This is a genomic window from Pseudoxanthomonas mexicana, assembly GCF_001556105.1.
GTDB classification, from domain to species: Bacteria; Pseudomonadota; Gammaproteobacteria; order Xanthomonadales; family Xanthomonadaceae; genus Pseudoxanthomonas_A; species Pseudoxanthomonas_A mexicana_A.
This window is the reverse complement of record NZ_LSIF01000062.1, coordinates 1-56700: the sequence shown is the minus strand read 5'-3', so window position 1 is coordinate 56700 and position 56700 is coordinate 1. Positions and strand designations below refer to the sequence as shown.

The following is a 56700-nucleotide window of genomic DNA, read 5'->3' as shown; positions in this document are numbered from 1 at the left end:
AGTGTGTGGATAACCGGTGGGCATCTCAGCGACTGAGACGGACACGAGCTCCAAAAACAGGACGGGCGCCTTTCGGCGCCCGTCTGTCGGCATCACGGATGATGCGCGAGGGTGGATCAGGCTTCGGCCTGCACCACGACCTTGACGGTCGTGTGCACGTCGGCGTGCAGCTTCACGACGATCTCGTACTCGCCGATGTTGCGCAGCGCGCCTTCGCCCATGATGACTTCGCTCTTCTCGAGCGGCAGGCCGGCAGCCGTGAAGGCGTCGGCAATGTCGCGCGGGCCGACCGAACCGAACAGCTTGCCTTCGGTCGCGGCGTTGGCGGTGATCGTGACGCTGGCGCCTTCCAGCTTGGCGGCGCGGCTTTCGGCGTCGTCATGCACGGCCTTGGCCTTGGCTTCGTAGTCGGCCCGCTTGGCTTCGAACTCGGCGACATTGGCGGCGGTCGCCGGCACGGCCTTGCCCTGCGGCACCAGGAAGTTGCGGCCGTAGCCAGGCTTCACGTTGACCTTGTCACCCAGGACACCCAGGTTGGTCACTTTCTGCAGAAGAATCAGTTCCATCGTATTGCTCCGTATTCGTTAGCAGGGCGGGCCTGCAGCGATTGGCTGTCCGAATGACAGTGGGAAAGAAGAACCTCCCTGTGCAGGGAGGTCCTGGATTACACGTCGTGGTTGTCCGTGTACGGGATCAGCGCCAGGAAACGGGCGCGCTTGACCGCGGCGGACAGCTGACGCTGATAGCGGGACTTGGTGCCGGTGACGCGGCTCGGGACGATCTTGCCGTTCTCGGTCAGGTACTGGCGCAGGGTGTTGAGATCCTTGTAGTCGATCTCTTTCACGCCTTCGGCGGTGAACTTGCAGAACTTGCGGCGGCGGAAGAACTTGGACATGGGTGTGCTCCTCAGGCGGCTTCGGCGTTGTCGGAATCGTTCGAGGCAGCGGGGGCCTCGCCTTCTTCGTCGTCACGGCGGCGACGCTCGCCACGTTCGGGCTTGTCGCCCTTCTCGTCCTTGTTCTTCATGATCAGGGACTGCTCGGTGTCCGGGCCATCGCGCTTGATGACCAGGTTGCGCAGCACCGCATCGTTGAAGCGGAAGCTTTCCACCAGTTCGTTCAGCACGGCCTGGTCGGCTTCGATGTTGAGCAGGACGTAGTGGGCCTTCACCAGGTTCTGGATCGGGTACGCCAGTTGGCGGCGGCCCCAGTCTTCCAGACGGTGGATCGTGCCGTTGCCGCCCTCGATCAGCGCCTTGTAGCGCTCGATCATGGCCGGCACCTGCTCGCTCTGGTCCGGGTGGACCAGGAATACGACTTCATAGTGACGCATCGTTTTTACCTTTCGGATGTGGGCCCGGCCTGGAAAAAGGCCGGACTGGACAGCCCCCCGATGGCCGTAACGGGCACGGTGGGGCGAGGAGCCGGCGGCCTGACGGGCCTCCGGGAGCAGGAAAGTATGACAGGTCAACCACTTAGGGGCAACCTACCCCCTGGACGTGTCAGGCGGCGTCAGCCGTGGTGGTGAAGCTCTCGCCACAGCCGCATTCGGCAGCCGCGTTCGGGTTCCGGAACATGAAGGTCTCGGACAGGCCCTGCTTGGCGAAGTCGATCTCGGTGCCGTCGACCAGCGGCAGGCTGGTGGCGTCGACGTAGATCTTCACGCCCCCGAACTCGAACACCGTGTCGCCTTCGCGCTCGTCGCGGGCCAGGTCGGCCACATGGCCCCAGCCGGAACAGCCGGTGCGGGTCACGCCGAAGCGCAGGCCCAGCGCCGACGGCGTCTGCTCGACGAAACGCTGCACGCGTTCGAGTGCAACCGGGGTCAGGGTGATGGCCATGCGTATCTCCTATGCGACGCGGACGATTATAGCCACCGGCATGCCGAGGGCTGCGCGGCTCTTGTAAACTCCGCGTTCCATCAATAAGTCTGTTATCGAAGGATTCAAGCCATGACGGTGGTGAGCGTCGAACATGCGCTGGCGGGCAAGCTCCCGGCCGGCGGCGAAGTCACGGTGCGCGGCTGGGTGCGCACGCGGCGCGATTCCAAGGCGGGCCTGTCCTTCGTCAACGTCAGCGACGGCTCGTGCTTCGCGCCGATCCAGGTGGTGGCGCCCGACTCGCTGGTCAACTACGAATCCGAGATCAAGCACCTGACCACCGGCTGTGCGGTCGTCGCTACCGGCACGCTGGTGGCCTCGCAGGGCCAGGGCCAGAGTTTCGAGATCCAGGCCTCGTCCATCGAGGTGGTGGGCTGGGTGGAAGACCCCCTCACCTACCCCATGCAGCCCAAGCAGCATTCGCTGGAGTACCTGCGCGAGTTCGCCCACCTGCGCCCGCGCACCAACCTGTTCGGCGCGGTCACCCGCATCCGCAACTCGCTGGCGCAGGCGGTGCACCGCTTCTTCCACGAGAACGGCTACTTCTGGATCAGCACGCCGATCATCACCACCTCCGATGCCGAAGGCGCCGGCCAGATGTTCCGCGTGTCCACGCTGGACATGGTCAACCTGCCGCGCGACAAGGAAGGCGCGGTGGATTTTTCCCGTGACTTCTTCGGCAAGGAAACGTTCCTGACCGTGTCCGGACAGCTCAACGCCGAGGCGTATGCGCTGGCCATGAGCAAGGTCTACACCTTCGGCCCGACGTTCCGCGCCGAGAACAGCAACACCACGCGTCACCTGGCCGAGTTCTGGATGATCGAACCGGAAGTCGCGTTCAACGACCTGGCCGCCAACGCGCAGCTGGCCGAGGACTTCCTGAAGTACCTCTTCCGCGCCGTGCTCAGTGAGCGTGCAGACGACATCGCCTTCATCGCCGAGCGCGTCGAGCCAACTGCGTTGACCCGCCTGGAAGCCTTCGTCAACTCGCCGTTCGAGCGCATCGACTACACCGACGCGATCTCACTGCTGCAGAAGTCGGGGCAGAAGTTCGAGTTCCCGGTCGAATGGGGCCTGGACCTGCAGACCGAACACGAGCGATGGCTGACCGAGCAGCACGTCGGCCGGCCGGTGGTGGTGACCAACTATCCCGAACACTTCAAGGCGTTCTACATGCGCCTGAACGACGACGGCAAGACCGTCGCGGCGATGGACGTGCTGGCGCCGGGCATCGGCGAGATCATCGGCGGAAGCCAGCGTGAGGAGCGCCTGGACGTGCTGGACGCTCGCATGGCGCAGTTCGGCCTGGATCCGGCGCATTACGGCTGGTATCGCGACTTCCGTCGTTACGGTTCGGTGCCGCATGCCGGCTTCGGCCTCGGCTTCGAGCGGCTGGTGGTGTACGTCTGCGGGCTGTCCAACATCCGTGACGCCATCGCCTACCCGCGTGCGCCGGGCAACGCGGAGTTCTGATGATCCTGTTCTTCGCCCTGTGCTTCGTCGGTGTCGCCATCGCCGGCTTCTGCGCCTTCGTCATTTTCTGGCCACTGACGCTGGTGCACATCCGCGATCGCCACGGCGCGCTCGGTGCGCAATGGGGCGAAGGCGCCTTCCTCAAGCCGGTCGCGCTGCGCTGGCTGCTGGCCGGCGACTACCGGCAGATCACCGACACCTCGCTGTCCGGCCTCGCGACACCGGCACGGATCTCGCTATGCGTGATCATGGTCGGCCTATCGATGGCCGGCCTGCTGGCGCTGTGGGCGGAGGCCTTCGCATGAATCCGTTCATCCGGGAAGACTGGTACCTCGCATCCCTCGGCCGCACGCTGATCTGGGCGCGCCTGCATCTGCTGGACGCCGGCACTGCCGAAGTACTGGACAGCGATGGCAATACGCTCGCCTATGACAGCGAAGACAGCGCCCGCGCGGCGCTGTTCGACGCGGAGTTCGTCGCATTCGATGGTCTGGACGAAGACGACGCACTGATGCGCGGCTTCTCGCTGGCGGGCGTGCAGCCCCCGCAGGGCGACGACGACGCCGCGCTGGTGCCGCAGATGGTGCAGTCGCTCGGCGCACGCGCCTGATCCGGCCATGTACACGCCGCGTGCGTTCGTCGAAACCGATCTGGCCGAACTCGACCGGCTGATCGCGCGCGACTCGTTCGTCACCCTGGTCACCGTCGCCGACGGCGTGCCCGTGGTCAGCCACCTGCCGGTGCTCTACGCACGCGACGGCGACCGGATCGTCATCGAAGGCCATTGGGCGAAGCCGAATCCGCAGGCCCGCCATGCCGGTCCCGCCCTGCTGATCGTGCACGGTCCGCACGCCTACCTGTCGCCGGGCTGGTACGCAGACAAGGAAGAAGCCGCCCGCGTGCCAACCTGGAACTACGCCGTCGCGCACCTGCATGGCGTGCTGGAAACGACGGAAGACACCGGCATGCTGGCCTCGATCGTCGATCGCCTCAGCCAGGTCAATGAAGCCCACGCGGGCAACGACTGGCGCTTCGAGCACGACCGCGACGACCACGTCCGCCAGCTGCGGGGGATCATCGGCTTCCGCTTCGACGTAGAACGCGTCGAGCTGAAGTTCAAGCTGAGCCAGAACCATCCGGTCGCCAATGTCGACGGAGCTGCCTCGGCACTGCAGAGACTGGGTGGGGAAAACAATCTGGCGGTCTCGGACTTGATGCGCGAACGCCTGGCCCGCCGGAAAGACGGCGTGGGAGCGACGTAAGTCGCGAAGCGGTACCCCAGGAAAAGCATCGCGACCTACGTCGCTCCCACACACCCCGCGGGGCTACACTCGGCGCCTCGCTTTGCTGGGAATGACGCATGGACCTCAACCTCGCCGGCCGGCATGCCCTCGTCTGTGGCGCGTCGGAAGGCATAGGCCGCGCGGCGGCACATGAACTCGCCCTGCTCGGCGCGAACGTCACCGTGTTGGCACGCCGTGCAGACGTACTGGCGGAGGCCGCCGCTGGCCTGCCCCGTACCGTCAGCGGACAGCACCACGGCAGCATCGCGGTCGACGTCGCCGACGCCGATGCATTGCAGGCCAAGGTGTCGGCACTCGCAGCGGCAAGCCCGATCCACGTTCTGGTCAACAACTCCGGCGGGCCGCCCGCGGGACGTGCCATCGAGGCCGTGGCCGACGATTTCCTGGCGGCCTTCCAACGGCACCTGCTCGCGAACCACGTCCTCGCGCAGGCGGCGGTCCCCGGCATGCGCATCGCCGGCTGGGGCCGCATCGTCAACGTCGTCTCCACCTCGGTAAAGGAACCCATCGCCAACCTCGGCGTTTCCAACACCATCCGTGGCGCCGTGGCGAGCTGGGCCAAGACGCTGTCGAAGGAGCTGGGTGCCGACGGCATCACCGTCAACAACGTGCTGCCGGGCTATACGCGCACGCAGCGGCTGGATCAGATCCTGCGCGACCGCGTGCAGTCCACCGGCAAGGAGGAGGCAGCCATCAGCGCGGCGATGCTCGCCACGGTGCCGGCCGGTCGGTTTGCCGAGCCCGGCGAGATCGCCTCAGCCATCGCCTTCCTCGCCTCGCCCGCCGCCGGCTACATCACCGGCGTCAGCCTGGCGGTGGACGGCGGCCGCATGCAATCGATCTGAGGGCCCCGGACGGGGGGCTTGCCAGCCGGGTTAAGCTAATGGACATGGACCGCTTCGGCCACTTCATCGAAGGCGAACCGCGCCCCGGCAGCGCCTGGCGTCCCGTGTTCGAACCGGCGTCTGGCCAGATCTATGCCGAGGTCGCCGATGGCAGCGAGAACGACGCGCTGCTGGCCGTGCAGGCTGCCGAGGCGGCCTTCCCCGCGTGGGCAGCGCTCACGACGAGCGAGCGGTCGCGCTGGCTGGAGAAACTGGCCGACGCCCTGGAACAGCGGCGCGACGCGTTCGCCGCCGCAGAATCGCGCGACACCGGCAAGCCGTTGGCGCTGGCCCGCGACATCGAAATCCCGCGCGCCATTGCCAACGTGCGCTTCTTCGCGCACGCGGCCACCCAGTTCGCCAGCGAATCCCACCATGGCGAGGCCGGCTTGAACTACACCCTCCGGCAGCCGCTGGGGGTGGTCGCCACGATATCGCCCTGGAACCTGCCGCTCTATCTGTTCACCTGGAAGATCGCGCCCGCGCTGGCGGCAGGCAACACGGTGGTGGCCAAGCCGTCGGAGATCACCCCGGCCACCGCCACCCTGCTGGGCGAACTGGCGGCCGAGATCGGCCTGCCGCGCGGCGTACTGAACATCGTGCATGGAACGGGTCCTGCCGTCGGCGAGCCGCTGGTGCTGCATCCCACCGTCAAGGCGGTGTCGTTCACCGGCAGCACGGTGGTGGGACGGCGCATTGCGGGACTGGCCGGTCCGCAGCTCAAGAAAGTGTCGCTGGAGCTGGGCGGCAAGAACGCGACGCTCGTCTTCGCCAACAGCGACTGGCGCACGCACCTCGACACCCTGCTCCGCTCCGCTTTCCAGAACGCGGGCCAGATCTGCCTGTGCGGGTCACGGCTGCTGGTGCAGCAGGCGATCTACGACGAATTCCGCGATGCCTTGCTCGAACGCGTCCGCGACCTGAAAGCCGGCCCGCTCGACGACCCTGCCACGCGCCTCGGCGCCATGGTGTCGCAGGCGCATTTCGAGAAGGTGCTGGCCTGCATCCAGCGCGCCCGCCAGGAAGGCGGTCGCCTGCTCGCCGGTGGCCACGCCGTGGACCGGCCGGGCTGGTACATCGCACCCACCGTGATCGATGGGCTGGGACCCGGGGCCACCAGCAACCGGGAAGAAATCTTCGGCCCGGTGGTCACCCTGCAATCGTTCGAGAACGAAGCGGACGCGCTGGCCCTCGCCAACGCCAGCGACTACGGGCTGGCCGCGACCGTGTGGACGCGCGATCTGGACCGCGCCCATCGACTGGCCGCGCAGCTGCGCGCGGGCATCGTCTGGATCAACACCTGGATGACGCGCGACCTGCGCACGCCCTTTGGCGGCACGGGTGCGTCCGGCCTGGGCCGCGAAGGCGGCCTGGAGGCCATGCGTTTCTTCACCGAACCCAAGAACGTCTGCGTGGCGTTGCGCTGAGGATCATCGAACCGAATGTCCGACCTTTCCGAACTCGCACAACTGCTGCAGAACAACCGCGACTGGGCCGCCCGCATCAAGCAGGAGGACCCCGGCTTCTTCAAGCGGTTGTCGCAGCAGCAGTCGCCGCGCTACCTGTGGATCGGTTGCTCCGATTCGCGCGTGCCGGCCAACCAGATCCTGGGCCTGGACCCGGGCGAGGTGTTCGTCCACCGCAACATCGCCAACGTCATGTCGCATGGTGACCTCAATGCGCTGTCGGTGATCCAGTTCGCCGTCGACATCCTCAAGGTCGAACATATCCTGCTGGTCGGCCACTACGGCTGCGGCGGCGTGCATGCGGCGATGACCGGGTTGCGCGTGGGCCTGGCCGACAATTGGCTGCGTCATGTCGCCGACGTGGCACTGAAACACGATGCATTGCTGGCGCAGGTCGATACCGAATCGCTGCGCCACGCGCGACTGTGCGAGCTCAACGTCATCGAGCAGGTGTTCAATGTAGGCCAGACCACGGTCGTGCAGGATGCCTGGGCGCGTGGACAGCCCCTCGCCATCCACGGCTGGGTTTACAGCCTGTTCGACGGCCGCGTCCGCGAACTCGGCATGGACGTGGCGGCGCAGGACGAGTTGCAGCCCTCTTACCAGCGCGCCCTCGCCGGTGTGCCGCCGAAGGGCAAGCGCGATGAGTGAGGTTGTGCAGGCCGGCGGCGCGCCGAAGCCGGTGGGGCGCTACCCGCACGCGCGCCGTGTCGGCGACCTGCTGTTCCTCTCCGGCATCGGGCCGCGCGAGCCGGCAACCAACGCGATTCCCGACGGCATCGAAGCGCAGACGCATGCCGTCTTCGCCAACGTACGCGCGGTGCTGGATGCCAGCGGCGCGCGCTGGGAAGACTTGGCGGACGTGACCGTCTACCTCACCGATATGGCTGGCGACTTCGCCGGCTACAACCGGGTGTGGGCGGAGTATTTTCCGGACGCCGCCACCGCACCCTGCCGCACCACGCTGGGCATCACCGCCCTACCCACGCCGATCTCGATAGAACTGAAGTGCATCGCGCACCTGCCGGAGCGCCGCTGACGTGCTGCCAAACCCACTCAACGTCCAGGCCTGGATCGACGAACACCGCCACCTGCTGAAGCCACCGGTCGGCAACAAGGTCATTTACGACGGCGACTTCATCGTGATGGTGGTGGGTGGGCCGAACGCGCGCACCGACTATCACTGGGACGAAGGCCCGGAGTGGTTCTACCAGCTGGAAGGCGAGATGGTGCTGCGCATCCAGGAAGACGGCGCCGTCCGCGACATCCCGATCCGCGCCGGCGAGATCTTCCTGCTACCGCCGCGCGTGCCTCATTCGCCTCAACGCATGCCCGGCTCGGTCGGGTTGGTGATCGAGCGCAAGCGCCTGCCGCATGAGGACGACGGCCTGCTCTGGTTCTGCGAGCGCTGCAACCAGAAGGTCTACGAGGAGTATTTCCACCTCAACGACATCGAGCAGGATTTCTTCCGCGTGTTCGAGGCCTTCTACCGCAGCGACGACCTGCGGACATGCAAGGCGTGCGGGCATCTGAACCCCCGCCCCAGCCGCTACGAGATGCAGGCGGACTCGCGGGCCGATATCACCTGAGCTTGCACTTGCCCAATCTGGGCATTATCGTACCCGATATGGGCATGGACGACACCCCCCGATCCGGGAAAGTCAGCGAAGCGGCGGCGCGCTACGCCACCGCCAGCCTGTCGGGCGCCCTGTTCACCACCACCCAGCAGCGGGTGCTGGCCTGCCTGTTCGGCGAATCCGGCCGCAGCTACGCGGTCAACGAGCTGATCCAGGCCACTGGCGCCGGCAGCGGCGCGGTCCAGCGCGAGCTGGCCCGGCTGGCCGGCAGCGGCCTGCTGACCGTCGAGCACGTCGGCAACCAGAAGCGCTACCGCGCCAATCCCGATGCGCCGATCCACGACGAACTGGTCTCCATCGTCCGCAAGACCTTCGGCCTGGCCGAGCCGTTGCGCGAAGCGCTGGCGCCGCTGGCGGACCGCATCCACGCCGCCTTTCTGTACGGCTCCATCGCCAAGGGCAGCGACACGGCGCGCAGCGATATCGACCTGATGGTGGTCGCCGACGACCTGGCCTACGCCGAGGTGATGCTGGCGCTGCATCCCGTCGCCGAGCGGCTGGGCCGGCAGATTAACCCCACCGTCTATGCGCGCGACGAACTGCGCAGCCGTCTCGAGGCCGGCAACAGCTTCGTCACCCGCGTGCTGCAGCAACCGCGGCAATGGCTGATCGGGAGCGACGATGACCTCGCCGCTTGAGAAACTGGCCACCCACAGCGGCCCGCTCAGCGCCGAACCTCCCGAAAAAAAGGAAACCGCGGGCCTGCTGCGCTCCGGTCTGGCGCGACTGGCCGACGCGCACAACGAAGCGCTGTCGCTCGAAAGCCGCTTCGACCTGGCCTACAACGCCGCCCATGCGCTGAGCCTGGCGGCGCTGCGCCGTGCGGGTTTCCGCGCGCGCCACCGCTACATCGTCTTCCAGGTGCTGCCCCACACGCTGGGACTCGGGCCCGAGGTCTGGCGGGTGCTGGCCAAGGCGCACGACCAGCGCAACCTGGCCGAGTACGAAGGTCACGTGGAGGTGGACCGCCGCCTGGTCAACGATGTGATCGCCGCCTGCGAGCGTGTCTCCAACGCGCTGGAACGATGAACGCAGACGCCATGCACGTTTACGTTCCATCGCGGCACTGCAGCGCGAATCCCGCACGTGCATTGCCTACAATCCGACGATGCTGAAAATCGACACCCATGCGCATTTCCTGCCCCGCGACTGGCCCGATCTCGCGGCCAAGTACGGCGACCTGCGCTTCCCGGTGATCCATCATGGCGACGACGGTCGCCATCGCATCTACAAGGACGGCAAGTTCTTCCGCGAAATCTGGCCGAAGACGTGGGACCCGGAAGAACGTATCGCCGACTACGCTCGCTTTGGCGTGCAGGTGCAGGTGATCAGCACGGTGCCGGTGATGTTCAGCTACTGGGCCAAGCCGCACCACGCGCTGGAACTGCATCAGGCGCTCAACGACCACACCGCCGCCGCGTGCCGCGACTACCCGCGTCACTACGCCGGCATCGGCACAGTGCCGATGCAATCGCCGCGCCTGGCCGTGCAGGAACTGGAACGCTGCATGGACCAGTTGGGCCTGCAGGGCGTGCAGATCGGCAGCCACGTCAACGACTGGAACCTGGACGCGACGGAGCTGTTCGAGTTCTTCCAGGCGGCCAGCGAGCTGGGCGCCGCGATCCTCGTGCACCCCTGGGACATGATGGGCGCCGCGTCGATGCCGAAGTACTGGTTGCCCTGGCTGGTCGGCATGCCCGCCGAGCAGTCGCGTGCCGCATGCAGCCTGATCTTCGGTGGCGTGCTGGAACGACTGCCCGACCTCAAGGTCTGTTTCGCCCACGGCGGTGGCAGCTTCCCGTACACCATCGGTCGCATCGAGCACGGCTTCAACATGCGCCCGGACCTCGTCGCCACCGACAACCCGCGCAATCCGCGCGACTATCTGGGCCGCGTGTACTTCGATTCCTGGGTCGCCGATCCGCGCGCCCTGCGCTACCTGCTGGACACCGTCGGCCACGAGCGCGTCATGCTCGGCACCGACTATCCATTCCCGCTGGGCGAACAGGAACCCGGCGCCGGCATCGCCGCGCTGGGCCTGGACGATGCGCAGCAGGCACGCATTTACCACGGTACGGCGCTCGAGTGGCTGGGCCTGCCGGCTTCAAGATTCGCATGACGTTCCTTTCCGCACCGGTGGCACGCCGCCGGCACCGTTCCACCTGATCCGACGCACACATGACCGACCCGTTGTCCCGTACCCACATCATCGCCCTTGACGCCGCCGATCCCCTGCGTGCGCTGCGCAATGAGTTCCTGATTCCCCGCCACAAGCACAACGACCAGATCTACTTCTGCGGCAACTCGCTGGGCCTGCAGCCGAAGGGCGCACGCGTCCACCTCAACGAGGCGCTGGACAAGTGGGCGAACGAAGCCGTCGAAGGCCACTTCACCGGCAATGCGCAATGGATGACGTACCACGAACTGGTACGCGAGCCACTGGCGCGCATCGTGGGCGCCGAGCCGTCGGAAGTGGTGGCCATGAACACGCTGACCACCAACCTGCACCTGATGATGGTCAGTTTCTATCGCCCCACACGCGAACGGCCGGCAATCCTGATGGAAGCCGGCGCGTTTCCGTCCGACCGGCATGCGATGGAGTCGCAGGTGCGGTTCCATGGTTTCGATCCGGCGACGGACCTGATCGAAGTCGAACCGGACCAACCCGACGGCACGCTCTCGATGGCCGCGATCGAGCGTGCCATCGCCGAGCACGGCCCGCGCCTGGCGCTGGTGCTGTGGCCCGGTATCCAGTACCGCACCGGGCAAGCCTTCGACCTGGCCGAGATCACGCGCCTGGGCCACGCACAGGGCGCCGTCGTCGGCGTCGACCTGGCCCACGCGGTCGGCAACCTGCCGTTGCGCCTGCACGACAACGGCGTCGATTTCGCGGTGTGGTGCCACTACAAATACCTGAACTCGGGTCCCGGCGCCGTCGCGGGTTGTTTCGTGCATGCGCGCCACGCGAACACGGACCGGCCCCGCTTCGCCGGCTGGTGGGGCCATGAAAAGGAAACCCGTTTCCGCATGGGCCCGGCGTTCGTACCGACGCCCGGCGCCGAAGGCTGGCAGCTCAGCAACCCGCCGATCCTCGGGCTGGCACCGCTGCGTGCCTCGCTGGCGCTGTTCGAGAAGGCCGGCGGCATGGAGGCGATCCGCACCAAGTCGCTGAAGATCACCGGCCTGCTCGAGGCGCTGATCCAGGCACGGCTGTCCGACGTGCTGCAGATCATCACGCCCGCCAACACGGCACAGCGCGGTGCGCAGCTGTCGCTGCGCGTGATCGGCGGCCGCGAACGCGGCCGGGAGTTGTTCGAGTACCTGTTGTCGGTCGGCACCGTCGGTGACTGGCGCGAACCGGACGTGATCCGTATCTCGCCCGCCCCGCTCTACAACCGCTACATGGACGTGCATCGCTTCGTCGAGGAAGTCGAGACGTGGCGGGGCTTCTGATCCGGAGACGCGATCTTGCGCATTGATACGCCGCGGCACATCACCATCATCGGCGCCGGCCTGGCCGGTGCGCTGCTGGCCACGCTGATGGCGCGCGCAGGCTGGCGCGTGGACGTGTTCGAGAAGCGCGGCGATCCTCGCGTGCAGGGCTATGCCGGCGGCCGCTCGATCAATCTGGCGCTGACCGAGCGCGGCCGCCATGCGCTGCGAATGGCCGACGCCGACGATGCGGTCATGCGGCAGGCCGTCATGATGCGCGGGCGCATGGTGCACGCGCTGGATGGCCGCCAGCAGCTCCAGCGCTACGGGCGCGACGACTCCGAAGTCATCTGGTCGATCCACCGGGGCGACCTGAACATCACGCTGCTCGACCTGGCAGAACGTGCGGGTGCGGCGCTGCATTTCAACCGCCGCCTGGACGAGGTGGACTTCGATGCACGCGTCGCCCGCTTCATCGACGAACAGGACGGCAGCGTCCACGCCGTCAACTTCGCGGCGCTGATCGGCGCGGATGGCGCCGGATCGTCGCTGCGCGGTGCCATGCAACGACGGGAGGATCTCGGCGAGCGTACCGAGTTCCTCGATCACGCCTACAAGGAACTGGAAATCCCGCCGTCCGCCGAGGGCGGCTTCGTGATGGAACCGAATGCGCTGCACATCTGGCCACGTGGCCACTACATGTGCATCGCGTTGCCGAACGACGAGCGCACGTTCACGGTGACGCTGTTCCTGCCCAACCAGGGCGACCCCAGTTTCGCCAGCGTGCGCAACGGCAGAGAGGCGAAGGCGCTGTTCCTGCGCGATTTCGCCGATGCCGTGCCGCTGATCCCCGAGTTGGAGCGGGACTGGGATGCCAACCCCACCGGCCTGCTCGCCACGCTGTACCTCGATCGCTGGCATCTCGGCGGACAGGCGGTGCTGCTCGGCGACGCAGCCCATGCGATGGTGCCGTTCCACGGCCAGGGCATGAACTGCGCCTTCGAGGACTGCGTCTCGCTGTCACGCCACCTGCAGGCTTCTGGCGATCTGGCTCACGCCTTCACCGCCTTCGAAGCCGAGCGCAAGCCGAACGCGCTCGCCATCCAGGAGATGGCACTGGAGAACTACGTGGAGATGCGCGACAAGGTCGACGACAGCGGCTTCCTGCTGCAGCGCGAACTGGAGCTGGCGTTGCAAGGACGGCATCCGAAGCGCTTCGTGCCGCATTACACGATGGTCAGCTTCATGCGGATTCCGTACGCGGTCGCGCAACACCGCAGCCATGTACAGCGCGACTTGCTGGTGCGGCATACCGCCGGACGCGCATCGCTGGACGGCATCGACTGGATCGCCGTGGATGCCGATGTCCAAACGCTACTGCCGGTATTGGAGGAAGCCGCCGCGTGAGCGCGAGCTTCCTCTTCTACGATCTCGAGACCTTCGGCGCCGATCCCCGTCGTAGCCGACTGGCGCAATTCGCCGCTGTCCGCACGACGCCCGCGCTGGACGTGATCGACGAGCCGATCAGCTTCTTCGTACAGCCCGCCGATGACCTGCTGCCCTCGCCCATTGCCACGCTGATCACGGGCATCACGCCGCAACAGGCGCTGCGCGACGGCGTCAACGAGGCCGAGGCGTTCGCCCGCATCGCCGACGAGATGGGGCGTCCCGAGACCTGCACGCTCGGCTACAACAGCCTGCGCTTCGACGACGAGTTCGTACGCCACGGCCTGTTCCGCAATTTCCACGAACCCTATGAGCGCGAATGGCGAGGCGGCAACTCGCGCTGGGACCTGCTGGACGTGATGCGGCTGATGCACGCACTGCGCCCGGCTGGCATCACCTGGCCGAAGCGCGAAGACGGCGCCACGTCGTTCAAGCTGGAGCAACTCGCGCTCGCCAACCGCGTGCGCGATGGCGATGCGCACGAGGCATTGTCGGACGTTTACGCCACCATCGGCCTGGCGCGCCTGATGCGACAGGCGCAACCACGCCTGTGGGAGTACGCGCTGCAGTTGCGCGACAAGCGCTTCGCCGCACGCCTGCTCGATACGACGGCCATGCTGCCCGTGCTGCATGTCTCGCAGCGCTATCCCGCGCATCGGCTGTGTGCCGCGCCGGTGATCCCACTGGCCCGGCATCCGCGCATCGACAACCGGATCGTGGTGTTCGACCTGGACAGCGACCCGACACCCCTGTTGTCGATGTCGCCGGACGACATCGCCGACCGGCTCTATACGCCCGCCGCTGACCTCCCCGAGGGCGAACAGCGGATCCCGCTGAAGGAAGTCCACCTGAACCGCGCGCCGGCACTGGTCGCCTGGTCGCACCTGCGGCCGGCGGACATGGATCGGCTCGGTATCGATCCGGCGCGCTGCGAGCGCCATGCCGCGATCCTGCGCGAGGCCGGCCCCGAGCTCGCCGAGACCGTGCGCCGGGTCTTCTCCAATGAACGCAGCTTCGAACCGGGCGACGTGGACGGATCGCTGTACGGCGGTTTCCTGGCCGATGCGGACAAACGGCGCTTCACCGACGTGCGGACCACACCGCCGGCCTTGCTCGGCCAGCGCGATTTCGGCTTCCGCGATGCGCGCCTGCCGGAACTGCTGTTCCGTTACCGCGCCCGTAACTGGCCGGACACGCTTTCCGCAGAGGAGCGCCAGCGCTGGGACGATTACCGCCGCCAGCGGCTGACGACCGACAGCGGCCTGTCGGAGTACAGCTTCGAGACCTTCGATGCCGAGGTCGCGCAACAGCGGCAGGCGCAGGCCGGGAACGCCGACCGGCTGGCGCTGCTGGACAGGATCCAGCAGTGGCGCAACGACCTGAAGGCGAGCCTGTAGCGGGATGTCGAGGGCCGTTTTGTCGATCCCGTGACACCGGCTTGTCTAGAATGGCAGCCATGGCCACTTATTTCTCCGATGCCAGTTTCAAGTTCCTGCGCGGGCTGGCGCGCCACAATGACAAGACCTGGTTCAACGACCACAAGGCGCAGTACGAAGACCATGTCCGCCAGCCGTTCCTGCGTCTGCTGACGGACCTGCAGCCGGATCTCGCCGCGGTCAGCCTGCATTTCCGCGCGGATCCGAAGACCGTCGGTGGCTCGCTGTTCCGCATTTTTCGCGATGCACGCTTTTCCAACGACAAGTCGCCGTACAAGTCCTGGCAGGGTGCACGCCTGTACCACGAGCGCCACAAGCAGGTGCCGGCACCGTCGTTCTATCTGCACCTGCAACCGGGCGAATGCTTCGTCGGCGCCGGGCTGTGGCATCCGGAGCCGGACACGCAGCGCCGCGTGCGCCAGTTCATCCTCGACAATCCGGGCAGCTGGAAGAAGGCCGCCCACGATCCGGCCTTCCGCCGCCGCTTCGACTTCGAGGAAAGCGAGAAGCTGGTGCGGCCGCCGCGTGGCTTTCCAGCGGATTTCGAGTTCATCGAAGACCTGAAGCATCGCAACTTCGTGTTCTGGCGCTCACTGGACGATGCCACGATGACCGGGCCGCGCTTGCGGCAGGCACTGGCCGGCGACCTGAAGACGCTGGGACCGTTCGTCGATTACCTGTGTGCCGCGCTGGATCTGGAATTCTGACCCGGATTGCTCAACGTTGAAGGGCTCGTCGATGAAGAAGTGGCTCGCAGGCGGTGCGTTGTTGGCGGTGTTGCTGGGATTGGCGACGTACGTGGTGGCCGGTCCCTATCTCGCGATCCACGGCATCCGCACCGCCTTGGCGGAGCAGGACACGACCAAGCTGCAGAAGCACGTCGACTTTCCCGCACTGCGGGTCAACCTGCGCGCACAGGTCGAGGACTATCTGGCCCGCAAGGCCGGGCCGGAGGTGTCGTCGAACCTGTTCGGCGCGGCGGCCCTGTCGATTGCCAACCAGGTGCTTGGACGCGGTGTGGACACGCTGGTCACGCCGATGGGCATCGCCACCGTGCTGCAGGGACGCGCCACGTGGAAGCGCGCGATCGGCGAGACCGTCGGCGGCGACACGTATGCCCCTCCCGTACCGGCCGAACCGCTGAAAGGCGCAGAGCACCAATACGAATCCCTGTCCCGCTTCACCGCCACCGTCCACGACGAAAACGGCAGTCCCATCGTACTTGTGTTCACCCGGCAGGGATTGCGGTGGCGGCTGACGGACATCCGGCTGCCGCTTTGAGCCACGTCCGCGGCTTCACCCTGCCAGGCGGGGACGCGGCTGTGTCCACAGCGCATCGACGTTCGGCAACGCGACCCTGAACATGTCGCCCACCGTACGCACGGCATCCAGCGTGGCCGCGCGAATCGATGCTTCGAGCTCATCGTCCGTCTCCTCGTCGTGCCACACGTTGGCCAGCAGCACGCTGGTTTTCTCGTAATTGTCGACCGCGCCATCCGCGCCCACGCGCTCGATCTTGGAGGTCCAGTTGCTCTGCCAGTAGAAATCCTGCTGGTCGGCGAAGTGTTCGCAACGCGGCAGGAAGTAGAGCGGCCCGCCGGCATGCGGAAGCCGGTCCAGTCCTTCGGTGATCGTGAAGGCATAGACATGCCCGCTGTCGTACGCATAGCGTGTACCCGGCACCAGCTGGAAGCTGTGCAGGTCAGCATCCGCGATCTGGGCCCCTCTGCAGAAAAGACCGTCGCCGATCGTGGCGTAGTGCGGCGACAGTACCTGCAACGATGCGGAGGCCATGCGCCTCGCGTGTATCACGCGCTTTTTCAACGGCAGCCAGTAGCTGACGTAGTACAGATGCCACCCGTCATCCACGTACGCCCAGAAATCCGGGCCGTCTCCGCCCCACTGGACCACCCGGCACGCGGCGGCGCTCAGTTCGAGGTCGTAGACTTTCTCTTCGGTGATGCGCTGGCTGTTCCATTCGCGCCGGCGATGGAACAGGCACAGGCGACCTTCACGTTCTTCCAGGCACACGACACGCTCCCCGAACCGCGCTTCACCAGGCTGCGAAGCTGCTTGTGCTCAACCTATCGGGGAGGTCCGCACCGGCCGGACAGGCGCGGCGCGATATGCGTCACGGATTCGCAACGCCGTGGGGAACGTGACCGGCGGCAACGTGCTGGCGGGCACTGTCGATATTGTGTTGCGAGTCGTCGAAGAAGATGTCGGCACCGAAGGCTTCCAGGAACGGCCCCTTGTGTCGCCCGCCGAGGAACAGCGCTTCATCCAGGCGCACACCCCATTCGCGCAAGGTGCGGATCACACGTTCGTGCGCTGGTGCAGAACGTGCAGTAACCAGCGCAGTGCGGATCGGCGAACGCTCGTCCGCCGGGAACGCTTGCTGCAACTGATGCAGCGCCGAGAGGAAATTGCGGAACGGGCCGCCGGACAACGGCTCGCGCGCGCGCGCCTGCTCATGCTTGCCGAACGCTTCCACGCCCTGTTCGCGCGAGATGCGTTCGCTCTCGTCCCCGAAGATCACTGCATCGCCGTCGAAGGCGATGCGCAACTGGTGTTCGTGGCGCAGCTGTGGTGCGCCCGCCGGCAGGATGGTGGCGGCGGCGATGCCGTGTTCGAGGGACCGCCGCACCGATTCGGGATTGGCCGACAGGAACAGGTCCGTGCCGAACGGCTTCACGTAAGGCCAGGTCGGCTCGCCTGCGGTGAACGTCGCGCGCACGATCCCCAGTCCGTAGTGCTGGATGGAGTTGAAGATGCGCAGGCCGGTGTCCGCGGAGTTGCGGGACAGCAGGATCACTTCGACCCGGGGCGCTTCCGGTGATGCGCCGGCATTGAGCGCCAGCAATTTGCGTACCACCGGATAGGCGATGCCGGGTGCCAGCACGTCGTCCTCGTGGGTGCGCTGGAAATCGGCGTAGGCCTGCACACCCTCGCGCTCGTAAAGTGCGTGGCTTTCTTCAAGATCGAACAGGGCGCGCGAGGTGACCGCGACGGTCAGCAGGCGGGGAGTGTTGTCGGCCATGCGCACAGTATCCGCGATCCTTGGCGCAGGACGCGAGACTGGACATCCCTGCCCTACCCGCCCGGCGCGGACACGACGCGCACCTGCGCCGGTGGTCCCCGCCGGTTGTCGGCCGTCACCGCACGGACTTCCACGACCATGTCGATGCGCGCCTGGCTCGCAGGCGGACCGTCCCGCCAGAGGAACACGAACTCGCTGCGTCGCCCGTCAACGCGTCCGCTCAGCGGCTCACCAGGGAAGATCGCGAGTGAGTCTTCGCCCACCACCCGGAATTCGAACCCGAGGTCACGCAGCTTGTAGTCGGTACCACGCGGCCACGCCACGCTCAGCGTCAGCAAGCCGCTGGCATCGCAGGACGCGCGGCCGTCCACACCCCGCGTCACTTCCACCAGCTCCAGTTCCGGCGGCTTCAGTCCGGCGTCCTCGCCAGCCGAGGACAAGCCACTCGTCATGAACGGCGTGGTTCCGGTGGTCAGGTTGCAGGCGGCCGCGTTTCCGGCGACCAGCCACACGCACAGCGCCAACGCGCACTTGATCTGCATCGAGACCCCTCCCCGGGTGGATGCGAACCGAACCGCTACGGGGCGCTGGATACCATGCGTGAGATGAGCCGGCAAGCCGCAACGCGGCGAAATCGCGATGTCCGTGGGGACAATGCGACTCAGGTCATGAACTGTTCGCTGAGGATGCGTTCTTCGAGGTTGTGCTCGCGGTCGAACAGCAACGTGACCGTGCGGTCGCGCGATTCGCGGATGGTGACCTCCACCACGTCACGCACTTCGTGCGAGTCCGCGGTGGCGCTGACCGGACGCTTGTACGGGTCCAGCACACGGAAACGCACCTCGGTGTCGGCCTTCAGGATGGCGCCCCGCCAGCGTCGCGGGCGGAACGGCGCGATCGGCGTCAGCGCGATGGTGTGAGAGCCCAGCGGCAGGATCGGGCCGTGCGCCGAGAAGTTGTACGCCGTGCTACCGGCCGGCGTCGCGGTCAACACGCCATCGCAGATCAGCTCGTCCAGCCGGGTCTCGCCGTTGAGGTCGATGCAGATGTGCGCCGCCTGCCGCGTCTGGCGCAGCAGCGACACTTCGTTGTAGGCCAGCGACGAGGTCGAGGTGCCGGATTCGGTCATCGCCTGCATCTCCAGCGGCCGCAGCTTGGCGGGCTCGGCCGCCGCGATCCGTTCGACCAGATCGTCCGACCGGTAGTGGTTCATCAGGAAGCCGACCGTGCCCAGCTTCATGCCGAATACCGGCTTGCCCAGCGCACCATGCCGATGCAGCGTCTGCAGCATGAAACCATCGCCACCCAACGCGCACAGCACGTCCGCTTGGTCGGGCGCATGCGCACCGTGTTCGCGCTGCAGGGCCGCCAGCGCCTCCTGCGCTTCGGGCGTGGGGCTGGCAAGAAAGGCGATGCGCGGGTCGGACATCCGTGGCTCCAGGTCGGCGGCGCGCGCAGTCAGGCGGGACAACGGGCAATCAATGATGTCACGTCGAGCGCGTCCGCGATCTTTGCGGGGTCGGTGATCATGAACGCGCCATGGTCGCGGGTCCAGTAGTCGTAGGCCAAGGCCCTCGCCTCCGGATCGGTGATGGCGAAGCGCCCCCCGGCCTCGCGCGCTTCCAGCATCCTCCGGGTCGCATCGAATGCCTCGACGCCGGCCTGCTGGAACAGCAGGCGTCCGCCGCCGTAAGCGTCGTAAAGCTGCTTTTGAAGCTTCACGTTGCCGATCAGCATCACCAGCACGGCATCCTTCTGTCCTGCCGCTTCCGGCAGCGCATAGCCATTGCCACTGCATGCCGCGTACTCGGCGATCGCCTTCTCGGCGCTTTGCTTTTCCGCCTCCGTGGGGCGGCTGGCAGCCGTGTGCTCCCGCATCCACTGGCGCAGCATCGGCGCCATGAACACCTCGCTCGCGCTGTCGGCGCGTGCTTGCCGGGTGTCGCCCACGATCTGGTCGGCATAGACCGGCTGGCCGTCGACCTGCCCGATCTGCCTGCGTGGCTCGGCCGCGTTCGCCGTGACCGCCCACGACAGCAACACCAGTCCTGCGATCCTGCGCATGCCTGACTCTCCCTCAAAAGAAAAAGGCGGCCCCGATGGGCCGCCTCGATTCTAACCAGCGTGCAGCGCCTTTATCAGGCCTGCGACGCCAGCTGTCCCAAGCGCTGCACCGCGACCGACGCCGTCGGATAGTCCAGCGTCTTCTGCGCCGCCAGCTCGTTGAGCATGCTCAGCGTGAATCGCAGGCCCGCGTCGTCGCGGCCCAGCCACGCCTTGACCTTGGCGTCGGCGTTACTGCCCGGCAGCGACAGCACCTGGTTGGCCAGCGTGCGCTGGTGCGCGGCGAGCTCGTCGCGCAGCACGCCACGGGCCACCGCATGCCAGCGGCCGTCGACCTTCAGGGCCTCGATCTGTTCCTGCAGCCACGGCAGGTGCAGGGCCTCGCCCAGGCGGTAATGGACCTTGGACACGTCGACCGGCTTGAGCTTGCGCGCGCGCGCCAGTTCGATGATGTCGCAGGACGGCTCCAGGTACGGCAGCGCGGCGATCTGGCCCGCCAGTGCCGCAGGCAGTCCCTTGTCCTTCCATTCCTGCAGGGTCGCGTTGTACGCCGGACGCAGCGAATCCGGCAACACGCCGTCGGCGGCGCGAATCTCGTTGAAGCCGTCGTGGTAGCGCTCCACGGCGGTGGCGATCGCCGGGATGGGTCCCTGGCGCGTCAACAGCCAGCGCGTGAAGTTGCGCTGCACCTGCCAGATCACCTGCAAGGCATCGATCTGCACGGACTCCGGCACCTTGCCGTCCAACGCGTCGATCTGGTTCCACAGCGCCCGCGCATCCAGCGTCTCGCGGGTGATGGTGAAGGCCTTGGCGACTTCCGCCGGCGAGCGGCCGGTGTCTTCCTGCATGCGCAACAGGAACGTCGCACCCATGCGGTTGATGGTGGTGTTGGTGACCGCGGTCGCGATGATCTCGCGCTTCAGGCGGTGCTTCTCCATCTCCGAGGCGTACTTCTTCTGCAGCGGCTGCGGGAAGTAGCGCTGCAGCTCCTTGGACAGGTACGGATCTTCGGGAATGTCGGATTCCAGCAGCTGCTGGAACGCGACCAGCTTGGAGTACGACAGCAGCACCGACAGTTCGGGTCGCGTCAGGCCCTGGCCCCGCGCCTTGCGCTCGGCCAGTTCGGCGTCGGACGGCAGGAACTCGATCTGGCGATCCAGCAACCCCTGCGATTCCAGCGTCTGGATGAAGTGTTGCTTCGAGCCCAGGCGCGACACGCTCATCCGCTCCATCAGGCTGATGGCCTGGTTCTGGCGATAGTTGTCCCACAGCACCAGCTCGGCCACTTCGCCGGTCATGTCGGCCAGCAGCTTGTTGCGGGCGTCCATCGACAGCTTCTTGCCCTGCACCACGCCGTTCAGCAGGATCTTGATGTTCACCTCGTGGTCGGAGGTGTCCACGCCGGCGGAGTTGTCGATGAAATCGGTATTGAGCAGCACGCCGTGCTGGGCGGCTTCGATGCGGCCCAACTGGGTCAGGCCCAGGTTGCCGCCCTCGCCCACCACCTTGCAGCGCAGGTCGCGGCCATCGACACGCAGGCCGTTGTTGGCACGGTCGCCGACATCGGCGTGCGTCTCCCCAGCGGCCTTGACGTAGGTACCGATGCCGCCGTTCCACAGCAGGTCGACCGGCGACTTCAGGATGGCGCTCATCAGTTCGTTCGGCGTCATCGACTTCACGCCGTCGGCGATGCCGAGCGCGGCGCGCACTTCCGGCGTGATCTCGATGGATTTCGCGCTGCGCGGATGGATGCCGCCGCCCTTCGAGATCAGCTTGGCGTCGTAGTCGGCCCAGCTGGAACGCGGCACCTTGAACATGCGGTCGCGCTCCTTGAACGACCGTGCCGCATCCGGCGTCGGGTCCAGGAAGATATGGCGGTGGTCGAATGCGGCCAGCAGCAGGATGTGTTCGGACAGCAGCATGCCGTTGCCGAACACGTCGCCCGACATGTCGCCGATGCCGACGCAGGTGAAGTCCTCGGACTGGCTGTCGCGATTCATCGCACGGAAATGACGCTTGACCGACTCCCACGCGCCGCGCGCGGTGATGCCCATGCCCTTGTGGTCGTAACCCACCGAACCGCCGGAGGCGAACGCGTCGCCCATCCAGAAGCCATGCTCAATCGCCAGGCCATTGGCGATGTCGGAGAACGTCGCCGTGCCCTTGTCGGCCGCGACGACCAGGTACGGGTCGTCCTGGTCGTGGCGCACCACATCCACCGGCGGCACGATCTTGTTGCCGACGATGTTGTCGGTGATGTCCAGCAAGCCCTGGATGAAGAGTTTGTAGCAGGCGATGCCTTCGGCCAGCACCGCATCGCGGTCGCCGCCGACCGGCGAGCGCTTGACGAAGAAGCCGCCTTTCGCACCGACCGGCACGATCACGGTGTTCTTCACCATCTGCGCTTTCACCAGACCCAGTACTTCGGTGCGGAAGTCCTCGCGCCGATCGGACCAGCGCAAGCCGCCACGCGCGACCGGGCCGAAGCGCAGGTGCACGCCTTCAACGCGCGGGCCGTAGACGAAGATCTCGCGGTAAGGGCGCGGCTTCGGCAGGTCCGGCACCTTGGCCGAGTCGAACTTGAAGCTGATCGTGTGCGCCGGCTGGCCGTCCTTGCCGCTCTGGTAGAAGCTGGTACGCAGCGTCGCCTCGATGGCGCCCATGAAGCCGCGCAGGATGCGGTCCTCGTCCAGGCTGGACACGCGATCCATCAGCTTGACCAGCGCCTTGTGCGCCGACTCGACCTGCTGGTCGCGCTTGCCGCCGCGCGCATCCACCAGGCTGGCGAGCGTCTTCGCCGTAGTTTCGTCGTCGCCGGCCAGCGCCTTCAGCTGCGCCGCGAAGCGATCCTGGCCTTCCTTGACCTGCGTCTTGCTTTCGCTGCCGGTCGCCGGATCGAAGCGTGCTTCGAACAGTTCCACCAGCAAGCGCGCGAGCAGCGGGTAGCGGTTGAGGGTTTCCTCGACATAGCTCTGCGAGAACGGCACGCCGGTCTGCAGCAGGTACTTGCAGTAACCACGCAACAGCGCGATCTGGCGCCAGGCCAGGCCGGCGCCCAGCACCAACTTGTTGAACCCGTCGTTCTCGGCGTCGCCGCTCCAGACGCGGGCGAACGCATCCTCGAACGTCGGCGCCAGGCGTTCGACATCGACCTCACCGCTGACCGGCTCGACCTCGAATTCCTGGATGTAACGCGCGCCCTGCGCGGTTTCCAGCCGAAACGGATGTTCGGAGATCACGCGCAGGCCCATGTTCTCCATCAGCGGCAGCGCGTCGGAGAGCGGGATGTCGGTTTCCTGGCGATAGAGATTCAGGCGCAGGCGGCCCTGGCCCGGACGCTTGCGGCGCGACTCGTGCAGGCTCAGGCGCAGGTCGTCCGTGCCATTCAACGCGGCGAGGTGTTCGACATCGCGCGCGGCGCCTTCCGGCGACACCACCTCGATGTAACCCGCCGGCAACGCACGGCCGTAGCTGCCGGCCAGCAACAGCCCTTTCGATTCGCCATGCCGCGCGATCAGCGTTTCGCGCAGGTCGTCCTGCCAGTTGCGCAACAGGTGCGCGATATCGGCCTCGAGCGACGCCGTGTCCACGTCGACCTGTTCTCCAGCCTTCGGGCGGATGGTGAGGTGCAACTGCGCCAGCGGCGATTCGCCCAGCAGCACGCTGCTGTCGACATACTCGCCGCGCATCGCGTCCTTCAGCAACGACTCGATGCGCAGGCGCACGTCGGTGTTGAAGCGCTCGCGCGGGATGTAGACCAGCGCCGAATAGAAGCGGCCGTAGCGGTCGCGGCGCAGGAACAGCTTGCTGCGCACGCGCTCCTGCAGGCCAAGGATGCCCATCGAGGTGCGGAACAGCTCCTCGTCGCTGGACTGGAACAGCTCCTCGCGCGGCAGCGTCTCCAGGATATGGCGCAGCGCCTTGCCGCTGTGCCCGCTCGGCGACAGGCCGGACTTCTGCATCACGTACTCGTGGCGCTCGCGCACCAGCGGGATCTCCCACGGCCGGCGGTTGTAGGCGCTGGAGGTGTAGAGGCCGATGAACCGCTGCTCCGCGATCGGGTTGCCCTGCGCGTCGAACTCGAGCACGCCGATGTAGTCCATGTTGCCCGGGCGGTGCACGGTGGAACGACGGTTGGTCTTGGTGAGGATCAGCGCATCCACCGAACCGCCCTGCGGCAGGTAATGCGCGGCCAGCGTCTTCACGTTGCGCGGCGGCTGGGTGTCGCCCTCGCGTAGCAGGCCCAGCCCGCTATCCTCGACGGCGGCCAGGATGCCCGTGCCCTTCTCGACGCGGTACTCGCGGTACCCGAAGAAGGTGAAGTGGTCGGCGGCGGCCCAGCGCATGAACTCCTGCGCTTCGCGGCGGCCATCGTCGTCGACGGGCATGCGACGGGTGGCCATGTCATCGGCCAGTGCCAGCATCTTCTCTCGCATCGCGCTCCAGTCGCGCACGATCGAGCGGACTTCGCCCAACACCAGGCGGATGCGCTTCTCGATCTGCGCCATTTCTTCCGGCGGCAGGCGATCGATTTCCAGCAGCATCAGCGATTCGTGCTTACCCTCGCCGACCGCCGACACCTTGCCGGCCTTGTCGCGGGCGAAGCGGACCAGCGGGTGGCCAAGCACATGGACACCCACGCCCATGTCCGCCAGCGCCATGCTGACCGAGTCCACCAGGAACGGCATGTCGTCGTTGATGATCTGCAGCACGGTATGCGGCGATTCCCAACCATGCGATTTCTGCGTGGCATTGAAGATGCGCACGTTCGCGGTGCCCGCCTTGCGGGTACGTGCGAAGGCCAGCGTGTCGGCAGCGATCGCCGCCCAGCCATCGGCGCTGTGGTGGGGATACTCGTCCTCCTCCATGCGCTTGTAGAACGCCTCGGCAAAGGTCTGCGCCTCGGCCTGCGCGACAGCGCCCGATACCCGCTTGCGGATCGCCGCCAGGATCGGGGACAACGAGAACGCCTCGCCTGCCTTTGCCACCGCATTGCCCTTGTCCGCCGCGGCCTTCGCCGCTTTCACCGGTCGGGCAGCCACCCTCTTGCTGGGCGTTGCCTTCGGGCTCACGGATGTCGTGGCCTTGGCGGCTTCCGGTTTGGGCGTGTTTTTCGAGGCTTTTTTGGGGCTGCGCGCAGCGTTCATGCAGAGGATGACTCAACAAGTGGTAGTCGAATGGTCATTGTATCTCCGGGTGCCATGACAAGACTTGCTGCGAGGCGTCATAGGCGCGACTTGCAATCGCATCGCGGATTGTCTAGCGCCGCACTGGATTCTCGTATGCGGCATGGTGCGGCCGCACCATGCGGCTGCGAATGGCGACGCGCCGCATCGTCACGTGTTTTTCACAACTTGGCGCGCTTGCTTTGTGCACGGAAACATCTTGTTTTCAAGCCTGTCAAAATTCTGAACTGGACGGTATAGTCTAGTCCGCATGCGACCCTCCCCCGACCTTTCTGCGCCCGATCAGCGTCGCGCCCGCGTCCACCAGGCCGTGCGCGAACTCATGTCGGAACAGGGCTTCCGCATCAGCATGGACACGGTTGCCGCGCGTGCGGGATGCTCGAAGCAGACGCTCTATGCGCATTTCGGCAGCAAGCAGGAACTGCTGCGCAGCGTGATCGCCGAACACCAGGACCTGGCCACCGTCCGCCTGTCACCGATGGCGGAGGATCCCCGTGCCGCATTGCTCGCCTTCGCCACGGAGCACCTCAGGCATCTGTGCGACCCTGCGGTCGTCTCCACCAGCCGCCTGCTCACCGCAGAAGCGCACCAGTTTCCCGACGAAGCACGCGATCTCTACCGTCAGGCTTGCGATACTCTCGTCCAGCGCCTCGCCACCTGGCTGCAGCATGCGATGGACCAGGACAGGTTGAGGCATGACGATCCGCACTACGCCGCGGAGCTGCTGCTCAGCATGATCGTGGGAATGGATTTCGACCGGCAGCGTTTCGGCGTAGGTCACCGCGCAGGCGACCGTGCACGCCACCGCTGGGCCGAGTTCGCAGTGGACGCCTTCCTGCGGGCATTCGCCCCCCTCCCGGATCACGACATGACGCCGCCTGCACCCGCCGGCCGCAGCATCCGCTCATCGCTTCCCTCTTCCACGTCTTCAAGAAAAAGAAACGGAGTTTCCCCATGACGTCCCCCATCCGTTCCCTCGTACTGGCCAGCGCGCTGCTGGCGGCCCTCGCGGCCTGCAGCAAGCCCGAGCAGCAGCAGATGCCGCCGCCCGAAGTGGTGGTGATGAGCGCCACGCCCCAGAACGTGCCGCTGCAGCGCGACCTGGTGGGCCGCCTCTCGCCCATCCGCAGTTCCGACGTACGCGCGCGCGTGCCCGGCGTGGTGCAGAAGCGCGTCTACCAGGAAGGCAGCGACGTCAAGGAAGGCCAGACGCTGTTCCTGATCGATCCCGCCCCGCTGCAGGCCTCGCTGAGTGCCGCGCAGGCGAACCTGGCATCGGCGCAGGCCACCTACGCGAACGCGAAGGTCTCGGCCGACCGCGCGCGCCAGCTGGCGCCGCAGAAGTTCGTGTCCCGGTCCGACCTGGACAACGCCGAAGCCGCCGAGCGCAGCGCCGCCGCCGCCGTGCAGCAGGCCCGTGCCAACGTCGAGACCGCCCGCATCAACCTGGGCTATGCCTCGGTCACCGCGCCGATCTCCGGCCGCGCCGGCAAGCAGCAGGTCACCGAAGGCGCGCTGGTGGGCCAGGGCGATGCCACGCTGTTGACCACCATCGACCAGATCGATCCGCTGTACGCCAACTTCTCGATGAGCTCCAGCGAGCTGCAGTCGATCCAGCAGGCGCAGGGCGAAGGCAAGGTCGAACTGGCGGGTGCCGGCCAGCGCACCGTGCAGATCGTGCTGCCGAACGGTCAGGTGATCGACCAGGCCGGCACGCTGGACTTCTCCGATACCGTCGTCGACCCGGCCACCGGCAGCGTGTCGCTGCGCGCCACCGTGCCGAACGACAAACGCACGCTGCTGCCAGGCACCTTCGTCACCCTGCGCGCGACGCTGGGCGAGCAGAAGGGTGCGTTCCTGCTGCCGCAGGGCGCCATCCAGCGCGACACCGTCAGCGCCTACGCGATGATCGTCGGCAAGGATGGCAACGTCGCCCGCAAGAACGTGGTGACGCAGCAGGCGATCGGTGCCAACTGGCTGATCACCGACGGCTTGGCCGCCGGCGACCAGGTGATCGTCGAAGGCCTGCAGAAAGTCAAGGAAGGCGCACCCGCCAAGGGCATCACCGCCGAGCAGGCCGCCGCGGCCAAGGCCGCCCAGGCCAAGCCGGTGCAAGGCAAGGCCGAGTAAGAAGGACCCGCCCCCATGCCCAAGTTCTTCATCAACCACCCGATCTTCGCCTGGGTCGTATCGATCCTGATCTCGCTGGCTGGCGTGATCGCGATCCTCAACCTCGGCGTCGAGTCCTATCCCTCCATCGCGCCGCCGCAGGTGACGGTCAGCGCGACCTACCCCGGCGCCAGCGCCGAAACCACCGAGCGCTCGGTGACGCAGGTCATCGAGCAGCAGCTCACCGGCATCGACAACCTGCTGTACTTCAGTTCCAGCTCCAGTTCGTCCGGCCGAGCCTCGATCACCCTCACCTTCCAGACCGGCACCGATGCGGACATCGCGCAGGTGCAGGTGCAGAACAAGGTGTCGCTGGCGACGCCGCGCCTGCCCAGTGAAGTCACCGCGCAGGGCGTGGTGGTCGCCAAGGCCAACGCCGGCTTCCTGATGGTGGTGGGCCTGCAGTCGGACAACCCCAGCATCGACCGCAACCGCCTCAACGACATCGTCGCCTCGCGCATCCTCGACCAGATCTCGCGCGTTCCCGGCGTTGGCAGCACGCAGCACTTCGGCTCCGAGTACGCCATGAACCTGTGGCTGGATCCCGGCAAGCTGCAGGGCTACAACCTGTCGGCCACGGAGGTGCTGGCCGCCGTGCGTGGACAGAACGTGCAGTTCGCCGCGGGTTCCGTGGGTTCCGACCCGGCACCCGAAGGCCAGGCGTTCACCGCCACCGTGTCGGCGGAAGGCCGCTTCACGTCGCCCGAGCAGTTCGAGCAGATCATCCTGCGCGCCAACAATGACGGTTCGACCGTGCGCTTGAAGGACGTCGCACGGGTGGAGTTCGGCGCGCAGAACTTCGGCTTCGATACCCAGTTCAACGGCAAACCGGTCGGCGCGTTCGCCATCCAGTTGCTGCCCGGCGCCAACGCGCTGAACGTCGCCGAGGCCGTGCGCGCGAAGATGGACGAGTTGCAGCCCAGCTTCCCGCAGGGCGTCAGCTGGTTCTCGCCGTACGACACCACCACCTTCGTCAAGATCTCGATCAAGGAAGTGGTCAAGACGCTGATCGAAGCGGTGATCCTGGTGTTCCTGGTGATGCTGGTGTTCCTGCAGAACTTCCGCGCCACCATCATCCCCACGCTGGTCATCCCCGTTGCCCTGCTGGGCACGTTCTGGGGCCTGAGCCTGATCGGCTTCACCATCAACCAGCTGACGATGTTCGCGCTGGTGCTCGCCATCGGCATCGTGGTCGACGACGCCATCGTCGTGATCGAGAACGTCGAGCGCATCATGGCAGAGGAAAAACTGCCGCCACGCGAAGCGACGATCAAGGCGATGGGCCAGATCACCGGCGCCGTCATCGCGATCACCGTGGTGCTGGCGGCGGTGTTCATTCCGTCCGCGCTGCAGGGCGGCGCGTCGGGCGAGATCTACAAGCAGTTCGCCCTGACCATCGCCATCTCGATGGCCTTCTCGGCGTTCCTGGCGCTGGGCTTCACGCCGGCGCTGTGCGCGACATTCCTGAAGCAGCACGAGCACGACAGCCACGAGAAGAAGAACATCGTCTTCCGTACGTTCGAGAAGTACTACGGCAAGGTCGAGAAGACCTACGTGGGCCACATCGGTTCGGCCATCAAGCATGCGCCGCGCTGGATGATCGTGTTCGCCCTGTTGACCGTGCTGGCCGGCTTCATGTTCACCCGCCTGCCCAGCAGCTTCGTGCCCGAGGAAGACCAGGGCTACGCGCTGGCCATCGTGCAGTTGCCGCCCGGCAACTCGCTGGCGAAGACCAAGCAGGTCTTCACCCAGATCCGCGGCACCTTGCAGCAGATGGACGGCTTCGATGGCGTGATGGAAATCGCCGGCTTCAGCTTCCTCGGGCAGGGCGAGAACGTCGGCATGGCGTTCATCCGGCTCAAGAACTGGGACGAGCGCGACGTGACCGTACCCGAGTTCATCCAGCAGGCGAACCAGCGGATGTTGGGCATCAAGGGCGCACAGATCTTCGTGGTGAACCTGCCGACCATCCAGGGCCTGGGCCAGTTCGGCGGCTTCGACATGTGGCTGCAGGATCGTGCGGGCCTGGGTGAGCAGGCGTTGATGGCGGCGCGCAACCAGTTGCTCGGTGCCGCATCGCAGGACCAGAGCCTGATGGGCGTGCGCCCGAATACGCTGGAAAACGCTCCGCAGCTGCAGTTGCACGTGGATCGCGTGCAGGCGCGGACGATGGGCCTGTCCGTGAGCGATATCTACAACGGCATCCAGCTGATGCTGGCGCCGGTGTACGTCAACGACTTCTTCTACGAAGGCCGCATCAAGCGCGTGAACATGCGTGCCGACGCGCCGTACCGCACCGGTGCGGAGTCGCTCTCGCGCATCTTCACGCCCAGCAGCCAGCAGACCGAGGCCAACGGTGGCCGCGCGATGATCCCGTTGTCCAACATCGTGCAATCCGACTGGGCGTCGGTGCCGCCGTCGCTGTCGCGCTACAACGGCTACTCGGCCGTCAACATCAACGGCTCGGCCGCGCCCGGCAGTTCGTCCGGCCAGGCGATGACGACGATGGAGAACATCGTCACCGACCAGTTGCCGCAGGGCTTCGGCTACGACTGGAGCGGCATGTCGTACCAGGAGATCCTGGCCGGCAACAGCGCCACGCTGCTGATGGTGCTGTCGATCGTGGTGGTGTTCCTCTGCCTGGCTGCGCTGTACGAGAGCTGGTCCATCCCGGTGGCCGTGTTGCTGGTGGTGCCGCTGGGTGCCCTCGGCGCCCTGGCCTTCACCATGATGCGCGGGCTGTCGAACGACCTGTTCTTCAAGATCGGCCTGATCACCATCATCGGCCTGGCCGCGAAGAACGCGATCCTGATCGTCGAGTTCGCGGTGATGGAGCGCAAGCAGGGCAGGACCCTGCGCGATGCGGTGATCTCGGCGGCGCACCTGCGTTTCCGCCCGATCCTGATGACCTCGTTCGCCTTCATCATGGGCGTGCTGCCGATGGCCATCTCCACCGGCGCGGGTGCCAACGCCCGTCACGCCATCGGCACGGGCGTCATCGGCGGCATGGTGTTCGCCACGTTCCTCGGCCTGCTGCTGATCCCGGTCTTCTTCGTGGCCGTCCGGCGCCTACTGGGCGACAAGATGGACGAGCCGTCGAAGGAATACCTGCTGGAGCAGGAGAATCCGGCTTCGCGCTGATTCCGCGAAGATCAGGTCCACTCGAACAGCCCCGGTAGTGCCGGGGCTGTTCCGTTATGGGTCAGGGGCAGCGGTCTTTCACGTAACAGCCGTTTCGCCATAGCTCGCATCCGGATTGCCGAGTGCGCACCGACTTCACGTCCGCGCAAGGGCCGAAACCCACTTCTGGCATGCGTCTCAAACCCTGATAATCCCGTGCGCCATCGTGTCGAGCCTGCCGCCGCCCGCTCGCCGCTCTCCCGAATCCCCGCATTGAAGACGACCCGACCATGACACGGAAAGACCCCCTCGCACGGAAAAAGCCCTCCACCGCCTTGCGCATGATCCTGATGCTGATAGGTGTCGCCGTCGTGTTTGGCGGCGTGTTCATTGTCAAAGGAGGATTCAGCGCCAAGACGAACGAGTTCTTCGACAACATGCCGCAGCCCGCGGCGGCCGTCACCGACTGGACCGCCAAGCAGCAAGAATGGATCGACGCGCAACAGGCCGTCGGTACGTTCGTGGCGATCAACGGCACCGAGGTCACCACCGAGGCCGGCGGCGTGGTGCGCAGCCTGTCCATCGATGTCGGCAAGCCGGTCAAGGCCGGCACCGTGCTCGCGCAACTCAACACCGCCAACGAGCTGGCCGTACTGAAATCACTGGAAGCCTCGTCCAGGCTGGCGTCGGTGCAACGCGACCGCTGGCAGGCACTGGCGCGCGACAAGCTGGTGTCGCAGGCCGAAGCCGAGGAGCGCTCCACGGTGGCGGCCACCTCGCTGGCGCAGGTGGAGGCGCAGCGCGCCCTGATCGCGCAGAAGACCATCCGCGCACCGTTCGACGGCGTGCTGGGCATCCGCAAGGTCAACCTGGGCCAGTACCTCAATCCGGGCGACCCCATCGTCAGCCTGCAGTCGCTGGACCCGATCTACCTCGACTTCGCCCTGCCCGAGCAGCGCGTGGGCCAGGTACTGCCGGGGGCGAAGATCCGCGCGACCGTCGATGCCCTGCCCGGCCGGGTATTCGAAGGCGAAGTCACCGCGGTGGAGCCGCAGGTCGACCCGGCCACGCGAAACTTCAAGGTGCAGGCGACGCTGGCCAACGGCGAATACAACCTGCGTCCCGGCGCGTTCGCCCACGTCGGCTTCGACACCGGGGACGCGCGCAAGGTCGTGGTGGTGCCGCAGACGGCGATCAGCTTCAACCCGTACGGCAACGCGGTGTACGTGATCCAGGAAGTCCAGCGCGCCGAGGGCGAGAAGGACATGCAGGGCAACGCCCTGACCGGCAAGAAGCTGATCGTGCGCCAGCGTTTCGTGAAGACCGGCGCCACCCGTGGCGACCTCATCGCGGTCACCGAAGGCCTGAAACCCGGCGAGCGCGTCGCCACCAGCGGCCTGCTGAAGCTGCGCAACGATGCCGAGGTGACGATCAACAACAAGGTGCAGCCGGTGACCGAGGCCCAGCCCAAGCCCGAAAACCGTTGACGGAGCGACGGCATGAAATTCACTGACATCTTCATCAACAAACCGGTGCTGGCGATCGTCGTCAGCCTCTTCATCCTGCTGTTCGGCCTGCGCTCGTTCACCGAATTGAACGTGCGGCAGTACCCCGAACTGCGCAATGCCGTCGTCAACATCAGCACTACGTACTACGGTGCGGACGCCGACCTGATCCAGGGCTTCATCACCACGCCGCTGGAACGCGAGATCGCCAGTGCGGAGGGCATCGAGTACCTGACCTCGACCAGTTCCGCAGGCATCAGCATCATCCAGGCGTACATCCAGCTGGATCAGGATGCGAACGAGGCGCTCACGCAGATCGCCGCCAAGGTCAACAAGATGCGCGGCCAGTTGCCGCCCGAGTCCCAGGCCCCGGTGATCGACCTGCAGCAGGGCCAGCAGATCGCGGCGATGTACGTGTCGTTCGCCAGCGATACCCTGGACAACAACCAGATCACCGACTACCTGACCCGCGTGGTGCAGCCCAAGCTGGTCACGGTGTCCGGCGTGCAGCGTGCCGACATCCTCGGCGCCGGTACCTTCGCGATGCGCGTCTGGCTGAAGCCGGACCGGATGACGGCCCTGCGGGTGACGGCCAGCGATGTGTCGACCGCGCTTTCGTCCAACAACGTACTGGCGGCGGTGGGTTCGACCAAGGGTCAGATGGTCGCCATCGACATGACGGCGCGCACCGACCTGCGCAGCGCCGACGAGTTCCGCCAGTTGATCATCCGCGAACAGAACGGCGCCATCGTCCGCCTTGGCGACGTGGCCGATGTGCAGCTGGGTTCGGAAAGTTACGGCACGTCGGTGCGCATCAACGGCGAAGCCGCGACGTTCATGGGCATCTTCGTGGCCCCGGACGCCAACTCGCTGGACGTCATCAAGAAGGTCCGCGCGATGTGGGACGGCGAGATCGTCCCGCAGCTGCCGGAAGGCATCAAGGCCACGATTCCCTACGACAGCACCGAGCAGATCCAGGACGCCATCGACGAGGTGGTCAGCACCATTGTGGAAGCCGTGGTCATCGTGATCGTGGTGATCTTCCTGTTCCTCGGTTCGCTGCGCAGCGTGCTGATCCCGGCGGTGACGGTGCCGCTGTCGCTGGTGGGCGCGCTGTTCCTGATGCTGCTGATGGGCTTCACCATCAACCTGCTGACCCTGCTGGCGATGGTGCTGGCGATCGGCATCGTGGTGGACGACGCCATCATCGTGCTGGAGAACATCCACCGGCATATCGAGGAAGGCATGTCGCCACACGACGCGGCGATCCGCGGTGCGCGCGAACTGGCGTGGCCGGTGGTCGCCATGACCACCACCCTGGTGGCCGTCTACCTGCCCATCGGCTTCCAGGGCGGCATGACCGGCGTGCTGTTCACCGAGTTCGCCTTCACCCTCGCCGGTTCGGTGCTGCTGTCGGGCGTGATCGCGCTGACGCTGACGCCGATGATGTGCGCCAAGATCCTCAAGCCGCATAGCGACGGCGGCAAGGGCAAGCTGGAAAAGTGGCTGGACGAGCGCTTCGAGAAGCTCAATGCGGGCTACCAGCGCCGCCTGCACGGGACGATGGAAACCAAATCGGTCGTCGGCGTGTTCGGCATCCTCGTGCTGGTGTCGTGCGCGTTCCTGTACATGTCCGCGCCGAAGGAACCGGCACCGCTGGAGGACGAGGGTTTCATCTTCTCCGTCGCCAGCGCCGATCCCTACTCCACGCTGGACTACGTGGAACGCTACACCGAAGAGGTCACCGCAATCGCCAAGGGCGTGCCGGAAGTGCAGGACTACTTCCTGTTCAATGGCGGCTTTGGTGGCAGCGGCGGCGGCGCCAGCCCCAGTGCGATGGCTGGCTTCGTACTGAAGCCGTGGAGCGAACGCGACCGTTCGACCAACGCGGTGCTGCAGCAGGAACTGCAGCCGAAGATGGGCCAGGTCAGCGGTCTGAACATCTTCGCGCTGGTACCGCCTTCGCTGCCGAGCGCCGGTGGCGACGGCGGCGGCGGCGAGTTCGTCGTCGGCGGCGTGGGCGAGTTGAGCCAGTTGGCCGAACTGGCCGACCAGATCCTGATGAAGGCGCGGAAGAGCAAGCGCTTCATCTTCCTGGACAAGGACCTGAAGATCGACAAGCCGCGCATCGAGGTCAACATCGACCGCGAGAAGGCCGCCACCCTCGGCATCGACATGCGGACGCTGGCCGCCGACATGGCCGCCATGCTGTCGGGGGGTTACATCAACCGTTTCGCCATGCAGAACCGCTCGTACCTGGTGATCCCGCAGGTGCAGCGCAGCGATCGCCTCAACGCCAGCGACCTGGAGAACTACTACACGCGTACCCGCGACGGCCAGCTGATCCCGCTGTCGACCCTGGTGACGCTGAAGGAAAGTGCGCAGCCGCAATCGCTGAAGCGGTTCCAGCAGCTCAACGCCGTGGCCATCACCTTCGCGCCCCGTCCAGGCGTCACCAAGGGTGAAGCGCTGGCGATCCTCGACCAGGCGGCGAAGGAGGTGCTGCCGCAGGGCTATTCGGTCGATTACGCCGGCGAGTCGCGCCAGTTCAAGCAGGAAGGCGCGGCGATGCTGGTCACGCTGGCGCTGGCGCTGATCGTGATCTTCCTGGTGTTGGCGGCACAGTTCGAGAGCTTCCGCGACGCGCTGATCATGCTGCTGACCGTGCCGATGGCGATCTGTGGCGCCCTGTTGACGCTGAATGTCCTGTCCCTGGTGTCGCAGGTGCTCCAGTTCTCGGGCATCGAAGCCTTCCCGGGCATGAGCATCAACATCTACACCCAGGTAGGCCTGGTCACGCTGGTCGGCGTGATCTCCAAGCACGGCATCCTGATCGTGGAGTTCGCCAACAAGCTGCAGATGGAGCGCGGCCTGTCCAAGCGTGAAGCGATCGAGGAAGCCGCCGCGATCCGCCTGCGCCCCGTGCTGATGACGACCGCCGCGCTGGTGTTCGCGATGATCCCGCTGCTGATCGCCAGTGGCCCGGGTGCGGCATCGCGCTTCTCGATGGGCGTAGTGATCGCCTCGGGCATGACCATCGGCACCATGTTCACGCTGTTCGTGCTGCCGGCGTTCTACCTCTACCTGGCACGCGACCATGCGCATGACCGCAAGGAGGCGGGTGATGTCGCGCCTGCAGAGGATGGCGAACCCGCGCACGGACGCTGAGCGGCAAGGTGGAAACCCCAAGCCCCGGCCATGCCGGGGCTTTTTCTTTGCCGATCATTTTGGCGCGTTGGCGGCCGGTGCCACGTAGGCCTTGCGCGCGGCGCGGACTTCATCGTGATGATCCGCAGCCCACTGGGCCAGCATTTCCACGCGCTCGAAGAACGACAGACCCAGCGACGTCAACGTGTAGTCCACGCGGGGCGGCACGGTCGGGAACACCTCGCGCCGCACCAGGCCGTCCTGCTCCAGTTGCCGCAACGTCTGCGCCAGCATCCGGGGAGAGATGTCCGCGATGCGCTTGCGCAGTTCGGTGAAACGCAAGGTGCCGGTGACCAGTTCATGCAGCACCAGCACGGTCCAGCGGTCGCCCAGGCGGTCCAGCACGTCGCGGATCGGGCAGTTCTCGGTGAGGATCAGGGATTGGCGATGCAGCGTCATGGTGATGTCCAGAGGAGCATGGTTACCGTGCGGTAACCGGGTTACTCGAGGCTCCCTGCTTGCGGGCGCGGCAGCCATTACTACCATAAGGTAACCAACATCTTTTCCGTTACCAAACAGGAGCCACCATGGACACCCCTCTCCCCACCCTGCTGGTCACCGGCGCCTCCGGACAGTTGGGGGGCGCCGTCGTCCGCCACCTGCTGGACACCCTGCAGTTCCCGGCGGAGCGCCTCATCGCCACCTCCCGCAACCCGGACGCGCTGGCGGATCTCGCCGCGCGTGGCGTCACCGTCCGGGCTGCTGACTTCGATCAGCCCGACACGCTGGCGGCCGCGTTTGCGGGTGCCGACCGCCTGCTGCTGGTCAGCACCGACGCGCTGATAGAACCCGGCAAGCGGCTGGCCCAGCATCGCGCCGCCGTGCAGGCCGCGGTCGAGGCCGGTGTGCCGCATGTCGTCTACACCTCGCTGCCATCCGCCGATACCTCGCACGTGTCCTTCGCACCGGACCACTTGGGCACGGAACGGGCGCTGTCCACCTCGCCGCTCACGTGGACCGTGCTGCGCAACGCCTGGTACTTCGAGAACCTGGCCTACACGCTGCCGGGTGCGCTGGCGTCCGGCGAATGGGCCAGCGCATCCGGGGACGGACGCATCGCCTACATCGCCCGCGACGACCTGGCCCGTGCCGCCGCGGTCGCACTGGCGTCCGGCAACACGACGAACCGCACCCTGACCCTCACCGGCGCGCAGGCTTACAGCGCACGCGACATCGCGGCGCGCGTGTCCACCCTGACCGGCAAGCCGCTGTCGGTGGTCGACATCACGCCGGCACAGCAGGTCGAAGGGCTGCGCGCGCACGGTTTTCCGCCGGTCCTCGCCGACGTGTTCGCGTCGTTCGACGTTGCGACCGCCGCCGGCGATCTCGGTGAAGTCACAGACGACTACGTCCAGCTGACCGGCCAGTCGCCGACCGCGCTGGACGCATGGCTGCCCGCCAACCTCGAACGGGTGACGACGGCGCACTAAGCCGCAAAAGAAGAACCCCGGCGCAAGGCCGGGGTTCCTGGTACCAAGCGGCGTTGGGGAATCAGGCCTGCTTGGCCTTCTCCTTCGCGATCCATTGGTCGACGCGACGCTCGAGCAGGGTCAGCGGCAGTGCGCCGCCGCCCAGCACAGTGTCGTGGAAGCCCTTGATGTCGAACTTGTCGCCCAGTTCGGTCTCGGCCTTCTTGCGCAGCTCCTGGATCTTGATCATGCCGATCTTGTAGGCCGTGGCCTGGCCCGGCATGATCAGGTAGCGCTTGATCTCCGACTCGATCGCCGCACGCGGCACGGCGCTGTTGTCGTCGAAGTACTCCACCGCCTGCTGTTCGGTCCACCCCTTGGCATGCAGGCCGGTATCCACCACCAGGCGGATCGCGCGCCACATTTCCGAACTCAGTCGACCGAACTCGGAGTACGGGTCCTGGTAGGTGCCGGGCATTTCCTTCGCCAGCCATTCCGAATACAGGCCCCAGCCTTCCGCATACGCGGTCACGCCGTACTGCGTGCGGAACTTCGGCACGCCGGTCAGCTCCTGCGCAATCGAGATCTGCATGTGGTGGCCCGGCAGGCCCTCGTGGTATGCGATGACCTCCAGCTCCGGCTTCGGCATGGCGTTCATGTCCGACAGGTGCGCGTAGTACACGCCCGGGCGCGCACCATCCGGCGTACCCGGGAAGTAGTGCTGCGCGGCGCCGTCCTGCTCGCGGAACGGTTCGACGCGCTTGACCACCAGGTCGGCCTTCGGCAACAGGCCGAAGTACTCGGGCAGCACCTTCTTGATGTTGTCGATGGCGCGTGTGGCGTCGTCGATGTAGGCCTGGCGGCCGGCGTCGGTGTTGGGGTACTTGAACTGCTTGTCGGTGTCGATGAAGGTGAAGAACGCATCCAGGTCGCCCTTGAAGCCGACCTTGTCCTTCAGCGCGGTCATCTCTCCCTTGATGCGCTCGACTTCCTTCAGCCCCAGCGCATGGATCTCCTCGGCCGTCATGCCGGTGGTGGTCATCTGGCGCAGCTGGTACTCGTAGTACGCCTTGCCGTTCTTGTGGGTGGCGCCCACGCCCGTCGCATTGACGGCGGCCTTCGGCAGCTCTTCCTCGCTCCACGCGATCACGCCGTCGTAGGCGGGCTTGAACTGCTCGAGCAGCGCCTTGCGCGCTTCGTCCTTCAGCGCGGTGGCGCGGGCGGCGTCGATTTTGCCCGCTTTCACCAGCGCATCGGCCTTGGCCTGGGCGTCGGCCCAGATCGCCGAATCCTTGCCCGCCGAGAACGGCGCACCGGCGACGACCTTCTTCGCCTGGTCGATCACGCCTTCATAGGCGAACTTGGGCGGACGGATGCCCTGCCCGGCCGACGCGCGGGCGCGCTCCAGCAACTGGTCGAACGCACGCTGGGTCGCCTTGAGGCGGGCGATGTAGGCGGTGTAGTCCGACTCCTCGTCGACCTTGTGGAAGCTGATCAGGAAGGTCGGCCAGAAGCCCTGCGCGCCGTTCATCTGGTCGAACGCATAGCCATCCTGCAGGAACGGCAGACCGTCGCGCGCGTTCTCGTACTGCAGCTTCCACAGGTCGTACGAGAACTTGGTCTCGTCGTCGAGCTTGGCGTAGGCGAACGTCTTCTCCATTTCCTCGACGCTGGCCTGCTGCCACGCGACCTGGTCGCGCTGCGCCTGCTCGGACATGTCGTCCACCTGGTCGTACAGGTCCTTGCGGCCCTGGAAGGTCAGCTGGATGGGGCTGAACTTCAGCTGCTCCTCGTACTTCTTCTCGAACCACTCGTTCAACCGCTTGCTCTCGGCGGCGATATCGGCGGCGGACGCCACCGGGGCCACGGCATCGGCGGCCGCGCTGGCGGGGGCGTTGCCCTTGTCGCAGGCGGCCAGGGCCAGCGTGAGGGCACAGACGATCAGGGTTTTGCGCATCGGGGTCTCCAGGAGGAAAACGGGGGACGAACCCCCGCATCGGGCCACTCTAGCGGACCGCCGCCCCTGCGGTCCCATGACCAAAGACGGGGGTCGGGATACCGGTGTCCCGGAACGAAAAACGCCGCCTCGCGGCGGCGTTCTTCCTCGGCATGGCAGCGGACTCAGCGCAGGCCGGTCTCGTTGCGGGCGATGACCAGGCGCTGGATCTCGCTGGTGCCCTCGTAGATCTCGGTGATCTTGGCGTCACGGAAGTAGCGCTCGATCGGCATTTCCTTCGAGTACCCCATGCCGCCGTGGATCTGCAGCGCCTGGTGGGCGATCCACATGGCCGCTTCCGAGGCGGTCAGCTTGGCGATGGCCGCCTCGTTGCTGAAACGCTGGTCCTGGCCCTTCACCCACGCGGCACGCAGGGTCAGCAGCGTGGCCGCGTCCAGCTTGCATTTCATGTCGGCGATCTTGGCCTGGGTCATCTGGAACGTACCGATCGGCGCACCGAACGCCTTGCGCTCCTTCACGTAGGCGATGGTCGCCTCGTAGGCGGCGCGGGCGATGCCGATGGCCTGCGAGGCGATGCCGATGCGGCCGGCGTCCAGCACGCTCATGGCAATCTTGAACCCCTCGCCTTCGCTGCCCAGCACGTCCTCGGCAGGGGCCACGTAATCGGTGAACTCGATCTCGCAGGTGGCCGAGGCACGGATGCCCAGCTTCGGCTCGGTCTTGCCGCGGTGGAAGCCGGCCTTCTCGGTATCGATCATGAAGGCGGTGATGCCGCGCGCGCCCTTGTCCGGCTCGCTCATCGCGAACAGCACGATGTACCTGGCGACCGGGCCGGAGGTGATCCAGCTCTTCTTGCCGTTGATGATGAAGCTGCCGTCGGCCTGCTTCACGGCGCGGCAGCGCATCGCGGTGGCGTCGGAACCCGACTGTGGTTCAGTCAGGGCGAACGCACCGATCTCGCGCCCCTCGGCGATGGCACGCACGTAGAGCTGCTTCTGTTCTTCGGTGCCGAACTTGAGGATGCCGTTGCAGAACAGCGAGTTGTTCACCGACACGATGGTGGAGTGGGCGGCGTCCGCGGCGGCGATCTCGATCATGGCCAGCACGTAGGCGATGGGATCCATGCCTGCGCCACCGTATTCGGCCGGCACCTCGATGCCCATCAGCCCGTTCTCGCCCAGCAGGCGGATGTTCTCCAGCGGAAACTCGCCGTTACGGTCGTGGTGTTCGGCGCTCGGGCCGATCTTCTCCTGCGCGATCCGGCGTGCGACGTCCTGGATCATCAACTGCTCTTCTGTGAATGCGAAATCCACGGGTACCCTCGACTGGCTTGTTAGATACCAATTGTAACCCGCGACCATCCGCGGGCGTATGCCATGGGTTGACCGCGGCCGGGTCCAGTCTTCAAAATATCTCTATATCGCGATAGGAAGATATTTATGGATCTGGAGGCCTGGTCGACCCGGCTGAAAGTGTTCGCCGACGCCACCCGTGTGCGCCTGCTGGCGCTGCTGGCGCGCGAGGAGCTGACGGTTGCCGAACTGTCGGCGATCACCCAGCTGGCGCAGCCGCGCGTATCGACGCACCTGGCCAAGCTCAAGGAAGCCGGCCTGGCCCGCGACCGGCGCGCGGGCGTCTCGGCGTACTACCGCTTCGACGAGGACAATCTGGACTCCGTGCAGCGCGAGCTGTGGCGCAGCCTGCGCGATGGCAGCGACGACCCACTGCTGCGGCAGGATGCCGAACGCGTCGCGGCCGTGCTGGCCAACCGTGCGGCGGATCAGAACTGGGCCGACAGCGTCGCCGGCGACATGGAGCGCCACTATTCACCGGGACGCACCTGGGAAGCGCTGGCCCGAACTGCCCTGCCCTTGCTGGAAACCGGCGACGTGCTCGACATCGCCTCCGGCGACGGCGTGCTCGCCGAACTGCTCTCGCCCCATGCCAAGCGCTACGTCTGCATCGACACCAGCACGCGCGTGGTCGCGGCGGCCGGCGAGCGCCTGCGCCGTTTCCCCAACGTGGAAGTCCGCGAAGGCGACATGCATGCGTTGCCCTTCAAGGACGGCAGCTTCGACCTGGTCGTGCTGATGCATGCGCTCACCTATTCCGCCAAGCCTGCCCAGGCCGTCGCGGAGGCGGCACGCGTCCTGCGTCGCGGCGGGCGCCTGCTGCTCAGCAGCCTGGGTAAGCACGAGCACAAGTCGGTCGTGGACGCCTATGGCCATGTGAACCTCGGCTTCTCGGAGAAGGAACTGCGCAAGTTCGCCGAGAAGGCGGGGCTGGACATCGCCAACGCCGAGACGGTTACCCGCGAGCGCCGGCCTCCCCACTTCGAAGTCCTTTCGCTGACGGCGGTGAAGCCATGAAGACGCTCCCCTGGCTCAACCCGGCACGCGCCAGGCTGCTCGCCGACGCACTGGAGCAACGCATCCTGATCATCGACGGCGCCATGGGCACGATGATCCAGCGCCACGGCCTGCAGGAATCGGACTACCGCGGCCAGCGCTTCATCGACGGCTGCGATGCCGAGCACACGCACGAACACGGCCCCGGCTGCGACCACGACCTCAAGGGCAACAACGATCTGCTGCTGTTGACCAAGCCGGAGGTCATCGCCGGTGTGCACAGCGCCTACCTGGATGCGGGCGCCGACCTGATCGAAACCAATACCTTCAATGCCACCTCGATCAGCCAGGCGGACTATCACCTCGAACACCTGGTGTACGAACTGAACAAGGCCGGGGCACGCGTTGCGCGCGACTGCTGCGACATCGCCGAAGCCGGGACACCGGACAAACCCCGCTTCGTCATCGGCGTGCTGGGGCCAACCAGCCGCACCGCCTCGATCAGTCCCGACGTCAACGATCCGGGCTATCGAAACACCAACTTCGACGAGCTGCGGGCCACGTACCGGGAGGCCATCGAGGGTCTGATCGACGGCGGCGCCGACACGCTGATGGTCGAGACCATCTTCGACACGCTCAACGCCAAGGCGGCGCTGTATGCGATCGAGGAGGTCTTCGATGCGCGAGGCGGACGACTGCCGGTCATGATCTCCGGCACGATCACCGATGCCTCCGGCCGCACGCTGTCGGGCCAGACCGCCGAAGCGTTCTACACCTCGGTCGCGCACAGCCGTCCGCTGTCGATCGGCTTGAACTGCGCACTGGGCGCGAAGGACCTGCGCGAACACGTCGAGACGCTGGCGACGATCGCGGACGCCTACGTCAGCGCGCATCCCAACGCTGGCCTGCCCAATGCCTTCGGCGAGTACGACGAGACGCCCGAAGAGATGGCGGCCACGCTGAAGGAGTTCGCGCAGTCCGGCCTGCTGAACCTCGTGGGCGGCTGCTGCGGCACCACGCCTCCGCACATCAAGGCGATCGCCGAGGCCGTCGCGGGCATCCCGCCACGCAGGCTGCCGGCGAACCTGGAGCAGGCCGCATGAGCACGCCCACGCGCCACACGCGCCTGTCCGGGCTGGAGCCGCTGGTCATCACGCCGGACCTGTTGTTCGTCAACGTCGGCGAGCGCACCAACGTCACCGGCAGCGCGCAATTCCGCAAGCTGATCAAGGAAGAGCGCTACGAGGAAGCCGTCGAGGTCGCGCGCCAGCAGGTCGCCAGCGGCGCGCAGATCCTCGACGTCAACATGGACGAGGGCCTGATCGATTCCGAAAAGGCGATGGACCGCTTCCTCAACCTGATCGCGTCCGAACCCGACATCGCCCGCATCCCGGTGATGGTCGACTCGTCCAAGTGGAGCGTGATCGAGGCCGGCCTGAAGTGCCTGCAGGGCAAGGGCGTGGTCAACTCGATCTCGCTGAAGGAAGGCGAAGAAGCGTTCATCGACCATGCCCGCAAGGTCCTGCGCTATGGCGCGGCCGCGGTGGTCATGGCCTTCGACGAAACTGGCCAGGCGGATACCTGCGCGCGCAAGGTCGAGATCTGCACGCGTGCGTACCGCATCCTCATCGACGAGGTCGGCTTTCCGCCCGAAGACATCATCTTCGACCCGAACATCTTCGCCGTCGCCACCGGCATCGAGGAGCACGACAACTACGCCGTCGACTTCATCGAGGCCACGCGGATCATCAAGCAGACGCTGCCGCACTGCCATGTATCGGGCGGCGTGTCGAACGTGTCGTTCTCGTTCCGCGGCAACGAGCCCGTGCGCGCCGCGATCCACTCCGTGTTCCTGTACCACGCCATCCAGGCCGGCATGGACATGGGCATCGTCAATGCCGGCGGTCTGCCGGTCTACGACGATCTGGACGCCGACCTGCGGGAGCGCGTTGAGGACGTCATCCTCAACCGCCGCAAGGATTCCACCGAACGGCTGCTGGAGATCGCCGACCGCTACAAGGGCAAGAAGGGCGAAGCGCCGGTCGAGAACCTCGCATGGCGCGAGAAGCCGGTACGCGAACGCCTGGCGCATGCGCTGGTGCACGGCATGGATGCCTTCGTCGACCAGGACACCGAGGAGGCCCGCCAGCAGGCGACGCGCCCGCTGGACGTGATCGAAGGCCCGCTGATGGACGGCATGAACGTGGTGGGCGACCTGTTCGGCGCCGGCAAGATGTTCCTGCCACAGGTAGTGAAATCGGCCCGCGTGATGAAGAAGGCCGTGGCCTACCTGTTGCCCTTCATCGAGGAAGAAAAGCTGCGCACCGGCGACGTAGGCAAGTCGAACGGCAAGATCGTCATGGCCACGGTCAAGGGCGACGTGCACGACATCGGCAAGAACATCGTCGGCGTGGTGCTGGCCTGCAACAACTTCGACGTCGTGGACCTGGGCGTGATGGTGCCCACGCAGAAAATCCTGGATACGGCGCGCGCCGAGAATGCGGACCTGATAGGCCTGTCGGGCCTGATCACGCCGTCGCTGGAAGAAATGACCCACGTGGCACGCGAGATGCAGCGGCAGGGGTTCGAGATGCCGCTGCTGATCGGCGGCGCGACCACCTCGCGCGCGCACACCGCGCTGAAGATCGACCCGCACTACACTGCGCCGACGGTGTGGGTGAAGGATGCCTCGCGTGCCGTCGGCGTCGCCCAGTCGCTGATCTCGCGCGACATGCGCGCCGCCTTCGTCGCCGCCAACGACGCCGACTACGCCGAGATCCGCGAACGCCACAAGAACCGCGGCGACGCCAAGCGGCTGGTCTCACTGGAAAAGGCGCGCGGCCAGCGGTTCGATGGCGGCTGGGCCGACTATGTGCCGCCCGTACCGCGCCAGCCCGGTATCCATGTCTTTGACGACTATCCGCTCGCCGAGTTGATCGACTGCATCGACTGGACGCCGTTCTTCAACGCCTGGGAGCTGTTCGGCAAGCACCCGGCGATCCTGACCGACGAGGTCGTCGGTCCCCAGGCCAGCGAGCTCTACCGCGATGCGCGGGCGATGCTGGCGAAGATCGTCGAGGAGAGGTGGCTGACCGCCAAGGCGGTGTTCGGTCTGTGGCCGGCCAACAGCATCGGCGACGACGTCGAGCTGCAGGTCGACGGGCGCAGTGAGCGCCTGCACTTCCTGCGCCAGCAGGTCGACAAGCCGGTCGAGCGCCCGGATTTCTGCCTGGCGGACTTCATCGCGCCGAAGGATTCCGGCAGGCAGGACTGGATGGGCATGTTCGCCGTCACCGCCGGCATCGGCATCGACGCGCACGTGGCCCGTTTCGAGGCCGACCACGACGACTACAACGCCATCCTGCTGAAGGCCCTGGCCGACCGTCTGGCCGAAGCGCTCGCGGAACGCCTCCACCAGCGCGTGCGCAAGCAATACTGGGGCTACGTGGCGGAAGAGTCCCTCGACAACGAGGCATTGATCGCCGAGAAGTACGTCGGCATCCGCCCCGCGCCCGGCTATCCGGCCTGTCCGGAGCACAGCGAGAAAGGCACGCTGTTCCGTCTGCTCGACGCGGGATCCCGCGCCGGCATGTCGCTGACGGAGAGCTTCGCGATGCTGCCCACGGCGGCGGTGTCCGGCTACTACTTCAGCCATCCGCAGAGCCAGTACTTCGTGGTCGGCCGCGTATCGAAGGAGCAGGCCGCGGACTACGCCAAGCGCAAGGGCGTGGACCTGGCGCAGGCGGAACGCTGGCTGGCGTCCAACCTGGACTACGACCCCGAGTAGGTCCGCGACGTTCGCAGGATGGCAGTGCCATGGCACGGGGACTAAGCTGGCGTCCCCCACCGATGGAAACGCCATGCGCCACCGAACGCTTCTGCTGGGCCTGGTCGCCAGCCTGGTCGCACTGCCCGCCTCCGCGTCCGATACGGTGATCCTGGAGAATGCGCGCGTCTTCGATGGCCATCGGGATCTTGGCATCGTCGACGTGGTGCTGCAGGGCGACCGCATCCTCCAGGTCGGCAAGACCAGCGAGACACAACGACGCACGGCGCGCCGCATCGACTACACCGGCAAGCACGTCATCCCCGGGATGGTCAGCAACCACTCCCACGTCGGCAACACGCAAGGACTGGAACACGGCGACCGTTTCTACACGCGCGACATCGTCGTGCGCGACCTGCGCCAGTTCCAGCGCTACGGCGTGACCACGGTGACGTCGCTCGGCATGAACGGCGAGGCGTTCGCCGCGATCCGTGCCGAAGTCCGGAACGATCCCACGCTCGGCGCGCAGCTGTATGGCGCCGGTGCCGGCATCGGCGCCGTGGCCGGCGCGCCTCCGGCGCAGATCATGGGCCTGTCCGACGATCCGGTCGCGCGACCTGCCACCGCTGACGAGGCGCGCAAGGCGGTACGCGCGCAGAAGGACGCCGGCGTGGACCTGATCAAGCTGTGGGTCGACGACCTGGGCGGCCGCTTTCCAATGATGACACCGGAGATCTACCGGGCCGCCATCGACGAGGCGCATCGCAACGGCCTGCGCGTGGCGGCGCACATCCACGACCAGGCACAGGCCGGCGGCCTGGTGGACGCCGGTGTGGACATCATCGCGCACGGTATCCGCGACGAAACCGTTGCACCGGGGCTGGTACAGGCGATGAAGGCACGGGGCACGTGGTACATCCCCACGGTCAACATCGATGAAGCCAACTACCTCTACGCCGAGCATCCCGCATGGCTGCAGACGCCGTTCCTGCGCAACGCGCTGCCGGACCAGGTGGCGGCACGCTGGCTCGACCCGCAGTGGGCACCGCAGCAACTGGCGGGCGCCAACATTCCCGGCGCACGCAAGGCGGTGGAAACGAACCTGCGCAACCTGCGCATCCTGCATGAAGCCGGTGTCGCCATCGGCTTCGGCACGGACTCCGGCGCCATGCCGCAGCGCGTGATCGGCTTCGCCGAGCATCGCGAGCTGGAGCTGATGACGCAGGCGGGGTTCACGCCGGCACAGGCGCTCACCACGGCGACCGGGGAAGCCGCACGGCTGCAACGTCTCGAAGATCGTGGCCGCGTGGCGGACGGCCTGCGCGCCGACCTGGTGGTACTGGATGCGGACCCGCTGCAGGACATCCTCAATACACGCCGCATCCATGCCGTCTGGCAGGCGGGCCGTCAGGTCTCCGATGGCCCATCGGACGCCACGCACGCACCATGATCGCCACCCTGGAACGCAATCCGCACCGACGCTGACATGAATCCCGCTCCTCCCGCGATGGCACCGTATCCGGCGGCGCGCCTGTCCAGCTTCTATTTCTTCTACTACGCCGCGCTGGGCGCCTTCACGCCGTACTGGAGCCTCTATCTCGAATCCCGCGGCCTCGGCGTGGCCGCCATCAGCGTACTGATGAGCCTGTGGTACGCCACGCGCATCGTGTCGCCGAGCCTGTGGACCACGCTGGCGGCGCGTTCCGTCCATCCCATCCGTTGGCTGCACGCGGGCTGTGCACTGGCGGTAGGGTGCTTCGCCCTGTTCCTGCTGCCCCTCGAACATGCCGGCCTGTTCGCCGTGATGCTGGGCTTCTGCTTCGCCTACAACGCGGTAATGCCGCAGTTCGAGTCGATCACGATGTCGCACCTCGGTGCGCGCAGTGACCGCTACGGTCTGATCCGTGTATGGGGATCGATCGGCTTCATCGTGGTGGTGGCCTCGTTCGGCTGGTTGATCGACGAGCGGCGGCTCGGCGTGGGCGCGCTGCCGTGGCTGATGCTGCCGGTGCTGGCGGGCGTGCTGGGATCCGCCCTGCTGAACCGGTACGCGCACGACCCGAGCCTGCCGGCACACGATGCGGACGGCGGTTTTCGCGCGCGGCTGCGGCAACCGCAGGTGATCGCCTTCTTCGTCGCGGCGTTCCTGACCCAGATATCGTTCGGCCCGTTCTACACGTTCTTCTCGATCTACCTCTCCGAACACGGCTATCCGACCGCGACACAGGGCGTGCTCTGGACCGTCGGCGTGCTGGCGGAGATCGGCGTGTTCTTCCTCTCCAGCCGCATCTTCCGGCGCTGGGACGCCAGCCGCGTGCTGTTGCTGGCCCTGCTCAGCGCCTCGGTGCGCTGGCTGGTCACCGCGCTCTTCCCCGACAACGCCCCGGTGATGGTGCTCGCCCAGCTGACCCATGCGCTGAACTTCGGCGCGTTCTTCGCCGCCGCGATGCAACTGCTCGTGCGCTTCTTCCCCGGACGCATGAACGGCCACGGACAGGGCGTCTTCTATGGCCTGTCGTCCGGCGTCGGCGGCGTGTGCGGCGCCCTGCTCGCGGGCCAGCTGTGGCGCATCAGCGGCGAAGCCGCCTAGCCACGCGCGCCCCCCTCAGCCCGTCCAGCCACCGGGCAATTTCGGCCGCCGCCGGCAACGGCGCCATCTGGAAAAGGAAGTGCGGTGCGTCGATCACCGCATGACGGGCATTGCGGGACAAGCGGATGACTTCGCGCCCTGCCTTCGGCCAGATGAGCCGGTCGTGCCTGGCCTGCAGGTACAGTACCGGGATCTCCAGGGCCGCCAGTTCCTTCGTCACATCCGCACGCAGCGCCGCCAGGGCGCGCTGGCGCAGGACGGCGCGCGGCAGGGTGGCGATGATCGCCTCGAACTCGGCGCGCAACGGCGCCGGCAAGCCGCTGCCTGCGAGCACGTGCTCCAGCGCGAACAGCGGCGGCGCGACGGCCGGCATCCGCTGAACGAGCAGCGCGCCGATACGGCTGAACGGCAGCGGCGAGCGTACGAAGCTCGCCGCCATCACCAGCGCACGGACGCGCCGTGGATGCCGGTGCGCCAACAGGACTCCCAGGGGACCGGCGAAGGACTCCGCCACCAGCACGATATCGTCGTGACGCTCGACCGCGGGCTGCAGCATGTCGGCCAAGGCGGCATAGCTTTCGAAACACGTGCTGTCGTACGCCAGCACATCGATGTCCGCGGTGTCGGCCAATGCGGCGATCAGCGGAGCGTAGAGGCGGCCCGTTCCATCGAGGCCCGGCAACAGGCAGATCCGCGGCCGGGTGGGCGTCGTCACCACACCAGGTCGTCGGGCACCTGGTATTGCGGATCGGCGTAGGGATCGGCTTCTGCCGGCGCATCAGGATCCACCTTCAGCGCGACGGCCGGCGCGAAGATGGATTCCGCTTCGGCGAGCACCGCCGAGGTCACCAGCAGGTAGCGCCCGTTCTGCTGCACCACGCCGAGCTCACCGGCGTTCAGCGCCTTGAGCTGTTCCGCGTTGACGTAGATGCGCTTGATCTTGCCGCCATAGGGGAAATGCCGCGCGATGTCGGCGTCGGCATGGTTCAGCGACTTGTCCTTGAGGAAGGTTTCGAGCTTCGCCTTGGCCTCGCGGCGCACACGTGCCTCTTCCTGTTTCACCCGCTCGGCTTCGATGCGCTCGTCCTTCTCGCGCTGGGCGCGGATGGCGTAGGCCTTGGCGAGGTCGATGTCTTCCTGGCTGCGCCTCGGCTTGTTCGCGCCGTGCGGCGTACGAGGCTTGCCGCCCTGCCCCGGTTTCGGATGCGCACCGCCCTTGCCTGCCGGCTTGTGGGCATCGCGACGCGGATCGGGGCGGCGCTCGGGTTTGCGCTCGGGTTTGGGCGCGGGCTTGAAGCCCAGGCCCAGCAACTGGTCGCGAAGTGAATCGGTCATCGGTCGTTCGTGGGGACTACTGTGCCCCAAGCGTATCAATAATGCGGGGGCGGCGGTTCGTTGGCGGGATCCTCGAACAGCGAGGTACGCACCTTGCCCAATTCTTCCACCATGTGGCGCAGCAGCAGCGAGGTGCGCTGGTTCTCTGCACGCGCATCCGCGAGTGCTTCGCTCATTTCACCGAGCGAATGCTCCTGGAACGCCAGCCGGGTTTCCAGCTCCACCAGGCGACGTTCTAGCATGTCGCCCTGCAGCGGAAGATCAGCCTGCACGTACGGATCTCCCGCGCCCGATGCCGTAATAAGCGATGCCGGCGGCTTCCACTTCGCCGGGATCGTACAGGTTGCGCCCGTCGAAGATCACCGCATCGGACAGCGTCTCGCGCAGGCGCGCGAAGTCGGGGCTGCGGAACTGCTTCCACTCGGTCACCACCACCAGAGCGTCGGCGCCGTCGATCGCCACGCGCGCGTCATCGCACAGCACCAGGTCATCACGCTCGCCGAAGATGCGGGCGGCCTCGTCGCGTGCTTCGGGATCGTACGCGCGCACCTGCGCGCCGGCCTGCCACAGTTCGGCGAGCAACCGGCGGCTGCTCGCTTCGCGCATGTCGTCGGTATTGGGCTTGAACGACAGTCCCCAGACGGCGAAGGTCTTGCCACGCACGCCTTCGTCTTCGCCACGGTCGTAGTGGCGCTGGATGAGTTCGAACAGATGGCCCTTCTGGCGCTCGTTCACGTCTTCCACGGCCTGCAGCAGTTCTGGCGCGTAGCCATACTGCTGCGCCGTGCGCGCCAGCGCCTGCACGTCCTTCGGGAAACAGGAGCCGCCGTAGCCGGCGCCTGGATAGATGAAGTGCCAGCCGATGCGAGGATCCGAACCGATGCCCTGGCGAACGTGTTCCACGTCCGCGCCCACGCGCTCGGCGATGTTGGCGATCTCGTTCATGAAGCTGATCTTCGTGGCCAGCATCGCATTGGCGGCGTACTTGGTCAGCTCCGCCGATCGCACGTCCATCACCACGATGCGTTCGTGGTTGCGGTTGAACGGCGCATACAGCCGACGCAGCTTTTCCACCGCTTGCGGGCTCGACGCGCCGACCACGATGCGGTCCGGCCGCATGCAATCGCTGACCGCGTCGCCCTCTTTCAGGAACTCGGGATTGGAGACGACGTCGAACGCGACATCCACGCCGCGCGAAGCCAGTTCCTCTTCGATGGCGGCACGGACTTTATCGGCCGTTCCGACCGGCACCGTGGACTTGTTGACCACCGTGCAGGGACGATCGAGGTGGCGACCGATCGTCCGCGCCACCGCCAACACGTACTGGAGATCGGCGCTGCCATCCTCATCCGGCGGTGTGCCGACGGCGATGAAGACCACTTCACCATGTGCGATGCCGTCGACGGCATCGGTGGTGAAGCGAAGCCGCCCGGCCTCGTGGTTCGCCTTCACCATCGGCGACAGGCCGGGCTCGTAGATCGGCACAACGCCACGGTTCAATCCCTCGACCTTGGCCGGATCGATGTCCACGCAGACCACGTCGTGGCCCACCTCGGCAAGGCAGGTGCCGGTGACCAGTCCCACATATCCCGTACCGAAGATCGCTACACGCATCAGCGCAGTTCCATCAATGAAAGTTCAGTGCTGAATACGGTGATTCGATTTACTGCAGGACACCCATCAGCTCGACGTCGAAGGTCAACGTCGAGTCGGGGCCGATCTTGCCACCCGGCGCACCATTCGGACCGTAGGCCAGATTGGACGGGATCCAGAAGCGGTACTTCGCACCGACGGGCATCAGCGCCACGCCTTCGGTCCAGCCGGCGATCACCTGGTTCAGGCCGAACTCGGCCGGCTCGCCACGCGCGTACGAGCTGTCGAAGACGTCGCCGTTGAGCAGCTTGCCTTCGTAATTGACACGCACGCGGCTGCTGGACATCGGGCGCTGGCCATTGCCTGCGCGCAACACCGTGTACTGCAGGCCGGACGGCGTGGTCACCACGCCTGGCTTGACCTTGTTGGCGGCCAGGAACGCGGCACCCTCGTCACGGTTGCGCTGCGCGGCACCGGCCTGGCGCTTCGCCATGTAGGCCTGCATTTCGGCCTGTGCCTGTTCCACCGTCAGCAGCGGCGTGCCGGTCTTGGTGGCGATCGCCTTGACGGCCTGCGTGAGCACCGCGACATCGACCTCGTCCTTGAACGGCAGCAACGAAGGGCCGATCACGTAGCTACCCAGGAACACACCCACCTTGGCCTTGTCCACCGGCGGCGGCGTGCTGCCCGGCGGCATGCCGGGGATCGGCTGGCCGTCAGCCACGGCCAGATTGAGGCGCAGCAACTGGTCGGTGGCCTGCGCTTCCTGTTCGGACATCGTCTTCGGCTTGCCGGCGAAGGTGTCGGCGATGGCGCGCTGGAACGCCGCCGCGTCCATGAAAGGACCGACCGGCTGCAGCGAATTGCCCACGTCCACGCCGATGGCGTAGCTGACCTTGTCACGCTCGGAGACCAGCGCGGTTTTTTCCTGTGCAGCCACGCTGCCTCCCAACATCGAAAACGAGATTGCCAACACTACGGCTGCGCCGCGGACCGACCGCTTCATCCTTCCTGCTCCTGGAACCCGCGCCGCGGTGGCGGCGCCAAACCGATATTGTTGCACGCCGGCCACCTGCGAAGGCACCGCATCAGTGCGCGGCACGCGGCTTTTTCAGTTCGCGCTCGATGGCCTCGACGACGGCCGGATCGTCAGGCTTGACCTTGCTGGGAAAATTCGCGACCACGCGGCCATCGCGACCGATCAAGTACTTGTGGAAGTTCCAGCCCGGTGCGGTGCCGGTGGATCGGGTCAACGATTTGTAGAGCGGCGTGGCGTCGCTGCCCGTCACCACCACTTTTTCGAACATCGGGAACTTCACGCCGTAGGTCAGCGTGCAGAACTCCTGGATGTCTTTCTCGCTCCCCGGTTCCTGGCCCTTGAAGTCATTGGACGGAAAGCCGAGCACGGCGAACCCCTGCCCGGCATAGCGCTGGTGCAGCGCTTCTAGCCCCTCGTACTGCGGTGTGTAGCCGCACTTGCTGGCGGTGTTCACCACCAACAGCACCTGCCCCGCGTACGCCTTCTTCAGGTTCACTGGCGATTTGCCGGCCAGCGGGCGGTACGCGACATCGAGCAAACCGGCAGCCAACGCCGCGGCCGACAGCCCCAGCAACCCGATTAACGCCATGATTTTCAATGAGTTGAACTTCACGCTGGGACCCCACTAGTACGAACATGACAAGTATGCCTTCAGTTGGGTGACAAAACCTCGCGAGGCAGTTGACGCCCTGTGTTTTGGTGTTATAGTTGAATACAACACCACTCACCCAACTCACGGGGAGATGCCATGAAGCAGAAACTGACCCACATCCTGCCCAGCCTGGCCGTCGGCGGCCTGTTGCTGACGGCTGGCACGCTGGCGGGCCTGTCCGGCGCCCGCACGGCAGAGGCGGAGTCCGCCGCGCTGGTGGGCGCGCTGGAATCCGACGTCGGTGAGATCACCGGCGACGACCGCGCCCCGGCGACGAGCCAGCACAAGCGCCGTGCCCGCGCATCGCTGGCCATGCCGTACTTCTCCTTCGGCCAATCCCTGCGTCCGAGGAGCTGACCATGGCGCCCATCCAATGGAGCGACGGTGCTCCCATCTACCGTCAATTGAAGGATCGTGTGATCGCCATGATGCTGGACGGCATCCTGAAGCCGGGCGACGCGCTGCCGTCGGTCCGCCAGGTGGCGGCCGAGTACCAGCTCAATCCGATTACCGTGTCGCGCGCCTATCAGGAGCTGGCGGATGAAGCGCTGGTCGAGAAGCGCCGCGGCCTGGGCATGTTCGTCACCGACGAAGCCGCCAGGAAGCTGCGTGGCAGCGAGCGCGAGCGGTTCCTGACCGAAGAATGGCCCGCGGTCGCCGAGCGCATCGAGCGCCTGGGCCTGTCCATCGAAGAGTTGCTGCAATCCAAGGGGATCAAGTGATGAATGCTGCAATCGCCAACGCCGTGGTGTCGGCCCGCGGCCTGCGCAAGGCCTACAAGAACAAGCTTGCGCTGGACGACACCAGCTTCGAGATCGAAGCGGGCAAGATCATCGGCCTGATCGGTCCCAACGGGGCCGGCAAGACCACCGCGCTGAAAGCCATCCTCGGCCTGACGCCGTTCGAGGGCCAGTTGTCGGTGCTGGGCCTGGATCCGCGCAAGGACCGCGACGAACTGATGAAGGATGTCTGCTTCATCGCCGACGTCGCGGTACTCCCGCGCTGGATCAAGGTGAAGGAGGCCATCGACTTCGTCGCCGGCGTCCATCCGCGCTTCGACCGCGCCAAGTGCGAGCGCTTCATCGCCAACACCCAGCTCAAGCCCAACCTGCGCGTGCGCGAGATGTCCAAGGGCATGATCGTGCAGCTGCATCTGGCATTGGTGATGGCGATCGACGCCAAGCTGCTGGTGCTCGACGAACCCACCCTGGGCCTGGACATCCTCTATCGCAAGCAGTTCTACCAGCGCCTGCTGGAGGACTACTTCGATGAGCAGAAGACCATCATCGTCACCACCCACCAGGTCGAGGAGATCGAGCACATCCTCACCGACGTGATGTTCATCCGCGACGGCAAGATCGTGCTGACTTCGCCGATGGAAGACGTGGCAGAGCGCTACACCGAGGTGCTGGTCAGCGGCGATGCCATCGACCAGGCGCGTGCCCTCAAACCCATCGACGAGCGCGCCCTGCCCTTCGGCAAGACCGTGCTGCTGTTCGACGGCGTACCGAAAGGACACCTCGCCGCCCTCGGCGAAACCCGCACCCCAGGCCTGGCCGACCTGTTCGTCGCCATCATGAAAGGAACCTACGCATGAACGCCGTGACTTCGACGTTGGGCAAATCCTCCAAACCGGGCGCGTTCACGTGGCTGCTGAAGCGCGAATTCTGGGAGAACCGCGGCGGCTTCTTCTGGGCGCCGGTCATCACCGGCGGCATCTTCGTGGTGTTGAACCTGATCCTGGCCGTGATCGGCAGCATCGCCGCACGCGGCAAGATGAGCGATGGTGGCTTCAGCATCGAGGAAGCGCCCGAGAAGGCGCATCAGATCCTCGGCGGCGTCGGTGACGGCATGTTGCTGGGGGGCGTCATCCTGGCCTGCGTGGTGCTGGCCTTCGTGGTCTTCTTCTACGCCCTGGGCACCCTGTACGACGACCGCCGCGACCGCAGCGTGCTGTTCTGGAAGTCATTGCCGGTGTCCGACACCCACATGGTGCTGTCGAAGCTGGCATGGGCGCTGGTGCTGGCGCCGCTGCTGGCGATCGGCGTTGGCATCCTGATCGGCCTGGCCATGTGGCTGATCTCGGCGCTGACCATCACCGTCAACGGCCTGCCTGCCGGTACCGCAGTGTTCACCCATTCGCACCCGCTGCGCATCATCGGCGGTGTCATCGCCTCGCTCCCGGTCTACATGCTGTGGGCGCTGCCTGCGATCGGCTGGTTGATGTTCTGCTCGGCCTGGTCGCGCAGCAAGCCGTTCCTGTGGGCGGTGCTGGTGCCGGTGCTGCCCTGCGTGATCATCAGCATGACCGACATCCTGCCCGGCCTGGAAATCCGCCACGACCTGATCTGGTACACGGTGGTCTATCGCGGCCTGGCGAGCGTCATCCCGGGCGCCTGGTTCCCCACCCTGCCGGGAGGCGCCATCACGCCGAACGATGGCATCAACAGCCCGGACGACCTAGCCAACGCCATTGACCTGACCCGCAGCTGGCAGGCGTTCGCCACCGCCGACCTGTGGATCGGTGCGGCAATCGGCGTGGCGCTGATCGTCGGCGCGATCTACCTGCGCCGCTGGCGCGAGAGCGAGTAATCCTCCCGGCGGCGTCCCGCACGCCGCCTTTTCCGCCCGATATCGAGGACATCCCATGCGCAAGACTGCTTTTCTCGTCCGCGGCACCTGTGTAGCCGCCGCACTGCTGCTGGCGGCCTGCCAACCGGCGCAGGACCCACAGGACAAAGCCCCCTCCGGCATCGCCGCCAAGGCGCTGGACGAAGTCGCCAACGGCCTGGGCGACGCCAGCCAGGAAATGGAAAAGGCGCGCCAGGAAATCGCCGCGGCACGCGACCGCCTGGCACGCGAGAGCATTTCCCTCAACCGCAACAAAAGCGAATCGCTACCGAAGGCGGAAATCACACCGGCCGGCGAATTGCTGATCGAAGGCAAATCCATCCCCACCACACCGGAGCAGAAAGCGCTGGTGCTGGCCTACCGCGGCGAGTTGCTGAACGTGGTAGGCGACGGCATGGCGATCGGCATGGAAGGAGCGCGCGTCGGTATCGATGCCGCTGCTTCCGCCCTGAAGGGCATGCTGTCCGGCCAGTCCGGCGACGAGATCGGCAAGCAGGTCGGCGAGCAGGCCAAGGCCAAGATCAAGCCGATGGTCGCCCAGCTGTGCACACGCCTGCCCGGCCTGCTGTCGGCCCAGCAGGCGCTGGCGACCGCCCTGCCCGAGTTCACGCCCTACGCCACCATGGACCAGTCCGACGTGGACGACTGTGGCGATGCGAACGGCGACGGCAACTGGACCTTCTGAGGTTCCGCGCCACCCCGGCAATACCGTCATGGCTGTCACGCGCTGGGCTCCGCCTGCCGCCGTCATGCCATCCACGACCACCGAGCTTCTCACTTGCAAGGAACCGGACATGCCTGCCACGCGTATCCCACACGTCCTGATACCGCTGATGCTGGCCAGCCTGCTGACGCTGGCCGCGCAACCTGCGGGCGCGAAAAACACCCGCGTCGATAGCGACATCAGCGCGGACCTGGCCGATGCGCGCCACGACGTGCGCACGGAACTGGCCGCCGCCCGCCGCAAGCTTGAGACCGGCAACCTGGCCCTGGGCAGCAACCTGCAGTTCGGCAAATCCGGCAAGCGCAGTTCAGATGAAGATCACCCCTTGCCGAAGGCGGAAATCACCCCGCAGGGCGACTTCCTGATCGAAGGCAAGCCCGTCGCCATCGACCGTACGCAGCGGCAGGAACTGCTGCGCTACCGGGGCCAGGTCATCGAGATCGCCAAGACCGGCATCGATATCGGCGAGCGTAGCGCCCAAGCGGCGCTGGACGCAGTCGACCGTGGTCTCTTCAGCCTGATGGTCGGCGCCATGACCGGCAGCCTGGAGCGCCGCGTCGAGAAGACCGTTCGCGAAACGGTCGAGCCCGGCGTGCGGCAGATCTGCCGTCGCCTGCCTGCCCTGCGCGACACCCAGCAGCGCCTGTCCGCCAGCCTTCCGCAATTCCGCCCGTATGCCACGCTGGACGCGGACGCGGCCGAAGATTGCGAGCAAGACCTGCGCCAGGAGTTCGCAACGCGCTGATCCACCCCCTGCGGGTACCCGGGCGCTTGCGACCGGTGCTCCACGCCTGAGCCGATTCCGGAGATCTACGGATGCACACCGCCTTGTTCCCCCTCCCGTTGCTTGCCTTGTGGGCGCTGTCCGCTCCCACGTTGGCGGGGGACCGGTACTGCAGGCACGAGGCGCCGCGTCAGCTTGCGCTCGACATCGGCGACGCCAGCACCGTGGTGTTCGAGGTCGGTCCGCACGACCTGACCGTCGAATCGCGCGCCGGTGCGCCGGCCGCGATGAAAGGCAGGGCGTGCAGCAGCCACGCTGAGCGTCTGGATCGACTGAAGATCGAGCAACGCCGCGCCGGCGACAAGCTGATCGTGCGGATGTACCAGGAAGGCAATTTCGGCGGCATCTCGTTCGGCAGCACTTACGCGTACATGAACCTGACGGCGACCCTGCCGGACCATCTGCCCGTGCAGGTGAAAGTCGGCTCAGGCGAGGCCGAGGTCACCGGCGCGCCGGTATTCAGCGCCGACGTCGGCTCCGGCCACGCGGTCGGTCGCAATATTCGCGGACTGGCCGCCGCCTCGGTGGGCTCGGGCGATATCGACATCCACGGCGCTGGCAGCCTCAAGGTCGTGTCGATCGGCTCCGGCGACGTGGAAGCCGAGGACGTGCGCGGTGCGACCG

53 protein-coding genes and 1 pseudogene are annotated in these 56700 nt (G+C 66.3%); 35 read left to right on the top strand and 19 right to left on the bottom strand.

The window, feature by feature from the left end:
- Positions 1-116: 116 nt before the first annotated feature.
- The 4 genes from rplI to AX730_RS11175 all read right to left on the bottom strand — a co-directional run bounded on the left by rplI (position 117) and on the right by AX730_RS11175 (position 1840).
- Entirely contained in the window at positions 117-566 is a 450-nt protein-coding gene (rplI, locus tag AX730_RS11190) for a 50S ribosomal protein L9 (protein ID WP_062356282.1), read from the bottom strand.
- Between the two features lie 98 nt (positions 567-664).
- Positions 665-895 (bottom strand): 30S ribosomal protein S18, encoded by a 231-nt coding sequence (rpsR, locus tag AX730_RS11185; RefSeq protein ID WP_056880329.1) that lies wholly within the window; start codon positions 893-895, stop codon positions 665-667.
- Between the two features lie 11 nt (positions 896-906).
- Positions 907-1332 carry a 30S ribosomal protein S6 gene (gene rpsF / locus AX730_RS11180; protein ID WP_062356279.1) on the bottom strand — a complete coding sequence of 142 codons (426 nt, stop codon included), beginning with the start codon at positions 1330-1332 and terminating at the stop codon, positions 907-909.
- A gap of 169 nt (positions 1333-1501) precedes the next feature.
- A complete protein-coding gene (locus AX730_RS11175) occupies positions 1502-1840 on the bottom strand; it encodes a HesB/IscA family protein (protein ID WP_062356277.1) in 339 nt (112 codons plus the stop codon).
- Positions 1841-1951: 111 nt separating this feature from the next.
- On the opposite strand from AX730_RS11175, the gene asnS reads away from it, so the two are divergent.
- From asnS to AX730_RS11090, 17 genes are all read left to right on the top strand, one after another.
- A complete protein-coding gene (asnS, locus tag AX730_RS11170) occupies positions 1952-3352 on the top strand; it encodes an asparagine--tRNA ligase (RefSeq protein WP_062356274.1) in 1401 nt (466 codons plus the stop codon).
- The gene (locus tag AX730_RS11165; RefSeq protein ID WP_062356270.1) at positions 3352-3657 is read left to right on the top strand and encodes a hypothetical protein; all 306 of its coding nucleotides are present in this window, start codon (positions 3352-3354) and stop codon (positions 3655-3657) included. Before asnS ends, AX730_RS11165 begins: the two co-directional genes overlap by 1 nt.
- Entirely contained in the window at positions 3654-3962 is a 309-nt protein-coding gene (locus AX730_RS11160; protein WP_062356268.1) for a hypothetical protein, read from the top strand. Before AX730_RS11165 ends, AX730_RS11160 begins: the two co-directional genes overlap by 4 nt.
- A gap of 7 nt (positions 3963-3969) precedes the next feature.
- Positions 3970-4614 carry an FMN-binding negative transcriptional regulator gene (locus AX730_RS11155; protein WP_062356266.1) on the top strand — a complete coding sequence of 215 codons (645 nt, stop codon included), beginning with the start codon at positions 3970-3972 and terminating at the stop codon, positions 4612-4614.
- 98 nt (positions 4615-4712) lie between these two features.
- Positions 4713-5501 carry an SDR family oxidoreductase gene (locus AX730_RS11150; protein ID WP_062356263.1) on the top strand — a complete coding sequence of 263 codons (789 nt, stop codon included), beginning with the start codon at positions 4713-4715 and terminating at the stop codon, positions 5499-5501.
- Positions 5502-5545: 44 nt separating this feature from the next.
- Positions 5546-6967 carry an aldehyde dehydrogenase gene (locus tag AX730_RS11145; RefSeq protein WP_062356306.1) on the top strand — a complete coding sequence of 474 codons (1422 nt, stop codon included), beginning with the start codon at positions 5546-5548 and terminating at the stop codon, positions 6965-6967.
- Positions 6968-6982: 15 nt separating this feature from the next.
- Complete coding sequence (can, locus tag AX730_RS11140; RefSeq protein ID WP_062356261.1) at positions 6983-7657, top strand: carbonate dehydratase; 675 nt, start codon at positions 6983-6985, stop codon at positions 7655-7657.
- Positions 7650-8045 carry a RidA family protein gene (locus tag AX730_RS11135; protein ID WP_062356258.1) on the top strand — a complete coding sequence of 132 codons (396 nt, stop codon included), beginning with the start codon at positions 7650-7652 and terminating at the stop codon, positions 8043-8045. The genes can and AX730_RS11135 overlap by 8 nt, the downstream gene beginning before the upstream one ends.
- A gap of 1 nt (position 8046) precedes the next feature.
- Entirely contained in the window at positions 8047-8595 is a 549-nt protein-coding gene (locus AX730_RS11130) for a 3-hydroxyanthranilate 3,4-dioxygenase (RefSeq protein ID WP_062356255.1), read from the top strand.
- 44 nt (positions 8596-8639) lie between these two features.
- Positions 8640-9281, top strand: coding sequence for a nucleotidyltransferase domain-containing protein (locus tag AX730_RS11125; protein ID WP_157074204.1), 642 nt, complete (start codon positions 8640-8642; stop codon positions 9279-9281).
- Positions 9265-9672, top strand: a complete 408-nt coding sequence (locus AX730_RS11120) for a hypothetical protein (protein WP_062356252.1) — start codon at positions 9265-9267, stop codon at positions 9670-9672. Before AX730_RS11125 ends, AX730_RS11120 begins: the two co-directional genes overlap by 17 nt.
- Positions 9673-9751: 79 nt before the next feature.
- The gene (locus AX730_RS11115) at positions 9752-10762 is read left to right on the top strand and encodes an amidohydrolase family protein (protein WP_062356244.1); all 1011 of its coding nucleotides are present in this window, start codon (positions 9752-9754) and stop codon (positions 10760-10762) included.
- Positions 10763-10821: 59 nt separating this feature from the next.
- Positions 10822-12096 (top strand): kynureninase, encoded by a 1275-nt coding sequence (gene kynU / locus AX730_RS11110; protein WP_062356241.1) that lies wholly within the window; start codon positions 10822-10824, stop codon positions 12094-12096.
- A gap of 21 nt (positions 12097-12117) precedes the next feature.
- Positions 12118-13482: an FAD-dependent oxidoreductase gene (locus tag AX730_RS11105; protein WP_062356301.1), complete on the top strand. Its 1365-nt coding sequence runs from the start codon at positions 12118-12120 to the stop codon at positions 13480-13482.
- Entirely contained in the window at positions 13479-14918 is a 1440-nt protein-coding gene (sbcB, locus tag AX730_RS11100) for an exodeoxyribonuclease I (protein ID WP_062356238.1), read from the top strand. Before AX730_RS11105 ends, sbcB begins: the two co-directional genes overlap by 4 nt.
- A 59-nt stretch (positions 14919-14977) precedes the next feature.
- A complete protein-coding gene (locus AX730_RS11095) occupies positions 14978-15664 on the top strand; it encodes a DUF2461 domain-containing protein (protein WP_062356297.1) in 687 nt (228 codons plus the stop codon).
- A gap of 31 nt (positions 15665-15695) precedes the next feature.
- The gene (locus AX730_RS11090) at positions 15696-16238 is read left to right on the top strand and encodes a DUF2939 domain-containing protein (protein WP_062356236.1); all 543 of its coding nucleotides are present in this window, start codon (positions 15696-15698) and stop codon (positions 16236-16238) included.
- Between the two features lie 15 nt (positions 16239-16253).
- Here AX730_RS11090 and AX730_RS11085 read toward each other — a convergent pair whose 3' ends face one another.
- The 6 genes from AX730_RS11085 to AX730_RS11060 all read right to left on the bottom strand — a co-directional run bounded on the left by AX730_RS11085 (position 16254) and on the right by AX730_RS11060 (position 25208).
- Positions 16254-16988, bottom strand: a complete 735-nt coding sequence (locus tag AX730_RS11085) for a hypothetical protein (RefSeq protein WP_062356233.1) — start codon at positions 16986-16988, stop codon at positions 16254-16256.
- 100 nt (positions 16989-17088) lie between these two features.
- Positions 17089-17997: a 5'-nucleotidase gene (locus AX730_RS11080; protein WP_062356231.1), complete on the bottom strand. Its 909-nt coding sequence runs from the start codon at positions 17995-17997 to the stop codon at positions 17089-17091.
- 53 nt (positions 17998-18050) lie between these two features.
- Complete coding sequence (locus AX730_RS11075) at positions 18051-18539, bottom strand: hypothetical protein (protein ID WP_062356228.1); 489 nt, start codon at positions 18537-18539, stop codon at positions 18051-18053.
- 119 nt (positions 18540-18658) lie between these two features.
- Positions 18659-19426, bottom strand: coding sequence for an NAD kinase (locus AX730_RS11070; RefSeq protein WP_062356295.1), 768 nt, complete (start codon positions 19424-19426; stop codon positions 18659-18661).
- A 29-nt stretch (positions 19427-19455) separates the two neighbouring features.
- On the bottom strand, positions 19456-20061 hold the full coding sequence (locus AX730_RS11065) for a hypothetical protein (RefSeq protein WP_062356225.1): 606 nt from the start codon (positions 20059-20061) through the stop codon (positions 19456-19458).
- A gap of 74 nt (positions 20062-20135) precedes the next feature.
- Positions 20136-25208: an NAD-glutamate dehydrogenase gene (locus AX730_RS11060; RefSeq protein ID WP_083537864.1), complete on the bottom strand. Its 5073-nt coding sequence runs from the start codon at positions 25206-25208 to the stop codon at positions 20136-20138.
- 289 nt (positions 25209-25497) lie between these two features.
- Between AX730_RS11060 and AX730_RS11050 the strand changes: the two genes are divergently transcribed.
- The 5 genes from AX730_RS11050 (at position 25498) to AX730_RS11030 (ending at position 35209) form a co-directional block, all read left to right on the top strand.
- The gene (locus AX730_RS11050) at positions 25498-26205 is read left to right on the top strand and encodes a TetR/AcrR family transcriptional regulator (protein ID WP_062356219.1); all 708 of its coding nucleotides are present in this window, start codon (positions 25498-25500) and stop codon (positions 26203-26205) included.
- Positions 26202-27377, top strand: a complete 1176-nt coding sequence (locus AX730_RS11045) for an efflux RND transporter periplasmic adaptor subunit (protein WP_062356215.1) — start codon at positions 26202-26204, stop codon at positions 27375-27377. The genes AX730_RS11050 and AX730_RS11045 overlap by 4 nt, the downstream gene beginning before the upstream one ends.
- A gap of 15 nt (positions 27378-27392) precedes the next feature.
- A complete protein-coding gene (locus AX730_RS11040) occupies positions 27393-30557 on the top strand; it encodes an efflux RND transporter permease subunit (protein WP_062356212.1) in 3165 nt (1054 codons plus the stop codon).
- Positions 30558-30826: 269 nt separating this feature from the next.
- Complete coding sequence (locus AX730_RS11035) at positions 30827-32023, top strand: efflux RND transporter periplasmic adaptor subunit (RefSeq protein ID WP_083537863.1); 1197 nt, start codon at positions 30827-30829, stop codon at positions 32021-32023.
- A gap of 12 nt (positions 32024-32035) precedes the next feature.
- Positions 32036-35209, top strand: a complete 3174-nt coding sequence (locus AX730_RS11030; protein ID WP_062356207.1) for an efflux RND transporter permease subunit — start codon at positions 32036-32038, stop codon at positions 35207-35209.
- A 54-nt stretch (positions 35210-35263) separates the two neighbouring features.
- Here the strand turns inward: AX730_RS11030 and AX730_RS11025 are convergent, their stop codons facing one another.
- On the bottom strand, positions 35264-35647 hold the full coding sequence (locus AX730_RS11025) for a winged helix-turn-helix transcriptional regulator (protein ID WP_062356204.1): 384 nt from the start codon (positions 35645-35647) through the stop codon (positions 35264-35266).
- A 128-nt stretch (positions 35648-35775) separates the two neighbouring features.
- Between AX730_RS11025 and AX730_RS11020 the strand changes: the two genes are divergently transcribed.
- Positions 35776-36678: an SDR family oxidoreductase gene (locus tag AX730_RS11020; protein ID WP_062356201.1), complete on the top strand. Its 903-nt coding sequence runs from the start codon at positions 35776-35778 to the stop codon at positions 36676-36678.
- Positions 36679-36739: 61 nt separating this feature from the next.
- On the opposite strand, the gene AX730_RS11015 is transcribed toward AX730_RS11020, so the two are convergent.
- The gene (locus tag AX730_RS11015) at positions 36740-38614 is read right to left on the bottom strand and encodes a DUF885 domain-containing protein (RefSeq protein WP_062356199.1); all 1875 of its coding nucleotides are present in this window, start codon (positions 38612-38614) and stop codon (positions 36740-36742) included.
- A 164-nt stretch (positions 38615-38778) separates the two neighbouring features.
- The gene (locus tag AX730_RS11010; protein WP_062356196.1) at positions 38779-39927 is read right to left on the bottom strand and encodes an acyl-CoA dehydrogenase family protein; all 1149 of its coding nucleotides are present in this window, start codon (positions 39925-39927) and stop codon (positions 38779-38781) included.
- 126 nt (positions 39928-40053) lie between these two features.
- On the opposite strand from AX730_RS11010, the gene AX730_RS11005 reads away from it, so the two are divergent.
- From AX730_RS11005 to AX730_RS10985, 5 genes are all read left to right on the top strand, one after another.
- Positions 40054-40983, top strand: coding sequence for an ArsR/SmtB family transcription factor (locus tag AX730_RS11005; protein ID WP_062356193.1), 930 nt, complete (start codon positions 40054-40056; stop codon positions 40981-40983).
- On the top strand, positions 40980-42065 hold the full coding sequence (locus AX730_RS11000; RefSeq protein ID WP_062356191.1) for a homocysteine S-methyltransferase family protein: 1086 nt from the start codon (positions 40980-40982) through the stop codon (positions 42063-42065). Before AX730_RS11005 ends, AX730_RS11000 begins: the two co-directional genes overlap by 4 nt.
- Positions 42062-44749 (top strand): methionine synthase, encoded by a 2688-nt coding sequence (gene metH, locus AX730_RS10995; protein ID WP_062356189.1) that lies wholly within the window; start codon positions 42062-42064, stop codon positions 44747-44749. The genes AX730_RS11000 and metH overlap by 4 nt, the downstream gene beginning before the upstream one ends.
- 73 nt (positions 44750-44822) lie before the next feature.
- Positions 44823-46178, top strand: a complete 1356-nt coding sequence (locus tag AX730_RS10990) for an amidohydrolase family protein (RefSeq protein WP_062356186.1) — start codon at positions 44823-44825, stop codon at positions 46176-46178.
- 36 nt (positions 46179-46214) lie between these two features.
- Positions 46215-47318 carry an MFS transporter gene (locus tag AX730_RS10985; protein WP_083537862.1) on the top strand — a complete coding sequence of 368 codons (1104 nt, stop codon included), beginning with the start codon at positions 46215-46217 and terminating at the stop codon, positions 47316-47318.
- Here AX730_RS10985 and AX730_RS10980 read toward each other — a convergent pair.
- From AX730_RS10980 to AX730_RS10955, 6 genes are all read right to left on the bottom strand, one after another.
- Positions 47299-48036 (bottom strand): alpha/beta fold hydrolase, encoded by a 738-nt coding sequence (locus AX730_RS10980; RefSeq protein ID WP_062356180.1) that lies wholly within the window; start codon positions 48034-48036, stop codon positions 47299-47301. The genes AX730_RS10985 and AX730_RS10980 overlap by 20 nt on opposite strands.
- Positions 48030-48653 carry a DUF2058 domain-containing protein gene (locus AX730_RS10975; RefSeq protein ID WP_062356178.1) on the bottom strand — a complete coding sequence of 208 codons (624 nt, stop codon included), beginning with the start codon at positions 48651-48653 and terminating at the stop codon, positions 48030-48032. Before AX730_RS10975 ends, AX730_RS10980 begins: the two co-directional genes overlap by 7 nt.
- 35 nt (positions 48654-48688) lie before the next feature.
- The gene (locus AX730_RS10970) at positions 48689-48895 is read right to left on the bottom strand and encodes a SlyX family protein (protein WP_062356292.1); all 207 of its coding nucleotides are present in this window, start codon (positions 48893-48895) and stop codon (positions 48689-48691) included.
- A gap of 19 nt (positions 48896-48914) precedes the next feature.
- The gene (locus tag AX730_RS10965) at positions 48915-50267 is read right to left on the bottom strand and encodes a UDP-glucose dehydrogenase family protein (RefSeq protein ID WP_062356175.1); all 1353 of its coding nucleotides are present in this window, start codon (positions 50265-50267) and stop codon (positions 48915-48917) included.
- A 49-nt stretch (positions 50268-50316) separates the two neighbouring features.
- A complete protein-coding gene (locus tag AX730_RS10960; protein ID WP_062356172.1) occupies positions 50317-51252 on the bottom strand; it encodes an FKBP-type peptidyl-prolyl cis-trans isomerase N-terminal domain-containing protein in 936 nt (311 codons plus the stop codon).
- 82 nt (positions 51253-51334) lie between these two features.
- The gene (locus AX730_RS10955) at positions 51335-51874 is read right to left on the bottom strand and encodes a glutathione peroxidase (RefSeq protein ID WP_062356169.1); all 540 of its coding nucleotides are present in this window, start codon (positions 51872-51874) and stop codon (positions 51335-51337) included.
- 159 nt (positions 51875-52033) lie between these two features.
- Here AX730_RS10955 and AX730_RS10950 point away from each other — a divergent pair, with 159 nt between their 5' ends.
- The 7 genes and pseudogenes from AX730_RS10950 to AX730_RS10920 form a co-directional block, all read left to right on the top strand.
- Entirely contained in the window at positions 52034-52294 is a 261-nt protein-coding gene (locus AX730_RS10950; protein WP_062356166.1) for a hypothetical protein, read from the top strand.
- Between the two features lie 2 nt (positions 52295-52296).
- The gene (locus tag AX730_RS10945; RefSeq protein WP_062356164.1) at positions 52297-52659 is read left to right on the top strand and encodes a GntR family transcriptional regulator; all 363 of its coding nucleotides are present in this window, start codon (positions 52297-52299) and stop codon (positions 52657-52659) included.
- Positions 52659-53534, top strand: a complete 876-nt coding sequence (locus AX730_RS10940; RefSeq protein ID WP_062356161.1) for an ABC transporter ATP-binding protein — start codon at positions 52659-52661, stop codon at positions 53532-53534. Before AX730_RS10945 ends, AX730_RS10940 begins: the two co-directional genes overlap by 1 nt.
- A complete protein-coding gene (locus tag AX730_RS10935) occupies positions 53531-54529 on the top strand; it encodes an ABC transporter permease (RefSeq protein WP_062356158.1) in 999 nt (332 codons plus the stop codon). The genes AX730_RS10940 and AX730_RS10935 overlap by 4 nt, the downstream gene beginning before the upstream one ends.
- Before the next feature lie 55 nt (positions 54530-54584).
- Positions 54585-55253 carry a YggN family protein gene (locus tag AX730_RS10930; protein ID WP_062356156.1) on the top strand — a complete coding sequence of 223 codons (669 nt, stop codon included), beginning with the start codon at positions 54585-54587 and terminating at the stop codon, positions 55251-55253.
- 109 nt (positions 55254-55362) lie between these two features.
- Entirely contained in the window at positions 55363-56037 is a 675-nt protein-coding gene (locus tag AX730_RS10925; RefSeq protein ID WP_157074203.1) for a YggN family protein, read from the top strand.
- Between the two features lie 107 nt (positions 56038-56144).
- Positions 56145-56700, top strand: a pseudogene (locus AX730_RS10920) (hypothetical protein); the annotation flags it as partial.

What these genes read in the sequence shown, in the direction of transcription:
- rplI (WP_062356282.1), bottom strand. Translation starts at nt 566, where the DNA reads ATGGAACTGATTCTTCTGCAGAAAGTGACCAACCTGGGTGTCCTGGGT.
- rpsR (WP_056880329.1), bottom strand. Translation starts at nt 895, where the DNA reads ATGTCCAAGTTCTTCCGCCGCCGCAAGTTCTGCAAGTTCACCGCCGAA.
- rpsF (WP_062356279.1), bottom strand. Translation starts at nt 1,332, where the DNA reads ATGCGTCACTATGAAGTCGTATTCCTGGTCCACCCGGACCAGAGCGAG.
- AX730_RS11175 (WP_062356277.1), bottom strand. Translation starts at nt 1,840, where the DNA reads ATGGCCATCACCCTGACCCCGGTTGCACTCGAACGCGTGCAGCGTTTC.
- asnS (WP_062356274.1), top strand. Translation starts at nt 1,952, where the DNA reads ATGACGGTGGTGAGCGTCGAACATGCGCTGGCGGGCAAGCTCCCGGCC.
- AX730_RS11165 (WP_062356270.1), top strand. Translation starts at nt 3,352, where the DNA reads ATGATCCTGTTCTTCGCCCTGTGCTTCGTCGGTGTCGCCATCGCCGGC.
- AX730_RS11160 (WP_062356268.1), top strand. Translation starts at nt 3,654, where the DNA reads ATGAATCCGTTCATCCGGGAAGACTGGTACCTCGCATCCCTCGGCCGC.
- AX730_RS11155 (WP_062356266.1), top strand. Translation starts at nt 3,970, where the DNA reads ATGTACACGCCGCGTGCGTTCGTCGAAACCGATCTGGCCGAACTCGAC.
- AX730_RS11150 (WP_062356263.1), top strand. Translation starts at nt 4,713, where the DNA reads ATGGACCTCAACCTCGCCGGCCGGCATGCCCTCGTCTGTGGCGCGTCG.
- AX730_RS11145 (WP_062356306.1), top strand. Translation starts at nt 5,546, where the DNA reads ATGGACCGCTTCGGCCACTTCATCGAAGGCGAACCGCGCCCCGGCAGC.
- can (WP_062356261.1), top strand. Translation starts at nt 6,983, where the DNA reads ATGTCCGACCTTTCCGAACTCGCACAACTGCTGCAGAACAACCGCGAC.
- AX730_RS11135 (WP_062356258.1), top strand. Translation starts at nt 7,650, where the DNA reads ATGAGTGAGGTTGTGCAGGCCGGCGGCGCGCCGAAGCCGGTGGGGCGC.
- AX730_RS11125 (WP_157074204.1), top strand. Translation starts at nt 8,640, where the DNA reads ATGGACGACACCCCCCGATCCGGGAAAGTCAGCGAAGCGGCGGCGCGC.
- AX730_RS11120 (WP_062356252.1), top strand. Translation starts at nt 9,265, where the DNA reads ATGACCTCGCCGCTTGAGAAACTGGCCACCCACAGCGGCCCGCTCAGC.
- AX730_RS11115 (WP_062356244.1), top strand. Translation starts at nt 9,752, where the DNA reads ATGCTGAAAATCGACACCCATGCGCATTTCCTGCCCCGCGACTGGCCC.
- kynU (WP_062356241.1), top strand. Translation starts at nt 10,822, where the DNA reads ATGACCGACCCGTTGTCCCGTACCCACATCATCGCCCTTGACGCCGCC.
- AX730_RS11095 (WP_062356297.1), top strand. Translation starts at nt 14,978, where the DNA reads ATGGCCACTTATTTCTCCGATGCCAGTTTCAAGTTCCTGCGCGGGCTG.
- AX730_RS11090 (WP_062356236.1), top strand. Translation starts at nt 15,696, where the DNA reads ATGAAGAAGTGGCTCGCAGGCGGTGCGTTGTTGGCGGTGTTGCTGGGA.
- AX730_RS11080 (WP_062356231.1), bottom strand. Translation starts at nt 17,997, where the DNA reads ATGGCCGACAACACTCCCCGCCTGCTGACCGTCGCGGTCACCTCGCGC.
- AX730_RS11075 (WP_062356228.1), bottom strand. Translation starts at nt 18,539, where the DNA reads ATGCAGATCAAGTGCGCGTTGGCGCTGTGCGTGTGGCTGGTCGCCGGA.
- AX730_RS11070 (WP_062356295.1), bottom strand. Translation starts at nt 19,426, where the DNA reads ATGTCCGACCCGCGCATCGCCTTTCTTGCCAGCCCCACGCCCGAAGCG.
- AX730_RS11065 (WP_062356225.1), bottom strand. Translation starts at nt 20,061, where the DNA reads ATGCGCAGGATCGCAGGACTGGTGTTGCTGTCGTGGGCGGTCACGGCG.
- AX730_RS11060 (WP_083537864.1), bottom strand. Translation starts at nt 25,208, where the DNA reads ATGAACGCTGCGCGCAGCCCCAAAAAAGCCTCGAAAAACACGCCCAAA.
- AX730_RS11050 (WP_062356219.1), top strand. Translation starts at nt 25,498, where the DNA reads ATGCGACCCTCCCCCGACCTTTCTGCGCCCGATCAGCGTCGCGCCCGC.
- AX730_RS11045 (WP_062356215.1), top strand. Translation starts at nt 26,202, where the DNA reads ATGACGTCCCCCATCCGTTCCCTCGTACTGGCCAGCGCGCTGCTGGCG.
- AX730_RS11040 (WP_062356212.1), top strand. Translation starts at nt 27,393, where the DNA reads ATGCCCAAGTTCTTCATCAACCACCCGATCTTCGCCTGGGTCGTATCG.
- AX730_RS11035 (WP_083537863.1), top strand. Translation starts at nt 30,827, where the DNA reads ATGACACGGAAAGACCCCCTCGCACGGAAAAAGCCCTCCACCGCCTTG.
- AX730_RS11030 (WP_062356207.1), top strand. Translation starts at nt 32,036, where the DNA reads ATGAAATTCACTGACATCTTCATCAACAAACCGGTGCTGGCGATCGTC.
- AX730_RS11025 (WP_062356204.1), bottom strand. Translation starts at nt 35,647, where the DNA reads ATGACGCTGCATCGCCAATCCCTGATCCTCACCGAGAACTGCCCGATC.
- AX730_RS11020 (WP_062356201.1), top strand. Translation starts at nt 35,776, where the DNA reads ATGGACACCCCTCTCCCCACCCTGCTGGTCACCGGCGCCTCCGGACAG.
- AX730_RS11015 (WP_062356199.1), bottom strand. Translation starts at nt 38,614, where the DNA reads ATGCGCAAAACCCTGATCGTCTGTGCCCTCACGCTGGCCCTGGCCGCC.
- AX730_RS11005 (WP_062356193.1), top strand. Translation starts at nt 40,054, where the DNA reads ATGGATCTGGAGGCCTGGTCGACCCGGCTGAAAGTGTTCGCCGACGCC.
- AX730_RS11000 (WP_062356191.1), top strand. Translation starts at nt 40,980, where the DNA reads ATGAAGACGCTCCCCTGGCTCAACCCGGCACGCGCCAGGCTGCTCGCC.
- metH (WP_062356189.1), top strand. Translation starts at nt 42,062, where the DNA reads ATGAGCACGCCCACGCGCCACACGCGCCTGTCCGGGCTGGAGCCGCTG.
- AX730_RS10990 (WP_062356186.1), top strand. Translation starts at nt 44,823, where the DNA reads ATGCGCCACCGAACGCTTCTGCTGGGCCTGGTCGCCAGCCTGGTCGCA.
- AX730_RS10985 (WP_083537862.1), top strand. Translation starts at nt 46,215, where the DNA reads ATGAATCCCGCTCCTCCCGCGATGGCACCGTATCCGGCGGCGCGCCTG.
- AX730_RS10975 (WP_062356178.1), bottom strand. Translation starts at nt 48,653, where the DNA reads ATGACCGATTCACTTCGCGACCAGTTGCTGGGCCTGGGCTTCAAGCCC.
- AX730_RS10970 (WP_062356292.1), bottom strand. Translation starts at nt 48,895, where the DNA reads ATGCTAGAACGTCGCCTGGTGGAGCTGGAAACCCGGCTGGCGTTCCAG.
- AX730_RS10965 (WP_062356175.1), bottom strand. Translation starts at nt 50,267, where the DNA reads ATGCGTGTAGCGATCTTCGGTACGGGATATGTGGGACTGGTCACCGGC.
- AX730_RS10960 (WP_062356172.1), bottom strand. Translation starts at nt 51,252, where the DNA reads ATGAAGCGGTCGGTCCGCGGCGCAGCCGTAGTGTTGGCAATCTCGTTT.
- AX730_RS10955 (WP_062356169.1), bottom strand. Translation starts at nt 51,874, where the DNA reads ATGGCGTTAATCGGGTTGCTGGGGCTGTCGGCCGCGGCGTTGGCTGCC.
- AX730_RS10950 (WP_062356166.1), top strand. Translation starts at nt 52,034, where the DNA reads ATGAAGCAGAAACTGACCCACATCCTGCCCAGCCTGGCCGTCGGCGGC.
- AX730_RS10945 (WP_062356164.1), top strand. Translation starts at nt 52,297, where the DNA reads ATGGCGCCCATCCAATGGAGCGACGGTGCTCCCATCTACCGTCAATTG.
- AX730_RS10940 (WP_062356161.1), top strand. Translation starts at nt 52,659, where the DNA reads ATGAATGCTGCAATCGCCAACGCCGTGGTGTCGGCCCGCGGCCTGCGC.
- AX730_RS10935 (WP_062356158.1), top strand. Translation starts at nt 53,531, where the DNA reads ATGAACGCCGTGACTTCGACGTTGGGCAAATCCTCCAAACCGGGCGCG.
- AX730_RS10930 (WP_062356156.1), top strand. Translation starts at nt 54,585, where the DNA reads ATGCGCAAGACTGCTTTTCTCGTCCGCGGCACCTGTGTAGCCGCCGCA.
- AX730_RS10925 (WP_157074203.1), top strand. Translation starts at nt 55,363, where the DNA reads ATGCCTGCCACGCGTATCCCACACGTCCTGATACCGCTGATGCTGGCC.